This window comes from Kytococcus schroeteri, from assembly GCF_042433515.1.
GTDB lineage: Bacteria > Actinomycetota > Actinomycetes > Actinomycetales > Dermatophilaceae > Kytococcus > Kytococcus schroeteri.
The window spans coordinates 1-55,457 of sequence record NZ_JBHLVH010000004.1 but is presented as its reverse complement, the minus strand read 5'-3'; the positions used below and the strand labels follow the sequence as shown (position 1 = coordinate 55,457).

57 protein-coding genes, 1 tRNA gene and 1 pseudogene (1 of these 59 running past the window's edge) are annotated in these 55,457 nt (G+C 73.1%); 38 read left to right on the top strand and 21 right to left on the bottom strand.

Annotated features, from left to right (window positions below; genetic code table 11):
• Nucleotides 1–825: the 3' portion of a proline--tRNA ligase gene (locus tag ACFFHC_RS02005; protein ID WP_101849482.1), read on the top strand. Its footprint begins 963 nt before the window's first position; 825 of the gene's 1,788 nt are visible here — the last part of the coding sequence; its start codon lies beyond the left edge, outside the window; its stop codon occupies nt 823–825.
• Between the two features lie 18 nt (nt 826–843).
• Nucleotides 844–1,632 carry a sulfite exporter TauE/SafE family protein gene (locus ACFFHC_RS02000; RefSeq protein WP_070703428.1) on the top strand — a complete coding sequence of 263 codons (789 nt, stop codon included), beginning with the start codon at nt 844–846 and terminating at the stop codon, nt 1,630–1,632.
• Between the two features lie 36 nt (nt 1,633–1,668).
• Here the strand turns inward: ACFFHC_RS02000 and ACFFHC_RS01995 are convergent, their stop codons facing one another.
• From ACFFHC_RS01995 to ACFFHC_RS01985, 3 genes are all read right to left on the bottom strand, one after another.
• Nucleotides 1,669–3,006 (bottom strand): CapA family protein, encoded by a 1,338-nt coding sequence (locus ACFFHC_RS01995; RefSeq protein WP_141494132.1) that lies wholly within the window; start codon nt 3,004–3,006, stop codon nt 1,669–1,671.
• Between the two features lie 29 nt (nt 3,007–3,035).
• A complete protein-coding gene (locus ACFFHC_RS01990; protein WP_101849480.1) occupies nt 3,036–4,352 on the bottom strand; it encodes a CapA family protein in 1,317 nt (438 codons plus the stop codon).
• A 63-nt stretch (nt 4,353–4,415) separates the two neighbouring features.
• Entirely contained in the window at nt 4,416–5,372 is a 957-nt protein-coding gene (locus ACFFHC_RS01985; protein WP_141494133.1) for a hypothetical protein, read from the bottom strand.
• 150 nt (nt 5,373–5,522) lie between these two features.
• Between ACFFHC_RS01985 and rimP the strand changes: the two genes are divergently transcribed.
• The 20 genes from rimP to trmB all read left to right on the top strand — a co-directional run bounded on the left by rimP (nt 5,523) and on the right by trmB (nt 25,916).
• A complete protein-coding gene (gene rimP / locus ACFFHC_RS01980) occupies nt 5,523–6,005 on the top strand; it encodes a ribosome maturation factor RimP (RefSeq protein WP_070705096.1) in 483 nt (160 codons plus the stop codon).
• Between the two features lie 69 nt (nt 6,006–6,074).
• Entirely contained in the window at nt 6,075–7,109 is a 1,035-nt protein-coding gene (nusA, locus tag ACFFHC_RS01975; protein WP_070705095.1) for a transcription termination factor NusA, read from the top strand.
• 16 nt (nt 7,110–7,125) lie between these two features.
• Complete coding sequence (locus ACFFHC_RS01970; protein WP_379802625.1) at nt 7,126–7,548, top strand: YlxR family protein; 423 nt, start codon at nt 7,126–7,128, stop codon at nt 7,546–7,548.
• A 69-nt stretch (nt 7,549–7,617) separates the two neighbouring features.
• Complete coding sequence (infB, locus tag ACFFHC_RS01965) at nt 7,618–10,440, top strand: translation initiation factor IF-2 (protein ID WP_101849478.1); 2,823 nt, start codon at nt 7,618–7,620, stop codon at nt 10,438–10,440.
• A 119-nt stretch (nt 10,441–10,559) separates the two neighbouring features.
• Nucleotides 10,560–10,994: a 30S ribosome-binding factor RbfA gene (rbfA, locus tag ACFFHC_RS01960; RefSeq protein ID WP_070705091.1), complete on the top strand. Its 435-nt coding sequence runs from the start codon at nt 10,560–10,562 to the stop codon at nt 10,992–10,994.
• Entirely contained in the window at nt 10,991–12,037 is a 1,047-nt protein-coding gene (gene truB, locus ACFFHC_RS01955) for a tRNA pseudouridine(55) synthase TruB (protein WP_083323532.1), read from the top strand. The genes rbfA and truB overlap by 4 nt, the downstream gene beginning before the upstream one ends.
• Before the next feature lie 10 nt (nt 12,038–12,047).
• Complete coding sequence (locus ACFFHC_RS01950) at nt 12,048–13,004, top strand: bifunctional riboflavin kinase/FAD synthetase (RefSeq protein WP_101849477.1); 957 nt, start codon at nt 12,048–12,050, stop codon at nt 13,002–13,004.
• A complete protein-coding gene (rodA, locus tag ACFFHC_RS01945; RefSeq protein WP_083323531.1) occupies nt 13,001–14,272 on the top strand; it encodes a rod shape-determining protein RodA in 1,272 nt (423 codons plus the stop codon). Before ACFFHC_RS01950 ends, rodA begins: the two co-directional genes overlap by 4 nt.
• A gap of 274 nt (nt 14,273–14,546) precedes the next feature.
• A complete protein-coding gene (locus ACFFHC_RS01940; protein WP_379802618.1) occupies nt 14,547–17,330 on the top strand; it encodes an Rne/Rng family ribonuclease in 2,784 nt (927 codons plus the stop codon).
• 265 nt (nt 17,331–17,595) lie between these two features.
• Nucleotides 17,596–17,904, top strand: coding sequence for a 50S ribosomal protein L21 (gene rplU / locus ACFFHC_RS01935; protein WP_101849475.1), 309 nt, complete (start codon nt 17,596–17,598; stop codon nt 17,902–17,904).
• Between the two features lie 42 nt (nt 17,905–17,946).
• Entirely contained in the window at nt 17,947–18,210 is a 264-nt protein-coding gene (rpmA, locus tag ACFFHC_RS01930; protein WP_101849474.1) for a 50S ribosomal protein L27, read from the top strand.
• Nucleotides 18,211–18,343: 133 nt separating this feature from the next.
• Nucleotides 18,344–19,846 carry a GTPase ObgE gene (gene obgE, locus ACFFHC_RS01925; RefSeq protein WP_101849473.1) on the top strand — a complete coding sequence of 501 codons (1,503 nt, stop codon included), beginning with the start codon at nt 18,344–18,346 and terminating at the stop codon, nt 19,844–19,846.
• Nucleotides 19,847–19,873: 27 nt separating this feature from the next.
• Nucleotides 19,874–20,104, top strand: coding sequence for a hypothetical protein (locus tag ACFFHC_RS01920; RefSeq protein ID WP_101849472.1), 231 nt, complete (start codon nt 19,874–19,876; stop codon nt 20,102–20,104).
• Between the two features lie 2 nt (nt 20,105–20,106).
• Complete coding sequence (gene nadD, locus ACFFHC_RS01915) at nt 20,107–20,820, top strand: nicotinate-nucleotide adenylyltransferase (RefSeq protein ID WP_379802611.1); 714 nt, start codon at nt 20,107–20,109, stop codon at nt 20,818–20,820.
• Nucleotides 20,817–21,254, top strand: coding sequence for a ribosome silencing factor (gene rsfS / locus ACFFHC_RS01910; protein ID WP_379802608.1), 438 nt, complete (start codon nt 20,817–20,819; stop codon nt 21,252–21,254). Before nadD ends, rsfS begins: the two co-directional genes overlap by 4 nt.
• On the top strand, nt 21,251–21,862 hold the full coding sequence (locus ACFFHC_RS01905) for a histidine phosphatase family protein (RefSeq protein WP_180802224.1): 612 nt from the start codon (nt 21,251–21,253) through the stop codon (nt 21,860–21,862). The genes rsfS and ACFFHC_RS01905 overlap by 4 nt, the downstream gene beginning before the upstream one ends.
• A gap of 96 nt (nt 21,863–21,958) precedes the next feature.
• Nucleotides 21,959–22,031 (top strand) — tRNA-Ala (locus ACFFHC_RS01900).
• A 776-nt stretch (nt 22,032–22,807) separates the two neighbouring features.
• Nucleotides 22,808–22,981 (top strand): CsbD family protein, encoded by a 174-nt coding sequence (locus ACFFHC_RS01895; RefSeq protein ID WP_083323347.1) that lies wholly within the window; start codon nt 22,808–22,810, stop codon nt 22,979–22,981.
• 191 nt (nt 22,982–23,172) lie between these two features.
• The gene (gene lepA, locus ACFFHC_RS01890) at nt 23,173–25,038 is read left to right on the top strand and encodes a translation elongation factor 4 (protein WP_070703193.1); all 1,866 of its coding nucleotides are present in this window, start codon (nt 23,173–23,175) and stop codon (nt 25,036–25,038) included.
• Nucleotides 25,035–25,916 carry a tRNA (guanosine(46)-N7)-methyltransferase TrmB gene (gene trmB, locus ACFFHC_RS01885; protein WP_379802603.1) on the top strand — a complete coding sequence of 294 codons (882 nt, stop codon included), beginning with the start codon at nt 25,035–25,037 and terminating at the stop codon, nt 25,914–25,916. Before lepA ends, trmB begins: the two co-directional genes overlap by 4 nt.
• Nucleotides 25,917–25,948: 32 nt before the next feature.
• On the opposite strand, the gene ACFFHC_RS01880 is transcribed toward trmB, so the two are convergent.
• Together ACFFHC_RS01880 and ACFFHC_RS01875 are read right to left on the bottom strand one after the other, a co-directional pair.
• Entirely contained in the window at nt 25,949–26,125 is a 177-nt protein-coding gene (locus ACFFHC_RS01880) for a hypothetical protein (RefSeq protein ID WP_168168394.1), read from the bottom strand.
• Between the two features lie 234 nt (nt 26,126–26,359).
• Nucleotides 26,360–26,641, bottom strand: coding sequence for a GNAT family N-acetyltransferase (locus ACFFHC_RS01875; protein ID WP_070703194.1), 282 nt, complete (start codon nt 26,639–26,641; stop codon nt 26,360–26,362).
• Between the two features lie 62 nt (nt 26,642–26,703).
• Here ACFFHC_RS01875 and hemW point away from each other — a divergent pair, with 62 nt between their 5' ends.
• Nucleotides 26,704–27,936: a radical SAM family heme chaperone HemW gene (gene hemW, locus ACFFHC_RS01870; RefSeq protein ID WP_070703195.1), complete on the top strand. Its 1,233-nt coding sequence runs from the start codon at nt 26,704–26,706 to the stop codon at nt 27,934–27,936.
• A 92-nt stretch (nt 27,937–28,028) separates the two neighbouring features.
• Here the strand turns inward: hemW and ACFFHC_RS01865 are convergent, their stop codons facing one another.
• Nucleotides 28,029–28,592, bottom strand: coding sequence for a DUF4870 domain-containing protein (locus ACFFHC_RS01865; protein WP_083323349.1), 564 nt, complete (start codon nt 28,590–28,592; stop codon nt 28,029–28,031).
• Between the two features lie 87 nt (nt 28,593–28,679).
• Complete coding sequence (locus ACFFHC_RS01860) at nt 28,680–29,546, bottom strand: DUF3097 family protein (RefSeq protein ID WP_379802597.1); 867 nt, start codon at nt 29,544–29,546, stop codon at nt 28,680–28,682.
• A 136-nt stretch (nt 29,547–29,682) separates the two neighbouring features.
• On the opposite strand from ACFFHC_RS01860, the gene hrcA reads away from it, so the two are divergent.
• The 3 genes from hrcA (at nt 29,683) to ACFFHC_RS01845 (ending at nt 32,667) form a co-directional block, all read left to right on the top strand.
• The gene (hrcA, locus tag ACFFHC_RS01855; protein ID WP_070703197.1) at nt 29,683–30,708 is read left to right on the top strand and encodes a heat-inducible transcriptional repressor HrcA; all 1,026 of its coding nucleotides are present in this window, start codon (nt 29,683–29,685) and stop codon (nt 30,706–30,708) included.
• A gap of 67 nt (nt 30,709–30,775) precedes the next feature.
• Nucleotides 30,776–31,903, top strand: coding sequence for a molecular chaperone DnaJ (dnaJ, locus tag ACFFHC_RS01850; RefSeq protein ID WP_070703198.1), 1,128 nt, complete (start codon nt 30,776–30,778; stop codon nt 31,901–31,903).
• Nucleotides 31,903–32,667, top strand: coding sequence for a 16S rRNA (uracil(1498)-N(3))-methyltransferase (locus ACFFHC_RS01845; protein ID WP_070703199.1), 765 nt, complete (start codon nt 31,903–31,905; stop codon nt 32,665–32,667). The genes dnaJ and ACFFHC_RS01845 overlap by 1 nt, the downstream gene beginning before the upstream one ends.
• A 1-nt stretch (nt 32,668) precedes the next feature.
• Here ACFFHC_RS01845 and ACFFHC_RS01840 read toward each other — a convergent pair whose 3' ends face one another.
• The 4 genes from ACFFHC_RS01840 to ACFFHC_RS01825 form a co-directional block, all read right to left on the bottom strand.
• Nucleotides 32,669–33,232, bottom strand: a complete 564-nt coding sequence (locus tag ACFFHC_RS01840) for an OmpA family protein (protein ID WP_070703200.1) — start codon at nt 33,230–33,232, stop codon at nt 32,669–32,671.
• Complete coding sequence (locus ACFFHC_RS01835) at nt 33,229–33,939, bottom strand: hypothetical protein (protein WP_070703201.1); 711 nt, start codon at nt 33,937–33,939, stop codon at nt 33,229–33,231. Before ACFFHC_RS01835 ends, ACFFHC_RS01840 begins: the two co-directional genes overlap by 4 nt.
• A 141-nt stretch (nt 33,940–34,080) precedes the next feature.
• Entirely contained in the window at nt 34,081–35,289 is a 1,209-nt protein-coding gene (locus tag ACFFHC_RS01830) for a protein kinase domain-containing protein (RefSeq protein WP_379802594.1), read from the bottom strand.
• Entirely contained in the window at nt 35,286–35,912 is a 627-nt protein-coding gene (locus ACFFHC_RS01825) for an RNA polymerase sigma factor (protein WP_168168476.1), read from the bottom strand. Before ACFFHC_RS01825 ends, ACFFHC_RS01830 begins: the two co-directional genes overlap by 4 nt.
• A 64-nt stretch (nt 35,913–35,976) precedes the next feature.
• On the opposite strand from ACFFHC_RS01825, the gene ACFFHC_RS01820 reads away from it, so the two are divergent.
• The 6 genes from ACFFHC_RS01820 (at nt 35,977) to era (ending at nt 41,922) form a co-directional block, all read left to right on the top strand.
• Nucleotides 35,977–36,324 (top strand): histidine triad nucleotide-binding protein, encoded by a 348-nt coding sequence (locus ACFFHC_RS01820; RefSeq protein WP_070705337.1) that lies wholly within the window; start codon nt 35,977–35,979, stop codon nt 36,322–36,324.
• 171 nt (nt 36,325–36,495) lie between these two features.
• The gene (locus ACFFHC_RS01815) at nt 36,496–37,995 is read left to right on the top strand and encodes an amino acid permease (RefSeq protein ID WP_070705338.1); all 1,500 of its coding nucleotides are present in this window, start codon (nt 36,496–36,498) and stop codon (nt 37,993–37,995) included.
• Nucleotides 37,996–38,037: 42 nt separating this feature from the next.
• Nucleotides 38,038–39,087: a PhoH family protein gene (locus ACFFHC_RS01810; protein ID WP_070705339.1), complete on the top strand. Its 1,050-nt coding sequence runs from the start codon at nt 38,038–38,040 to the stop codon at nt 39,085–39,087.
• Nucleotides 39,084–39,587: an rRNA maturation RNase YbeY gene (ybeY, locus tag ACFFHC_RS01805; protein ID WP_070705340.1), complete on the top strand. Its 504-nt coding sequence runs from the start codon at nt 39,084–39,086 to the stop codon at nt 39,585–39,587. The genes ACFFHC_RS01810 and ybeY overlap by 4 nt, the downstream gene beginning before the upstream one ends.
• Nucleotides 39,584–40,993, top strand: coding sequence for a hemolysin family protein (locus ACFFHC_RS01800; protein WP_083323590.1), 1,410 nt, complete (start codon nt 39,584–39,586; stop codon nt 40,991–40,993). Before ybeY ends, ACFFHC_RS01800 begins: the two co-directional genes overlap by 4 nt.
• Nucleotides 40,990–41,922: a GTPase Era gene (era, locus tag ACFFHC_RS01795; protein WP_070705341.1), complete on the top strand. Its 933-nt coding sequence runs from the start codon at nt 40,990–40,992 to the stop codon at nt 41,920–41,922. Before ACFFHC_RS01800 ends, era begins: the two co-directional genes overlap by 4 nt.
• 45 nt (nt 41,923–41,967) lie before the next feature.
• Here the strand turns inward: era and ACFFHC_RS01790 are convergent, their stop codons facing one another.
• The gene (locus tag ACFFHC_RS01790) at nt 41,968–42,618 is read right to left on the bottom strand and encodes an alpha-ketoglutarate-dependent dioxygenase AlkB (RefSeq protein ID WP_379802593.1); all 651 of its coding nucleotides are present in this window, start codon (nt 42,616–42,618) and stop codon (nt 41,968–41,970) included.
• A gap of 85 nt (nt 42,619–42,703) precedes the next feature.
• Here ACFFHC_RS01790 and ACFFHC_RS01785 point away from each other — a divergent pair, with 85 nt between their 5' ends.
• The 3 genes from ACFFHC_RS01785 (at nt 42,704) to ACFFHC_RS01775 (ending at nt 44,828) form a co-directional block, all read left to right on the top strand.
• Complete coding sequence (locus ACFFHC_RS01785) at nt 42,704–43,141, top strand: hypothetical protein (protein ID WP_379802592.1); 438 nt, start codon at nt 42,704–42,706, stop codon at nt 43,139–43,141.
• Between the two features lie 75 nt (nt 43,142–43,216).
• A complete protein-coding gene (recO, locus tag ACFFHC_RS01780) occupies nt 43,217–44,032 on the top strand; it encodes a DNA repair protein RecO (RefSeq protein WP_070705344.1) in 816 nt (271 codons plus the stop codon).
• Nucleotide 44,033: 1 nt separating this feature from the next.
• Nucleotides 44,034–44,828 (top strand): isoprenyl transferase, encoded by a 795-nt coding sequence (locus ACFFHC_RS01775; protein ID WP_070705345.1) that lies wholly within the window; start codon nt 44,034–44,036, stop codon nt 44,826–44,828.
• On the opposite strand, the gene ACFFHC_RS01770 is transcribed toward ACFFHC_RS01775, so the two are convergent.
• The 4 genes from ACFFHC_RS01770 to ACFFHC_RS01755 are packed head-to-tail and all read right to left on the bottom strand — an operon-like array spanning nt 44,801 to nt 47,891.
• On the bottom strand, nt 44,801–45,193 hold the full coding sequence (locus ACFFHC_RS01770; protein ID WP_070705346.1) for a Fur family transcriptional regulator: 393 nt from the start codon (nt 45,191–45,193) through the stop codon (nt 44,801–44,803). The two genes, ACFFHC_RS01775 and ACFFHC_RS01770, sit on opposite strands and share 28 nt — an antisense overlap.
• Before the next feature lie 25 nt (nt 45,194–45,218).
• The gene (locus ACFFHC_RS01765) at nt 45,219–46,205 is read right to left on the bottom strand and encodes a metal ABC transporter permease (RefSeq protein WP_331250703.1); all 987 of its coding nucleotides are present in this window, start codon (nt 46,203–46,205) and stop codon (nt 45,219–45,221) included.
• A 1-nt stretch (nt 46,206) separates the two neighbouring features.
• Nucleotides 46,207–46,893, bottom strand: coding sequence for a metal ABC transporter ATP-binding protein (locus ACFFHC_RS01760; protein ID WP_070705348.1), 687 nt, complete (start codon nt 46,891–46,893; stop codon nt 46,207–46,209).
• A complete protein-coding gene (locus ACFFHC_RS01755; RefSeq protein WP_070705349.1) occupies nt 46,890–47,891 on the bottom strand; it encodes a metal ABC transporter substrate-binding protein in 1,002 nt (333 codons plus the stop codon). The genes ACFFHC_RS01760 and ACFFHC_RS01755 overlap by 4 nt, the downstream gene beginning before the upstream one ends.
• A 60-nt stretch (nt 47,892–47,951) precedes the next feature.
• On the opposite strand from ACFFHC_RS01755, the gene ACFFHC_RS01750 reads away from it, so the two are divergent.
• Nucleotides 47,952–49,358, top strand: coding sequence for a glycine--tRNA ligase (locus ACFFHC_RS01750; RefSeq protein WP_070705350.1), 1,407 nt, complete (start codon nt 47,952–47,954; stop codon nt 49,356–49,358).
• Nucleotides 49,359–49,459: 101 nt separating this feature from the next.
• Here the strand turns inward: ACFFHC_RS01750 and ACFFHC_RS01745 are convergent, their stop codons facing one another.
• Both ACFFHC_RS01745 and ACFFHC_RS01740 read right to left on the bottom strand, forming a co-directional pair.
• A complete protein-coding gene (locus ACFFHC_RS01745; protein WP_070705351.1) occupies nt 49,460–50,065 on the bottom strand; it encodes a LysE/ArgO family amino acid transporter in 606 nt (201 codons plus the stop codon).
• Nucleotides 50,062–50,667, bottom strand: a complete 606-nt coding sequence (locus tag ACFFHC_RS01740; protein WP_379802591.1) for a LysE/ArgO family amino acid transporter — start codon at nt 50,665–50,667, stop codon at nt 50,062–50,064. Before ACFFHC_RS01740 ends, ACFFHC_RS01745 begins: the two co-directional genes overlap by 4 nt.
• A 79-nt stretch (nt 50,668–50,746) precedes the next feature.
• Between ACFFHC_RS01740 and ACFFHC_RS01735 the strand changes: the two genes are divergently transcribed.
• Nucleotides 50,747–51,688 carry an ArgP/LysG family DNA-binding transcriptional regulator gene (locus tag ACFFHC_RS01735; RefSeq protein WP_070705352.1) on the top strand — a complete coding sequence of 314 codons (942 nt, stop codon included), beginning with the start codon at nt 50,747–50,749 and terminating at the stop codon, nt 51,686–51,688.
• The gene (dusB, locus tag ACFFHC_RS01730; protein WP_141494475.1) at nt 51,685–52,941 is read left to right on the top strand and encodes a tRNA dihydrouridine synthase DusB; all 1,257 of its coding nucleotides are present in this window, start codon (nt 51,685–51,687) and stop codon (nt 52,939–52,941) included. Before ACFFHC_RS01735 ends, dusB begins: the two co-directional genes overlap by 4 nt.
• Nucleotides 52,942–53,470: 529 nt before the next feature.
• On the opposite strand, the pseudogene ACFFHC_RS01725 reads toward dusB, so the two are convergent.
• From ACFFHC_RS01725 to ACFFHC_RS01715, 3 genes and pseudogenes are all read right to left on the bottom strand, one after another.
• Nucleotides 53,471–53,881, bottom strand: a pseudogene (locus ACFFHC_RS01725) (sulfurtransferase); the annotation flags it as partial.
• Complete coding sequence (locus ACFFHC_RS01720; RefSeq protein WP_070705200.1) at nt 53,881–54,912, bottom strand: aldo/keto reductase family protein; 1,032 nt, start codon at nt 54,910–54,912, stop codon at nt 53,881–53,883. The pseudogene ACFFHC_RS01725 and the gene ACFFHC_RS01720, both read right to left, overlap by 1 nt.
• Before the next feature lie 57 nt (nt 54,913–54,969).
• A complete protein-coding gene (locus ACFFHC_RS01715; RefSeq protein WP_101849455.1) occupies nt 54,970–55,386 on the bottom strand; it encodes a DUF4282 domain-containing protein in 417 nt (138 codons plus the stop codon).
• Nucleotides 55,387–55,457: the final 71 nt, after the last annotated feature.

Below are 55,457 nucleotides of genomic sequence, written 5' to 3'. Positions count from 1 at the left end.
CGCGAGGTGGACGCCAAGCGCTTGGAGGCCCAGGTGTCCCCGGCCGAGGTGGAGCCCTTCGAGGCCGCCGACTTCGAGCAGTACCCCGCCCTGGCCAAGGGCTACATCGGCCCCGGTGTGCTCGGCGAGGAGAGGGCCACCGGCATCCGCTACCTGCTCGACCCGCTGGTGACCCCCGGCTCGGCCTGGGTGACCGGTGCCGACGAGCACGGCAAGCACGTCTTCGACCTCGTCCACGGCCGCGACTTCACGGCCGACGGCACCATCCACGCCGCCACCATCCGCGAGGGCGACCCCAGCCCCACCGGTGAGGGCACGCTCACGCTCGCCCGCGGCGTGGAGATGGGCCACATCTTCCAGCTCGGCACCAAGTACGCCGAGGCGCTGGGCCTCAAGGTGCTCGACGAGAACGGCAAGCTCGTCACGGTGCAGATGGGCTCCTACGGCATCGGCGTGACGCGCGCCGTGGGCGTGGTGGCCGAGACCCACCACGACGAGATCGGCCTGGTGTGGCCGCGCGCGCTGAGCCCGGTGGACGTGCACGTGGTGGCCACCGGCAAGGACGCCGCGGTGCTGGAGAAGGCCGAGGAGCTCACCGCCGCCCTGGAGGCCCAGGGCGTCAGCGTCCTGCTGGACGACCGCCCCAAGGTCTCCCCGGGCGTGAAGTTCAAGGACGCCGAGCTCATCGGCGTGCCGACCATTCTCGTGGTGGGCAAGGGCCTGGCCGACGGCGAGGTGGAGCTCAAGGACCGCGCGTCGGGCACCGCCCGCGCGGTGCCGGTCGACGACGCCGTGGAGGCCGTCGTCGCCGAGGTCCGCTCCTGATGGCGGCGCGCGCACCGCGTGCCTGAGCTGGAGGTCACCCTCGGGCTGCTGGCGCTGATGTTCGGCGCCGGCCTGCTCGCGGGCTGGATCGACGCCGTCGTGGGCGGCGGGGGACTGGTGCAGCTGCCGGCCCTGCTGCTGGGCCTCCCACAGGCCGCGCCGGTGCAGGTGCTGGCCACCAACAAGGTGGCCAGCATCGCCGGCACCTCCGTCAGCGCGGTGACCTACTACCGCCGGGTGCGGCCCGACCTGCGCACGGCCGTCCCCCTGGCGCTGCTCGCCTTCGTGGGCTCGATGGGTGGTGCCAAGGTGGCCTCCCACCTGCCCAAGGAGGCGTTCACGCCCGTCATCATGGCCGCCCTGCTCCTCGTGGGCGGCTACACGCTGGCCCGCAAGGACCTCGGGCAGCAGGCGCGCCTGCGCTTCGACGGCCACCGCCACCTGGTCGTGGCCGGGCTGGCCGGCGCCACCATCGGCTTCTACGACGGTGCGCTCGGGCCGGGCACCGGCAGCTTCCTCGTCTTCGCCCTCGTGGGCCTCATGGGCTACGACTTCCTGGCCGCCAGCGCCAAGGCCAAGATCGCCAACCTCGCCACCAACCTCGCAGCCCTGGCCGTCTTCGTCCCGATGGGGGCGGTCGTCTGGCAGGTGGGCCTGGTGATGGCCGCCGGCAACGTGGTCGGCGGCTACCTGGGCACCCGCACGGCCGTGGCGCGCGGCGGGACGTTCGTGCGGACGGTCTTCATCGTGGTGGTCGGCGCCTTCCTCGTGCGCCTGGGCTGGGACCTGACGGCCACCCACCTCTGAGCCACGAGGGGCCGGAGGTGGGTGGCCTGGACCGCCTCAGCCCTGCGGCTGCATGATCTCGGCGTGGCAGGACGCCGCGCCGAGCCGCTCGATGGTGGCCTTCGTGCGGGCGAAGGACTCGGGGTGCTGGGTCTCGCTCACCGGAGCCACCTCGAAGGCGGGCTGCGTGGTGAGCGTCGGCTGGTAGCTGGCCTTCTGGTCCCAGCCACCCTTCCCGTCGGCGGTGAAGGTGATGCCGGCGATCATGCCGTCCTGCACCTGGGGCGGGAAGCTGTTGGTCGGCTTCTTGCGCTGGGCCGAGAGGAAGTTGCCCAGCCCGTAGAAGACGGTCTTGTCGTTGATGGTGGCGCACGGCTGCGGCAGGTGGGCGTGGTGCCCCACGATGGCGTCCACCTGGTCGCCCTCGAGCAGCTGGTGGGCCATGTCCTCCTGCTCGGGACGCGGCGGGATGGAGTACTCCGCGCCCCAGTGCATGACGGCCACCACCACGTCGGCGCCCTGCTCGCGGGCCTTCCGGGCCTGGGCCTCGATGCCCTTCTTCCCCTGCGCCATCCACATGTGCTTCTCCATCCACGGGTGGCTGGGCAGCGAGGGGGAGAGGCCGGCGTTGGCCACGTTGTAGGAGTAGGTCACCACGCCCACGGTGCGGTCCCCGGCCTTCACGAGCACCGGGTTGTCCGAGCCGTCGCCCTGCTGGCCCCCCGTCGCGTCGGCCGCCGGGCCGATGGGCGTGACGCCGGCGTCCTCCATGATCTTCCGGGTGGCCCGGATGCCGTCGACGCCCTGGTCGAGCGTGTGGTTGTTGGAGGTGCTGCACGCGTCGATGCCGGCGCCGGCCAGGGCGTCGGCCTGCTCGTGCGGGGTGTTGAAGACCGCGATCTTCATGCTCTGCGTGAGGTTCGTGTTGTCGGGGGACAGGGGCGTCTCCTGGTTGCAGATCGCCACGTCACCGCCGGCCAGCCAGGGCTTCACCTGGGCGAACATCGGCGCGAAGTCGTAGCCCTTCCCGCCCGCATTGGCCTTGGCCTGCTTGATGACGTCGGAGTGCACGAGCACGTCGCCGGTGGCCACCACGGTGAAGGAGGTGCCCTTGGGGGCGGCCTCGGCGGGGGAGCCGCTCGGGGCGCCGGACGCATCCCCGGTGGAGCTGGAGGAGGAGGCGCCCGGGGAGGGCTCTGCGGACTCACCGGCCGAGGCGTCCGGTGCGGAGGCGTCCGCCGGCCCGCCGCCCGAGGGCGCTCCGCTGGCCTGGCTGCTGGGGGTCGTCGTGGACCCGGTGGTGGCCGGGTCGTCGGCGCCGCCGGAGCAGGCCGAGAGGGCCACGCCGGCCAGGGCGGCCAGGGCCAGGGTTCGGTGGGTGGTGGTGCTGCGCATGGTGCGTCCTGTCGTCGACGGGGTGGGATTCACTTCAGCGGGGTCGCGGCGCAGGTGCCGGGACCGAGGGCGTTCATGGCCTGCCGCGTGCGCTCGAAGGACGCGGGGTTCTCCTGCGGCGAGGTCGGCTGCACCACGAAGTCGGGGCGGGTCACGAACGTGGGCTGGTACTCCAGCTCCTGCTCCCAGGTGGTCTCGCCGTCGCGGGTGGTGGGGGTGAAGGTCCAGCGCAGCAGCACGCCGTCCTGGGTGGTGATCGGCTTGGCGGGGTAGCGGTTCGGGCCCTGCTCGGAGAGGAAGTTGCCCATCCCGTAGGCCACCGTGCGCCCGTCGACCGTCTCGCACGGCTGCACCACGTGGGCGTGCGACCCGGCGATGGCGTCGACCGCACCGCCGCGCAGGACGGCCCGGGCGAGCTCACGCTGCTCGGCGTTGGGCTGCTGCTGGTACTCGGTGCCCCAGTGCATCTGCACCATCACCACGTCGGCGCCGGCCTCCCGGGCCGCCCTCGCGTCGGCGGTGATGCCCTCGGCACCCCGGCCGCGGTACAGGTGCGGGTCCATCCACGGCATCTCGCGGTTGTGCGTGGTGCCGTAGGCGTTGAGCGTGTTGTACCCGTAGCTCAGGAGCGCCACGGTGGCACCACCGGCGTCGAGCAGCACCGGCTGCCGCGGGCCACCGTCGCCCGGGGGCACCGGGCCCACCGGCTGGATGCCGTTGTCGCGCAGCACCTGCCGGGTGTCACGGATGCCCTGCACCCCCCGGTCGAAGGTGTGGTTGGTGGCGGTGTCGCAGGCGTCGTACCCCGCATCGGCCATGGCCTCGGCCAGCTCGTGCGGGGCGTTGAACGAGAAGGTGCCGGGCGAGTCGGTGAGGTCCTCGTTGTCCGGGGAGAGGGGGGTCTCCTGCACGCAGGCGGCCAGGTCGGCCGACTGCACGAGCGGCTTCACGCGGGCCAGCATGCCGTCGAAGGCGTACCCGTCCCCGGGCCGCAGGGCGTCGGCTCGTTCCTGGAGCACGAAGTGCGTGAGCATGTCGCCGGTCGTCACCACGGTGAACGCGCGGGGCGCGTCGCCCCCGTCGGGCGACGGACTGGCGGACGCCTGGGGGGAGGACGGCGTCGAGGGGGCGGACTCTCCCTCCGAGGGGGAGGCGCCGGAGGACGGCGACGCATCCGGGCCCGCGGCCTCCTCGGGGGACGTGGAGCCGGACGAGGGTGCGGAGCCGGTGGTGCTCGGGTCGCCCTCGGGCGTCCCGGGCTCGTCGCTGCCGCAGCCCGTCAGGACCAGTCCGCCCAGGACGAGTCCGGCCAGCAGACGGGTGGGCAGGGTGGTCGGACGGTGCATGGTTCCCCCGGTCGTCGGTCGTGGTGCGTCGGTGTGGTGCGTCGGTCGTCGGTGTGGTGCGTCTCAGTCCTGCGGCACGCTCGGCGTGGAGTGCTCGTTCCAGTCCATCTGCAGGCCGGTGGCGATCCCCAGCAGGGCCGTGTACAGGTGCACCGCCTTCGGGTCGTCGCCGCGGTCGGCCACCTGCGTGCGCAGCTCGGCCACCCACGGGTCGAGCACGGCCCGGAACCGGTCTCCGCGCTCCTTGCGGTCCATGACCTCTCGCGGCAGGGCGTACCCGATCTCCTGCGAGGGCCCGGCGCGGCCGGCGAGGTTCTGCACCACCCGCCGCGCGTCCTGCAACTGTCCCAGCCGGCGCACGCCGGGCTTGCGGGCGTCGGGGCCCAGGCGGGTGGTGAGCACCTGCATCGCCCACGTGACCTCGTGCAGGGAGCCGAGGGCGGACGCCGCCACCGGTGCGCAGTCGTTGGGCAGGCTCACGAGCGGCCCCACGGGGTTCACCACGTGGGCGGCGCCGATCCACCAGGCCACCATGTCGCTGGCCACGGGGAGGTCGTCCGTGGCCTCGTGCAGGCGGGGGAGGATCGCGTCGGCGGAGGCCAGCAGGGCACGCGCGACGTCGCGGTTCACCTCCGGCTGCAGCACCTTCTTCTCGTCGATCGCCACCGCACCGTTCTTCTCCTTGAGGTGGCGCACCTGCTCCACCAGGCCGTCGGTGACCCAGCGCGTGGAGATGTACGTGGCCGGGCGCTGGGCGTGGGGCACGGCGCCGTGCGCGCGGGAGGTCGCCATCGCGTAGCGGGCACCGCTCTGCACGAGCTGGAGCACCGTCTCGTCGGCGGACGCCTGGCGTCCCGGGTGCGCCTCGCTCTCGCGGTGCACCCCGCAGGCCGAGAGCCCGGCCGGCAGCACCAGCCCGGCGACGGCCGCCCGGGCCCAGGCACGGCGCGAGGGGCCGCTCGGCGTGGCGGTGTCCGAGGGGGCGGTGCGGTCGTCGCGGTGGGGGAGGCGCATCATCACGCTCCGATGATGGCACGCGGGCAGCGGGCCCGCTGCGGTGGACTCGCCCGTCCGGATCGTTCCCGACTAGGATGCTGGCCACAATTCGGTGCGCACCGCGCCGGGCATCCGACTCGAGAACAGCCGTCCGACCGGCACCAGGAGGCACACGTGGCACTCGCAGACCGCGCCGAGAAGGTGCAGCAGATCGCCGGGCAGGCCGTCGCCCCGCTGGGGCTCGAGGTCCCCGACGTCGTCATCACGCCGGCCGGCAAGCGCTCGGTGGTGCGCGTCCTGGTGGAGCCCACCCTCCCGGCGCAGGACGACGGGGCCTCCGTGCTGGAGCCGGTGACCCTCGACCAGGTGGCCGAGGCCACCGAGGCCGTGAGCACCGCCATCGACGCCGACGACCCCTTCGGCGAGCAGCCCTACACGCTCGAGGTCAGCTCCCCGGGCGTCGACCGTCCGCTCACCGCCCCGGAGCACTTCCGCCGCGCCGTGGGGCGGCTGGTGGAGTTCCGGGCGGAGGGCGCCGAGCCGTTCACCGCCCGCGTCGTGCGCGTCACCACCGAGGGCGTCGAGCTCGAGGACGGGCGCACCCTGGCTGCCGGTGAGACCGGCACCGGTCAGGTCCAGGTCGAGTTCCGCCGGTGACCCACCCGCCCCGCGACCGCGGGGCCCACAGCTGTCCGAGCCCCCACGGGGCCGTGCGAGGAGAAGACAATGAAGATCGACATGGCAGTGCTCCGCGACCTGGAGCGAGAGCGCGAGATCCCGCTCGACGTGCTGGTGCCCTCCCTGGAGGCCGGCCTCCTGCAGGCCTACCAGCACGAGGCCGGCGGCCGGCGCAACGCGCGCGTGGAGCTCGACCGCAAGACCGGGCAGGTCGTGGTGTGGGCCCGCGAGGACGCGCCGGTGCTCGAGGACGGCACGCGCGGCGAGGCCGGTCCCGAGTTCGACGACACCCCCGAGGACTTCGGCCGGATCGGGGCGTTCACCGTGCGCCAGGTGATCCGCCAGCGCCTGCGCGACATCGAGGACGAGGCCGTCCTGGGTGACTTCAAGGGCAAGGAGGGCGACATCGTCGCCGGGGTCATCCAGCAGAGCAACGACCCGCACGCCATCCACGTCGACCTCGGCACCATCGAGGGCCTGCTGGGCACCTCCGAGCAGGTGCCGCTGGAGAAGTACGCCCACGGCGACCGCATCCGCTGCTACGTCATCCACGTCAAGCGCGGTATGAAGGGCCCGGTCATCGGCCTGAGCCGCACCCACCCCAACCTCGTGCGCAAGCTCTTCGCGCTCGAGGTGCCCGAGGTGGCCGACGGCACCGTGAAGATCGAGTCCATCGCCCGCGAGGCGGGGCACCGGTCCAAGGTGGCCGTGCGCGGGACGCAGTCCGGCGTCAACGCCAAGGGCGCCTGCATCGGCCCGATGGGGGGCCGCGTGCGGGCGGTGATGAACGAGCTGCAGGGCGAGAAGATCGACATCGTCGACTACGACGAGGACCCGCAGCGCTTCGTGGCCGCAGCGCTCTCCCCGGCCAAGGTAACCTCCGTGACGGTGGTGGACGCCAAGACCCGCTCGGCGCGGGTCACGGTGCCCTCCCACCAGCTCTCCCTGGCCATCGGCAAGGAGGGGCAGAACGCCCGTCTGGCGGCCCGCCTGACCGGCTGGCGCATCGACATCCAGCCGGACCAGCCGGTCGGTGGGGCGGCGGACGCGGACGCCCCGGCAGCCCCGCCGTCGGCGGGCTGACGTCCGGCGGGTTAGAATGGGTGGTCCTGCGGGTACGCCTGCCCCCCACACCCCCGTGCGAACGTGCGTCGGGTGCCGCGGCAGGGACCCCCAGGCGGAGTTCGTGCGCCTCGTCGCCATCCCTGCCCCCTCGGAACCGACCGGGGTGGCTGCCGGGCACGACGGCGGTCCGGACGGGCCCCGGACATCCGGTCGGTCCGGCACGCGTGTGGTGCCGGACCCGATGCGTAGGTTGCCCGGGCGTGGAGCACACCTCCACCCCGACCCTGCGTGCGTGGAGCGTGCCGTGCAGCGGCGCGCCATCCCGAGAGCCCTGCGGCTCCCGGGCGACGTCGACCTCGGCGAGGTCATCTCGTGGGCAGAAGGGCTCACGACCTCGGGCGAGCAGACGAGAGGAACAGGACATGGAAGCGGGACACACGCGATGAGCACCCGATGAGTACTCAGCGATGAGCACCCAGTACTGACAAAGGCCCCGCCTGCCTGGCGAGGGCCAGACAGGAGAGATGTGGCAAAGCTCAGGGTCCACGAGCTCGCGAAGGAGCTCGGAGTCACCAGCAAGGAGCTGCTGGCCCACCTGAAGGAGCAGGGCGAGTTCGTCAAGTCGGCGTCGTCGACGGTCGAAGCCCCGGTCGTGCGCAAGGTGCGCGACAACCCCCCTGCCGGCGCGCAGCCGGCCGACGCCCCTGCGGGCGAGCAGAAGAAGGCCGACGCCAAGCCGGCCGCCGGGTCCGGCCCCAAGCCGGGTCCGAAGGCGACCCCCGGTCCCAAGGGCGCGACGCCCGGCCCGAAGGCCACGCCCGGTCCCAAGCCGTCCGCGGGGAAGCCCGCTGCGCCGACCCCCGGGCCGAAGGCGACCCCGGGTCCCAAGGCGACCCCCGGGCCGAAGCCGGGCCGCGCCGCCCAGCAGGAGTCCGCGGGCAAGGCCGCTCCGGCCGCCACGCCGGGCCCCAAGGCCACTCCCGGCCCCAAGGCGGCCCGTCCGGGCAACAACCCGTTCGCGCCGAGCCAGGGCATGCCCAAGCCGGGCAGCGCCCGTGGTGCCGGCAAGCCGGGTGCGCCGCGTCCGGGCAACAACCCCTTCGCCACCAGCCAGGGCATGCCCAAGCCGGGCAGCGCCCGTGGTGCCGGCAAGCCGGGTGCGCCGCGTCCGGGCGGTGACCGTCGCCAGGGTGCGCCGGCCGCTCCCGGCCAGCGCCGTCCGGCCGAGGGCGGCGCACCGACCCCCGGGCCCCGTCCCGGTGGCGGCCCCCGCCCGAACCCGAACATGATGCCGGGCAAGGCCGCCGTGCCGCGCCCCGGTGAGCGTCCGCAGCGGGGCCGTGGCGGTCCCGGCGGTCGTCCCGGTGGCGGCCCCGTCGGTGGTGGCCCGCGTGGCGGTCGCGGCGGCCGTGGTGGCACCCAGGGTGCCTTCGGTCGCGGAGGCGGCAAGCGCAAGGCCCGCAAGTCCAAGCGCGCCAAGCGCGCCGAGTTCGAGCAGATGCAGGCACCCTCCATCGGAGGTGTGCAGGTTCCCCGCGGTGACGGCTCGACCGTCATCAAGGTGCGCCGCGGCTCGTCGCTCACGGACTTCGCCGACAAGATCAACGCCAACCCGGCGTCGCTGGTGACGGTGCTCTTCCACCTGGGCGAGATGGCCACGGCCACCCAGTCCCTGGACGAGGACACCTTCGGTGTGCTCGGCGCGGAGCTCGGCTACGACATCCAGGTGGTCTCCCCCGAGGAGGAGGAGGCCGAGCTGCTCAGCTCGTTCAACATCGACCTCGAGGCCGAGGAGGCCGCCGAGACCGACGAGGACCTGGCCCCGCGTCCGCCGGTCGTGACCGTCATGGGTCATGTCGACCACGGAAAGACCCGCCTGCTCGACGCCATCCGCAAGGCCGACGTCGGCGGCGGTGAGGCCGGTGGCATCACGCAGCACATCGGTGCCTACCAGGTGCACACCGAGCACGAGGGCGAGGAGCGTGCGCTGACCTTCATCGACACCCCGGGTCACGAGGCGTTCACCGCCATGCGTGCCCGTGGTGCCAAGGTCACCGACATCGCGATCCTCGTGGTCGCGGCCGACGACGGCGTCATGCCGCAGACCATCGAGGCCCTCAACCACGCCAAGGCGGCCGACGTGCCGATCGTGGTAGCGGTCAACAAGGTCGATGTGGCGGGCGCCAACCCGGCCAAGGTGCGCCAGCAGCTCACCGAGTACGAGCTGGTCGCCGAGGAGTACGGCGGTGACGTGATGTTCGTCGACGTGTCGGCCAAGAACGGCGACAACATCGACGGCCTGCTCGAGGCGGTCCTGCTCACCGCGGACGCCGCCCTGGAGCTGCGCGCCAACCCGGACAAGGACGCCCGTGGTGTGGCCATCGAGGCCAACCTGGACCGTGGCCGCGGTGCCGTGGCCACCGTCCTGGTGACCTCCGGAACGCTGCGCGTCGGCGACGCCATCGTGTCGGGCTCGGCCTACGGCCGCGTCCGCGCGATGCTCGACGAGCACGGCAACCCGGTGGAGGAGGCGCTGCCCTCCCGCCCGGTGCAGGTGCTGGGCATGGACTCCGTGGCCCGCGCCGGTGACACCTTCGTGGTGGCCCCGGACGACCGCACCGCCCGCCAGATCGCCGAGAAGCGTGAGGCCGCGGACCGTCAGGCCTCGCTGGCCAAGGCCCGCAAGCGCATCAGCCTCGAGGACCTCAACGAGGCCCTCGCCAAGGGCAAGGTCGAGACCCTCAACCTCATCCTCAAGGGTGACGTGTCGGGTTCGGTCGAGGCCCTGGAGGACGCGCTGCTGCAGCTCGACGTGGGCGACGAGGTCGACCTGCGGATCATCGACCGCGGCGTCGGCGCCATCACGATGAACAACATCAACCTCGCCGTCGCGTCCGACGCGGTCATCCTCGGCTTCAACGTGCGGGCCGAGGGCCAGAACGCGGACTATGCCGAGCGCGAGGGCGTCGAGATCCGGTACTACTCGGTCATCTACCAGGCGATCGAGGACATCGAGAACGCCCTCAAGGGCATGCTCAAGCCGGAGTACGAGGAGGTGGAGACCGGCTCGGCCGAGATCCGCGAGGTCTTCCGCTCCTCGAAGTTCGGCAACATCGCCGGTTCGATCGTCCGCTCGGGCGAGGTGCGTCGCGGCGCCAAGGCGCGCATCACGCGCGACGGCGTCGTCATCACCGAGGACCTGGAGCTCACCGGTCTGCGGCGCTTCAAGGACGACGTCACCGAGGTCCGCGAGGGCTTCGAGTGCGGTATCAACCTGGGCTCGTGGAACGACGTCCAGGAGGGTGACCTCATCACCACCTACGAGATGCGGGAGAAGCCGCGCGACTGACGCGCACCGCACCTCCGGTCCGAGGGGCCGCACCCACCCGGGTGCGGCCCCTCGGCCGTACGAGACCTGACCTAGGCTGGTGCCCCGCCAGCACGACCCCCTGCACGAAGGAGCCCGACATGGCCGACCCCGCACGCGCCCGCAAGATCGCCGAGCGCATCCGCGACATCCTCGCGGAGAACGTCGCCGCCGTGGTCAAGGACCCGGACCTGGGCATGATGACGGTCACCGACGCCCGCGTGACCCCTGACCTGCAGCACGCCACTGTGTTCTGGACCGTGCTCGGCGACGACCGCCAGCGGGAGCTCACCGACGAGCTGCTGCAGCGCAACCGCGGCAAGCTCCGCACCCTGGTCGGCAAGGGCCTGGGCATCCGCATGACGCCCTCGCTGGAGTTCGTGCATGACGCCCTGCCCGAGGACGCCGCCCACCTCGAGGACGTGCTGCGCCGCGCCAAGGAGGACGACGAGCGCCGTGCGCGGGAGAACGCCGGGGCCGTCTACGCCGGCGACGAGGACCCGTACAAGAAGCCGGCCGACGACGAGGACCAGTGAGCGGCAGGTCGGCGTCGCAGGGCCGTCCCGCGCCCCGGACCCCGCGTCCGGACCCGGCGCCGGACGGCCTCCTCGTGCTCGACAAGCCCGAGGGACCGACCTCCCACGACGTCGTCTCGCGCTGCCGCTGGCTGTGCGCCACCCGCAAGGTGGGGCACGCCGGCACCCTCGACCCCATGGCGACGGGCGTCCTGCTCGTGGGGGTGGGGCGGGCCACCCGCTTGCTGACCCACCTGGTGGGTGCCGACAAGACCTACTCCGCCACGATCCGGCTGGGGGAGGGCACCACCACCGAGGACGCCCAGGGCGAGTTCACCGCCACGCCGGGTGTGCCCGACCGCGAGGTCCTGCTGGCCGGTGGTCCGGCGCTGCAGGACGCCGTCGCGTCGCTCACCGGGGAGGTCCAGCAGGTCCCCAGCGCCGTGAGCGCCCTCAAGGTGGACGGCAAGCGCGCCCACGCCAAGGTGCGTGACGGGGAGGAGTTCGAGCTCGCCCCGAGGCCGGTGACGGTGTACTCCTTCGAGGTGCTCGATCGTCGACCCTCGACGGGTGCCTCAGGCACCGAGACCCTCGATCTCGACGTCCGGGTGAGGGTCTCGTCGGGGACCTACGTCCGCGCCCTGGCGCGCGACCTGGGCCGTGCCCTGGGCTCCGAGGGGCACCTGGTGGCCCTGCGGCGCGAGGCGGTGGGCGGCTTCACCCTCGACCTCGCGGCACCGCTGCAGGAGCTCGTGGAGGTGCGTGAGGGGGGCGGGTTGCCGGCCCACCTGCCCGTGGTGCCGATGGGGGAGGTGGCCCGCCGGGTGCTGCCGGTCGGGCGCCTCGACGATGCCGCCGTGGCGCGCGTGCGCAACGGCATGCAGGTCACCCCCGCGGCCGAGCCCGCGTGGGAGGGCGACCCCTCCCGTGCGCTCACCGTCGACCAGGCGGGGAGGGCGGCGCTGCTGGACGAGGCGGGCGAGCTCGTGGCCGTGGCCACGCGCGCGGGGGAGCGGTGGCAGCCGACCACCGTCTTCCCGCCCGCGACGGGGGCCGGGTCGTAGACTCGCCGCCGTGCTCAGACTGACCCACCCCGACCAGGTCCCCCACGAGGTGCGCCGGCGCGGCACCGCCGTCACCATCGGCACCTTCGACGGCCTCCACCGTGGGCACCGGGCCGTGCTGGACCGCCTCACCGCCGAGGCGCGGGAGCACGACCTCGCCTCCGTGGTGCTGACCTTCCACCCCCACCCGCTGGAGGTGCTCCACCCCGAGCGCGCGCCGGAGGCCGTGTGCAGCCTGGCCCAGCGCCTGGAGCTCCTGGAGTCGGCCGGGGTGGACGTGGTCGTGGCGCAGGAGTTCACCCACGAGCTCGCCGCGCAGGGGCCCCGCGAGTTCGTCGAGGGCACCTACGTGCGCGACTTCGGGATGCGGCGCATCGTCGTGGGGCGGGACTCCCGCTTCGGCCGCGGGAACGCCGGCACCGTCGACACCCTGCGCGAGCTGGGCGAGGAGTTCGGCTTCGAGGTGGTGGTGCTCGAGGACCGCGGGGAGTCCGGCGTGACCCGGTGGTCCTCCACCGCGGTCCGTTCCGCCCTGCGCGACGGCCGAGTCGACCTCGCCGCCGAGCACCTCGGGCGACCGCACACCGTGCGCGGCACCGTGGTGCACGGTGACCACCGGGGGCGCGAGCTGGGCTTCCCGACCGCCAACCTCTCGGCCGACGCCGAGGGCATGGTCCCCGCCGACGGCGTCTACGCCGGCTGGCTGGTGCTCGACGACGCGCCGGACGAGGACCCGGGGCGCCGACTGCCCGCCGCGATCTCCGTGGGCAGCAACCCCACCTTCGACGGTCAGCGCCGCACGGTGGAGGCCCACGTCATCGACCGGACGGGGCTGGACCTCTACGGCCGGTCCGTGGGCGTGGAGTTCGTGCAGCGCCTGCGCGGCATGGTGCGCTTCGGTGGCATCGAGCCGCTCGTGGAGCAGATGACCGCCGACGTCGCGGAGGCGCGGGAGGTGCTCTCGTGAGCGGAGCCTTCCCCGAGACCTCGCCGAGCACCCGCCCCGCGCGCTCGCGCAGCGCCGTGACGTTCCCGACCGACGAGGGGGCGAGGCCGAGCACCGTGCCCCACCGCTGGGCGGCGCCCGTCGGCGCGGTGCGCCCGAGCGACCTCCCCCGCGAGCAGCCGGTCGTCGAGCGGGTGCTGCAGCGCACGGACTGGCCGTTGGTGGGCGTGGCCCTGGCGCTGAGCCTGCTCGGCGCCCTGGCCATCTACAGCACCACCCACATGGACACCGGTGCGGCCACCGCGGTCAAGCACCTCATCAACCTGGGCCTGGGCCTGGGCCTGTTCGCCGTGATCTCCCGCCTGGACGTCTACCGGCTGCGGAGCCTCACCCCGTGGGTGGTGCTCCTGGGCTGGGCCGGCCTGGCCCTGGTGCTCGTCATCGGCAAGGAGATCTACGGCGCCAAGTCGTGGATCGTCATCGGTGGTGGCTTCACCATCCAGCCCACGGAGTTCATGAAGATCGCGCTCTGCCTGGGGCTGGCCGCCATCCTCAGCGACCGGTTGCGCCCCAAGGTGGCCGAGCCCGGCTCGCTGCAGGTGGTGCTGGCCTGGACCCTGGTGTTCCTCACCCTGGGCCTGGTGATGCTGCAGCCCGATCTGGGCTCGGGCATCATCATCGGGCTCATGGGGTTCGGGGTGGTGGCCCTCTCGGGGGCCAACCGGTGGTGGGTGCTGGCCGCGCTCGTGGGGGCCGTCACCGTGGCCACCGTGGCCATCACGAGCGGGCTGCTGGCCAAGCACCAGATGGACCGCCTCACCACCTTCCTGCACCCCGAGCAGGACCCGAGCGGGACCGGCTACCAGGTCATCCAGTCCAAGATCGCGGTCGGCTCCGGCGGGCTCTTCGGGCAGGGCTACCTGCAGGGGCGGCAGGCCCAGGGCGGCTTCCTCCCGGTGGACGAGTCGGACTTCATCTTCGCCGTGGTGGCCGAGGAGTTCGGTCTGGTGGGCGGCCTGCTCGTGCTGCTGCTGCTGGTGTTCGTGGTGCTGCGTGCCCTGTCCATCGCGCAGCGCACGACGGACGTCTTCCCGCGCCTGGTGGCCGTGGGCATCGCCTGCTGGTTCGCCGCGCAGACCACGGAGAACGTGGGCATGACCATGGGCATGCTGCCGATGACGGGTGTGCCGCTGCCCTTCGTGAGCTACGGCGGGTCCTCGATGTTCGCGGGGTGGATCGCCCTCGGCCTGCTCAACGCCATGGCCATCGCGACGCGCTCGGACGACTGACCGCGGGGTCGGGCCGGCCCGCCCGTGGTGTGCGACACTTGTGGGCGGTACGTCCCCCTCACCCCGGGGGCACGTTCCCGGCGCGAACTCCTTGGTCGATGCGGCCACCGGAAGCGTGCCGGCGGTGGGTGACGCGCCTCGCGCGAGCCACGCCGTACCCCAGACTTTTCGCCGCCCACGGCGGCACGAACGACCGCGTGGACGGTCGCGCCGGCAGACCGGAGGGATCCGTCGCCGGCACGGGTGGCGACCCTCCTGCGGTGGAGGTCTCCGCATGACGGACCAGACCCAGCAGCCCGGTTCCTTCGCGCTGCTCTTCCAGGCACCCGACCCCGACGCCTTCCGCGCCGCTCGTTCCCGATCCGAGGACGAGGTCGAGGAGCCCCGTGGGGCCGAGCGCAGCCCGCGCCGCCGGTCCGACGAGGACGACCAGCCCACCGGGCGCCGCCAGCGTGGCGAGGGCCGCGGTCGTCGGTCGCGGGGTGAGCGCGGAGGCCGCGGGCGCGGCGACGAGGGGGCGGAGGCCACCTCGGAGGAGACCCCGGAGCAGGAGCGTTCCCAGGAGCGCGACCACGAGGACCAGGACGACGAGGCGCGCGGCGAGGGCCGTGTGCGCCGCCGTCGCCCGTATCGCCGTCGCCGCCGGGGTGAGGCCGCCGAGGACGTGGCGCAGGACGCCGACGCGTCCGAGGCCCCGGAGGCGTCCGAGGAGCGTGACCGTGAGGACTCCGCTGACGACGAGTCCGAGGGCGGGCGGGGTGGCCGCCGGGCCCGTCGCCGCCGGGGTGGTCGTGGCCGGGGCCAGGCCGACGAGGCCTCCCGCGAGGGTGACGAGGCAACCGAGCAGTCCGACGAGCAGCGATCCGCCGGTGCCGACGACCAGAGCGAGGACGACACCGACCACGAGCGCAGCAGCCGCTCGCGTCGCTCGCGCAAGCGCTCCCGCGGTGGGCGCCGGCGGTCCCGTGGCGAGGGCGGCGAGCAGCAGAGCGAGGCCACCGGCGAGGCCGGGGACGAGGTGACCCGCGTCCAGGGTTCCACCCGCCTGGCCGCCAAGAAGCAGCGCCGCCGCGAGGGCCGCGAGGCCGGCCGCAAGCGCACCGTGCTCACCGAGGCCGAGTTCCTCGCCCGCCGCGAGAGCGTGGAGCGCACGATGCTGGTGCGCCAGTCCGCCGACTACACCCAGGTGGGCGTGCTCGAGGACGGCGTGCTGGTGGAGCACTACATCGACCGCAAGCAGCAGACCACGATGGTGGGCAACGTCTACCTCGGACGGGTGCAGAACGTGCTGCCCTCCATGGAGGCCGCGTTCGTCGACATCGGCAAGGGCCGCAACGGCGTGCTCTACGCCGGTGAGGTCAACTGGGAGGCCGCCGGCCTGCCCAAGGGGGAGCAGAAGCGCATCGAGGCCGCCCTCCAGCCCGGCCAGGCCGTGCTGGTGCAGGTGACCAAGGACCCCATCGGCCACAAGGGTGCCCGCCTCACCGCGCAGGTCTCCCTGCCGGGGCGCTACCTGGTCTACGTGCCGGGCAACACCACCACCGGCATCAGCCGCAAGCTGCCGGACACCGAGCGGGCGCGCCTGAAGAAGATCCTCAAGGACGTCGTCCCGGCCGAGGCGGGCGTCATCGTGCGCACGGCCGCCGAGGGTGCCTCGGAGGCCGAGCTGCGCGCCGACGTCGAGCGCCTCACCGCCCAGTGGGAGCGCATCGCCGCCACCGAGGCCAAGGGCTCGGCGCCGGTGATGGTGCACGGTGAGCCCGACCTCACCACGCGCGTGATCCGCGACGTCTTCAACGAGGACTTCGGCTCGCTCGTGGTCTCCGGCGACCGGGCCTGGGACGAGGTGAACGGGTACGTCGACGCCGTCGCCCCCGACCTGTCGAGCAAGTTGAAGCGGTGGGAGGAGCAGGAGGACCTGTTCGACCACTTCCGGGTGCAGGAGCAGATCGCCAAGGCGATGGACCGCAAGGTCTGGCTGCCCTCGGGCGGGTCGCTGATCATCGACCGCACCGAGGCGATGACCGTCATCGACGTCAACACCGGAAAGTTCGTGGGCTCGGGCGGCAACCTCGAGGAGACCGTCACCAAGAACAACATCGAGGCGGCCGAGGAGATCGTCCGGCAGCTCCGCCTGCGCGACATCGGCGGCATCATCGTCGTGGACTTCATCGACATGGTGCTCGAGAGCAACCGCGACCTCGTGGTGCGCCGCCTGGTGGAGTGCCTGGCCCGCGACCGCACGAAGCACCAGGTGGCCGAGGTCACCTCGCTGGGCCTGGTGCAGATGACCCGCAAGCGCGTGGGCAGCGGCCTCGTGGAGGTCTACGGCGAGGAGTGCCAGCACTGCGACGGCCACGGTCTGGTGGTGAAGGACGCCCCGGTGGCCCCGAAGGGCGGCGGCGGACGCCGTTCCGGCCGCGGCCAGGGCGGTGGCTCGTCCCAGGGTGGGGAGGCCCGCGCCCAGGAGAGCACGCAGCGCCGTCCCTCCGGGCCGTCGGTGGCCCAGATCGCGCGGGCCGTCCACGCAGCCGCGCTCAAGGGCGAGACCGAGGGTGGTGTGCCCGTGGCCCGTGCCGAGGACATGGCCTCCACGCCGCAGGCCGCACCCGAGGGCCCCGCCGCGGAGAGCGCCCAGCCGGTGCCCGCCCCGCAGCAGGTCGCCGCGCAGGTCAGCGAGCCCGAGAGCGAGGCTGCCGCGTCGCCTGGTTCCGCCCCCGAGGCCGTGGCCCCGGCCGAGCCGGCGCCGGTCGTGACCGGTCGCATCGGCCGTCGTCCGTCCGTGCCCGTCGAGCCCGAGGGCGAGGGTGAGCCCTACGTGGGGGCGCCGGTGGCGGACGCCGCCGAGCCCGCCCCGGCGGCCACGGTGCGTCGTTCCACCGCGCGCCGCGTGGCGCGGACGGCCAGCGGGGCCCCCAGCGTCGAGGCGCCGGCCGCCCCGGCGGCCACCACCAGCGTCGCCGGTGGTGCCGGCGTGGCCGAGACCAGCACGGTGCGCCGTCGGGCTCCCCGTCGACGTGCGGTCGCACCCCAGGGCGGTGAGTCCACCTCGGCTTGAGCCGAGGTCACCGAACATGTAGAGTGGAACGTCGGCGCGCCGACCGTGTCTCTTCGGACCTCGTGAGCAACGAGGTGGTGGAGGGAACGCGACCCCGAGGCCCCTGTGCGAGAGCGCATGGAGCAGCGAGTGGCGCGCCGTCGTTCGTCACGATCCGTGAGGCGCCCGCCCGACCGGGCACGGTGCCCATCGGCCCCAGGGCTCGCCCGGGGTCGTCACGAACACCCCGAACCAGTTGTCCAGCAGACCAGAGAGTGAGCTCAACGTGTACGCGATCGTCCGCGCCGGTGGCCGCCAGGAGAAGGTTTCCGTCGGTGACGTGCTCACCGTCGACAAGGTGGCCGGTGAGCCCGGCGAGAGCATTGACCTGCAGCCGCTCCTGCTCGTCGACGGCTCCACCGTCACCGCCGCCTCCGACAAGCTCGCCTCGGCGAGCGTGAAGGCCGAGATCGTGGGTGCCGCCAAGGGCCCCAAGATCACCATCCAGCACTACAAGAACAAGACCGGTTACAAGCGGCGCCAGGGTCACCGCCAGCCGCTGACCGAGGTCAAGATCACGGCGATCAACGCCTGATCAGCCTCCGGGCCCGATCGAGCAGAACGAGGGAGAAGCGACATGGCAAGCAAGAAGGGCGTGTCTTCGTCCAAGAACGGCCGTGACTCGAACGCGCAGCGCCTCGGCGTGAAGCGCTTCGGTGGCCAGTTGGTGAACGCCGGCGAGATCATCGTGCGTCAGCGCGGCACCCACTTCCACCCCGGTGAGAACGTGGGCCGCGGCAAGGACGACACGCTGTTCGCGCTGTCCGCCGGTTCCGTCGAGTTCGGCAGCAAGCGCGGCCGCAAGACGGTGTCCGTCGTGGGCGCCGACGCCACCGCCTGACACGGTTTCCCGCGGTCACGCACCGCGACGAGGTCGCCACGGCGACCACCCCGACGGGGGCGATGCCACACTGAGGCATCGCCCCCGTCGGCGTTGTGCACCACCCACCCCCGAGCAGTACCGGAGACCCCTGATGACGACCTTCGTGGACCGCGTGGTCCTGCACCTCGCCGCCGGCAAGGGTGGCCACGGCGTGGCCTCCGTGCACCGTGAGAAGTTCAAGCCGCTCGGCGGACCCGACGGCGGCAACGGTGGGCACGGTGGTGACGTCGTCCTGGAGGTCGACGCCCAGGTGACCACGCTGCTGGAGTACCACCGCGGACCGCACCGCAGCGCCCCCAACGGCCAGCCGGGGGAGGGCGACGAGCGCAACGGCGCCAACGGCGAGGACATGGTGCTCCGGGTGCCCGAGGGCACGGTGGTGAAGACCCGCTCCGGCGAGGTGCTCGCCGACCTCGTGGGCCACGGGACCCGTTTCATCGCCGCCCGCGGTGGCGTCGGCGGCCTGGGCAACAAGGCGCTGGCCTCCCGCCGTCGCAAGGCGCCCGGCTTCGCGCTGCTCGGCGAGCCCGGCGAGGAGGTCGAGCTCGTCCTGGAGCTCAAGACCCTGGCCGACGTGGCCCTCATCGGTTTTCCCTCGGCTGGCAAGTCCTCGCTGGTCTCCGTGCTCAGCTCGGCGCGCCCGAAGATCGCCGACTACCCCTTCACCACCCTGGTGCCCAACCTCGGCGTCGTCACCGCCGGCGACGCCCGCTTCACCGTGGCCGACGTCCCGGGGCTCATCCCGGGTGCCGCGCAGGGCAAGGGGCTGGGCCTGGAGTTCCTGCGCCACGTGGAGCGCTGCGGCGTCCTGGTGCACGTGGTGGACTGCGCCACCCTCGAGCCGGGCCGTGACCCGCTCACCGACCTCGACGTCATCGAGGCCGAGCTGCGCCAGTACGTGCCCGACGAGGCGCTGGGCGGCCGGCCGTTGGCCGAGCGCACCCGGGTGGTGGTGCTCAACAAGGCCGACGTGCCCGAGGCGCGCGAGCTGGCCGAGATGGTGGAGCCGATGCTGCGTGAGCGCGGTGTCGAGGTGCACGTCGTCTCCGCGGTGGCTCACATGGGCCTGGAGCCGCTGAAGTTCTCCCTGGCCCGTCACGTGGCTGCCCACCGGGCCAGCCTGCCGCCGGCCGAGCCCGAGCGTGTGGTGGTGCGCCCGAAGGCGCGCGACGACAGCGGATTCACCATCACCCGCGAGAACACCCACGACGGCCACTTCTTCCGGGTGGTCGGGGAGCGCGTGGAGCGCTGGACCAAGCAGACCGACTTCGCCAACGACGAGGCCGTCGGCTACCTGGCCGACCGCCTGCAGCGCGCCGGGGTCGAGGACCAGCTGGTGGCCGCCGGGGCCGTGGCCGGTGACACGGTCGTCATCGGGGCCGGGGACGGCATCGTGTTCGACTGGGAGCCCACCATCACCGCCGGGGCGGAGCACCTGGGGTCGCGCGGTTCGGACCTGCGCCTGGAGGAGCGTTCGCGCCCTACCCGCGCGGAGAAGCGCGAGGCCTTCCACGCCCGCAAGGACGCCGAGAGCGAGGTGCGCCGGGAGATGGAGGCCGAGCGCCGCGCGGGCATCTGGACCGCCGACGACTGACGGGTGCCGGCCGGTAGGATGCCCCTCATGCACAACGTTCTCGCGGTCATCACCGAGGGCGGGGAGTCCGCCCACCACGGCATGGAGCTCCCCTTCGCCCCCATCTGGTTCGGCGTCATCGCGCTGGCCGTCCTCATGGCGCTGCTGTTCATCCTGTGGCAGTTCCGCCACGCCGTGCCCATGGACCCGCGCGACGAGGAGTTCGCCGCCGACCACATCCGTCACGGGCGTCGACGGAGCCGGGCGGGTCGTCGCTGACGATGCGTCTCGGTGTGATGGGTGGGACCTTCGACCCCATCCACCACGGACACCTGGTGGCGGCCAGCGAGGTGGCCGCCACCTTCGGTCTCGACCAGGTGCTCTTCGTCCCCACGGGTCGCCCGTGGCAGAAGGAGGGCAAGCGCGTCTCCCCGGCCGAGGACCGCTACCTGATGACGGTGGTCGCCACCGCGTCCAACCCCCGCTTCTCGGTGAGCCGGGTCGACATCGACCGGCCGGGCCCCACGTACACGCGGGACACGCTCGTTGACCTCAAGCGGATGCACCCCGAGGCCGAGCTCTTCTTCATCACCGGTGCCGACGCCCTCGGGCAGATCCTGTCTTGGAAGGGCGTCGAGGAGCTCTGGGAGCTCGCGCACTTCATCGGCGTGAGCCGGCCGGGCCACGAGCTGAGCGCCACCGGCCTGCCGCAGGACAAGGTGACGCTCACCGAGATCCCGGCCATGGCCATCAGCTCCACCGACTGCCGCCACCGCGTCGAGTCCGGGCTGCCGGTCTGGTACCTGGTGCCGGACGGCGTGGTGCAGTACATCAACAAGCACGGCCTCTACACGCCCGAGGCCACGGCGGGGGAGGGCGAGGACTTCGACGCCATCCTGCCGTCGGCCACCCCCGAGCACGACAGCACTCCGGCCCCCGCACGGGTGACGCCGGCGACCGACTCCGCAGACCCCGTCCAGGAGGACACCGCGTGACCGCCACCCCCGAGGCCATCGAGCTGGCCCGCACCGCCGCCCGCGCCGCCGACGACAAGTTCGCCGAGGAGATCGTGGCGCTGGACGTCAGCGAGCACCTCGCCCTGACGGACATCTTCCTCATCGCGTCCGCGCCCACCGAGCGCCAGGTGCACGCCGTGGTCGATGCCGTGACCGACGCCTGCATCGCGGCGGGCGTCAAGCCGCGCCGGCGCGAGGGGGAGCGCGAGAACCGCTGGGTCCTCGTGGACTTCGGCGACGTGGTGCTGCACGTGCAGCACACCGAGGACCGCGAGTTCTACGACCTGCAGCGCCTGTGGAAGGACTGCCCCGCGGTGGACCTGCAGCTGCCCGAGCACCCGGAGGGCCGCGGGGAGACCGCCGCCCAGTCCGAGGCCCAGCGCCCGTGGTGGCTGCCGCAGGACGGTCAGTGACCCGGACGCTGCTGCTGCAGCGCCACGGCCGGACCGCGGACAACGCGGCCGGCCGCTACCAGGGGCAGGCGGACACGCCCCTGGACCGGACCGGACGCGAGCAGGCGCGGCGCGCTGCGCCCCTGCTGGCCGGTCTGCGCCCGGACGCGGTGGTGAGCTCGGACCTGGCCCGGGCCTCGGCGACCGCCCGGGAGGTGGGGGACCTGCTGGGGGTGGGGGTCCTCACCGACGCGCGACTGCGCGAGGTGCACATGGGCCAGTGGCAGGGCAGGCTCCGCAGCGAGCTGGCCGGGGACCCGCGGTGGGCGGACACCCTGGCCGCCCTGCGGTCCGGGGAGGACCCGCGACGTGGAGGGACGGGGGAGACCCTGGCCGAGTGCGTCGTCCGTGTCGGTGAGGCCGTCGAGGAGCACCTCCGGGGGATCGATGAGGGGGGAACCCTCCTCGTGGTGGGGCACGGGCTCTCCACGCGCGCCCTGGTGGCCAGCCGGCTCGGTCTGACGCAGTCCTCCCTGGGGCCGCTGGGCAACACGCGGTGGGCTCAGGTCACCATCGGGGGCTCCGGATGGGTCCTCGACGCCTGGAACGTGGGTGTCGAGGGCGTCTGAGGGCCGAGGATTCCGCACCACGAAGCCGATTTGGCATTCGAGGGGAAGATGTGTGTAATATTCACCGGTCGCTCCGAGAGAGCGGCTCCCAGATACGGGGCTATGGCGCAGTTGGTAGCGCGCTTCCATGGCATGGAAGAGGTCAGGGGTTCGAATCCCCTTAGCTCCACATCGAGAAGGCCCACACCGTGTGGTGTGGGCCTTCTGCGTTGCCGGGTGGGGAGTCAGGTTCCCACCGACCACGGGCGGCGGATCGTGCGGCTCACCCGGCAGGGTGAGATGCGAAGGGGCGGTGCGCCTCGGTGAAGAGGTGCACCACCTCGTCCTCAGTCATCCCCTCGATGCCGGGGAAGCAGCAGGTGGCGGACGTGGACGCCCAGGTACCGCTTGGGGCCGACCACGAGGGGAACGGTCGGAGGGTGCGCGGCCAGTCGGTGGACACCCTCCTGGGTGAGGGGCATCACGGCGCAGCGGCCACCGGGCTGGTTCTTCACCGGGATGGTGGTCCGTCGGGGCGGGAGGAGGTCCCCCGGGCACCGGATCGACACCGCGCAAACGCACCCCGTGGGCGTCCAGCACCACGGGCCGGCTCGCACGGGCACCCGGTGAGGGTCACCGCACCCTGACGGTGCAGCACACGGAGCGCTGCGGCCAGCGCGCCGGCCGAGGCGTGCGGCCCGGGTCTGTTCAGGACCGAGGGCGCTGCTGACGGGGCTGCTGTCCGCCCCGCTCCGCACGGTTCATCCCGGCCCGTACCCCACGGCTCACCAGCCGCCGGGTGACGATGCGTCCAACTCGGTTCGCGATCTGCTGCCATGCCATACCCACGACGTTAACGGCCTTCGAGGTGTGCGTCGAGGGCGGCTGCTCTTGCGCCAGGGGCGGTCAGGGGAGAGGGTGGGGTGGAACGACGCCCCGAGAGCCGGGGCAGGAAGGAGGCCCGCCATGGGTATCGCTGACAAGCTGGGCAACGCCGCCGACGAGGCGAAGGGCAAGGCCAAGGAGGCCATGGGCGACGCGACGGACAACCCGCGTCTCCAGGCCGAGGGTCAGAGCGACCAGGCCGGCGCCAACCTCAAGCAGGCCGGCGAGAACGTCAAGGACGCCTTCGGCAAGTGAGCTGAGGCCTCCGACCCGGTGAGGGGCCGTCCGTGCGGGAGACCGCAGGGCGGCCCCTCATCCGTCCCCGGCCCCGGCCCCGGCCCCGGCCCCGGGCTGCGCCGCGGGCCGGCGGGCACGGGGGCCGACCGTGACGTGAAAGACTGACCCGACGCCCGTACACCCCATCGACCCACGAGGTGCCCCGCTCCGTGTCCCCCGTCGCGCACACCGCTCTGCAGCCGGCCGCCACCCCGCCGTCGCAGATCCGCAACTTCTGCATCATCGCCCACATCGACCACGGCAAGTCGACACTGGCCGACCGCATGCTGCAGATCACCGAGGTGGTGCAGGCCCGCGACATGCGCGCGCAGTACCTGGACCGCATGGACATCGAGCGCGAACGCGGCATCACCATCAAGTCCCAGGCCGTGCGCATGCCCTGGGCGCTGGGGGAGGGCAAGGACCAGGAGACCTTCGTCCTGAACATGATCGACACCCCGGGTCACGTGGACTTCACCTACGAGGTGTCGCGCTCCCTGGCCGCCTGCGAGGGCGCGATCCTGCTCGTGGACGCCGCCCAGGGCATCGAGGCGCAGACCCTGGCCAACCTGTACCTGGCGATGGAGAACGAGCTCACCATCATCCCGGTGCTCAACAAGATCGACCTGCCGGCCGCACAGCCGGAGAAGTACGCCGAGGAGATCGCCGGCCTCATCGGCTGCGAGCCCGAGGACGTGCTCAAGGTCTCGGGCAAGACCGGTGAGGGCGTCACCGAGCTGCTCGACCACATCGTGGACCGGATCCCGGCCCCGGTGGGCGACGCGGACGCCCCGGCCCGCGCGATGATCTTCGACTCCGTCTACGACACCTACCGCGGCGTGGTGACCTACGTCCGCGTGGTGGACGGTCAGCTCACCCCTCGCGAGAAGATCCAGATGATGTCCACCGGGGCCACGCACGAGCTGCTGGAGATCGGCATCATCTCGCCCGAGCCGCTGCCCACCAAGGGCCTGGGTGTCGGCGAGACCGGGTACCTCATCACGGGCGTGAAGGACGTGCGCCAGTCCAAGGTGGGTGACACGGTCACCTCCTCGGCGCAGCCGGCGGGCGAGGCCATCGGCGGGTACAAGGACCCCAACCCGATGGTGTACTCGGGCCTGTACCCGATCGACGGCTCGGACTACCCCGTGCTGCGTGACGCGCTGGACAAGCTGAAGCTCAACGACGCCGCGCTGGTGTACGAGCCCGAGACCTCCGCGGCCCTCGGTTTCGGCTTCCGCGTGGGCTTCCTGGGGATGCTCCACCTGGAGATCGTGCGCGAGCGCCTGTCGCGCGAGTTCAACCTCGACCTCATCAGCACCATGCCCAACGTGATCTACACGGTGCGCATGGAGGACGGCACCGAGGTGGTGGTGACCAACCCGAGCGAGTTCCCCGCCGGCAAGGTGGCCAGCATCACCGAGCCCGTGGTCAAGGCCACCATCCTCACGCCGAGCGAGTTCATCGGCTCGGTCATGGAGCTGTGCCAGAACCGGCGCGGCACCCTCGGTGGCATGGACTACCTCTCCGAGGACCGCGTGGAGATGCGCTACACGCTGCCGCTGGCCGAGATCGTCTTCGACTTCTTCGACAACCTGAAGTCCCGCACCAAGGGCTACGCGTCCTTCGAGTACTCCGAGGCGGGCTCGCAGGAGGCCGACCTGGTGAAGGTGGACATCCTGCTGCAGGGTGACCAGGTGGACGCCTTCAGCTCCATCGTGCACAAGGACAAGGCCTACGCCTATGGCGTGGAGATGGCCGGCAAGCTCAAGGAGCTCATCCCCCGCCAGCAGTTCGAGGTGCCCATCCAGGCCGCCGTGGGTTCGCGCATCATCGCCCGCGAGACCATCCGTGCCATCCGCAAGGACGTGCTCTCCAAGTGCTACGGCGGTGACATCAGCCGCAAGCGCAAGCTGCTGGAGAAGCAGAAGGAGGGCAAGAAGCGCATGAAGATGGTGGGCACGGTGGAGGTGCCGCAGGAGGCCTTCATCGCGGCGCTCAGCCAGGACGGCGAGAAGGGCAAGGACTCCAAGTGAGCACCGACCGCGACGCCGTCGGCGGTGGTCTTCGGCCCGAGGGGGCGCCCCGCAAGGGGGCGGCGGCCGCGGCCGGGGCGGCGCTGGAGCACGCCGGGGTCTCCCGCAGCGACGCCGAGCGCCTGCCCGACGGTCGGCTCAAGCGCGTCACCCGCTCCTACGTGGTCCGCGGCGAGCGCCCGGACCCGCGCCACGCGCAGGCGTGGGAGAAGCACGCCGACCGCCTCGTGGTGGAGCCGCCGCGCACCACCGAGCCGCTCTCGGTGGACCCGGCCTTCCGCTTCGACGCCGAGGCCGTCTTCGGTCGCCGTGCGCCGCTGGTGGTGGAGATCGGTGCCGGGTCCGGCGACGCCGTGGCCGCCCACGCGGCCGCGCACCCGGAGACGGACCACGTCGCCATCGAGGTGTGGCACCCCGGGGCCGCGCAGATCGTCAGCCAGCTGGCGCACGCCGGGCTCGAGAACGTGCGGGTCATGGAGGTCGACGCCGCGCGCGCGTTCGCCACGATGTTCCAGCCCGGCTCGCTGGCCGAGGTGTGGACCTTCTTCCCCGACCCCTGGCCCAAGGCCAAGCACCACAAGCGCCGCCTGGTGAGCCCGGCCCTGGCCGACGACGTGGTGCGCACCCTGCAGCCGGGCGGTGTGTGGCGCCTGGCCACCGACTGGGCGGACTACGCGTGGTGGATGCGTGACGTGGTGGAGGCCTGCGAGGGCCTGGAGAACCCGTACGCCGGGGAGCGTCCCTCGCCGGAGGACCCGGCGGGGGCGGACCGGGGTGGGTTCGCGCCGCGGTTCGACGAGCGGCCGCTCACGCGCTTCGAGCGCAAGGGCCTGGGGGTGGACCGCACCGTGCGTGACGTGGTGGGCCGTCGGGTCTGAGGTCCTGACCGGGCGGGGGGGGAGTGTGCGCCTCAGAAGGAGTCGCGCACGTGCACCTGGCTGCCGCCGAAGAGCTGCCAGAAGTCGTCCTCACCGTCGGCGAGCCCGGCCTGGCGGGCCGCACCCAGGGTCTGGCTGCCGCTCCACACCGCCGCGAAACCATGGGACGTGAAGCGCACCGTCGGCTCCCTGCCCTCGAGCTGCTCCACGGTGGCCTGCCCATCGCGCTGGGCGAGCGTTTACTGGCCCCCGGTGAACGCCGCCTCGCCGCCGGGGAAGAGGGGGCCGCGGCGGGTGAGGGGACCGTTGTGCTCGAGGGCCCAGGCCTCGTAGGTGTCGACGACGACGGGCAGGTCGGCGGGGGGCGCGCCGCAGCGTCGCGTGCCTCGGCGCGATGCCAGCGAGGGCCGCCAGCGGCACCTCGGTCTCGTCGTCGTAGGTGGTCACCACCTCGTGGCCCAGCGAGCGGTAGGCACCCGGGGCGGTGGCTTCAGGGTGGAGACCACGGCGCCCCAGCCGCGAGCCTCGTCGGTGAGGGTGCGCACCAGACGGGCCGCGAGCCCCTGGCCGCGGTGCTCCGGTGCCACCTTGACCCCGGCGATTCCGGCTGTCGGCAGCACCTGTCCCCACCACCACGAGGCGGACCGCTGGCAGGTGGCCGAGGCGACCACCCTGCCGCCGACCTCGGCCGCGGTGGCCGGGCGCCGCTGCGGGGTGGAGGTCATGCGGGGACGCTACGCGGCGGCCACCGGGGGAGCCACCGCTTTTCGGCTGGGAGAATCACCGCGTGCCACAGCTCCCCGACGGTGACCCCGCGCCGCACGACGGCCGCCTGCCCGCCGCCTCCCTCTCCGCGATGCGGGGCGGCACCTTCTCGCTCTACCTGCACGTGCCGTACTGCTCGGTGCGCTGCGGGTACTGCGACTTCAACACCTACACGCTCACCGAGCTGGGCGATGCGACGGGTGCCTCGCTGGCCACGTGGGTGGACGGTGTGGCCGCCGAGCTCGACCTGGCCGTCGACGTGCTCACCGCCGACGGGGGCGCGCCGCCGGTGGTGGACACCGTGTTCGTGGGCGGCGGCACCCCCTCGCTGCTGGGAGCCGATGACCTCGGCCGCGCGCTGGGGGTGGTGCGGCAGCGCTTCGAGGCGGCGCCGGACTGGGAGGTGACCACCGAGGCCAATCCCGACCAGGTGGACGAGGCGTTCACCACCGCCCTGGCCCGTGCCGGGTACACGCGGCTGTCGGTGGGCATGCAGTCCGCCGTGCCGCACGTGCTCGCCACGCTCGACCGCACCCACGACCCGCGCAACGTGGAGCGCGCGGTGGCCGCCGCGCAGTCCGCCGACCTGGCGGTGTCGGTGGACCTCATCCACGGCACGCCGGGCGAGTCACTGGCCGACTGGCGCACCAGCGTGGAGGCGGCCCTGGCGCTGCGGCCCGACCACGTCTCGGCCTACGCCCTCACCATCGAGGAGGGGACCGCCCTGCACCGCCGGGTGGCGCGCGGGGAGCTGCCCCGGCCCAGCGAGGACGACCAGGCCGACAAGTACGAGCTGGCCGACGACCTGCTCACCGGTGCCGGGTACGCCTGGTACGAGCTCTCCAACTGGGCGCGCACCGAGCGCGGGCGGTGCCGCCACAACGAGCACTACTGGGACGGCGGGCACTGGTGGGGCGTGGGGCCCGGGGCGCACAGCCACGTGGGCGGTACCCGGTTCTGGAACGTCAAGCACCCGCGCGCCTGGGCCCAGCGCCTGGCGTCCGGTTCCCCGGCTGAGGCGCGGGAGGTGCTCACACCCGAGCAGGTGACCGAGGAGCGGGTGATGCTCGGCATCCGCCGCCGGGAGGGGCTGCCCGTGGAGGACGTGCCCGACGCCGGGCGGCAGGCGGTGGCCGGTCTCGTGGCCGCGGGGCTGCTCGAGGGCGTGCCCGCAGTGCGCGACCGGCGGTTGGTCCTCACCCGTCGGGGCCGGTTGCTCGCCGACCGCGTGACCTGGGGGCTGCTCGGCCTCTGAGGAGTGATCGGGCGCCTCGGGCCCCCATATGGGAACGCCGCGGGGCGGCCGACCGGGTGGTCGACCGCCCCGCGGCGTGGGGAACCGGTGCGTCAGTCCAGGATCTTGATCTCGACGGGGTAGCGGTACGGCTCCCCGTGGTTGGCCTTGAGTGTGGCGCTGATGGTCCACCAGAGATAGATGCCGGTGGCGAGGAGAGCGAGCGGGACCAGGAGGAACAGGGCCAGGCCGAAGGTGAGAGGCGCCACCACGAAGAGGCCGAACCCGAGCGTGACGAAGACGATGGTGGCCACGACGTGGAAGTTGAACGACCCGGCGGCGGCGCGGCGCACGAAGGGGTCGCGGTCCTTGTACACCAGCCACACGATGAGCGGCCCGACGAAGGGCAGGAGGCCACCGGACAGCACCCACGAGATGATGCCGGACAGGTGGCAGAACATGGCCACGAGGCGGTCGGAGTCGGACTTCTGGCCGGCGGCGGCATGCGTCCCGTTCCAGCCGGGGCCGCTCGCGCCGGGCTGACCGGGGCCGCCCTGCCGGGGTCCGCCGCCGGCGAAGGTGTCGTCCGGGGTGCTGCCACCGGACAGGGCCGAGGAGTCTGCCGAGGAGTACGACGGGCCGGTGCTCCCGTTCGGGGGAGGGGGTGGTGTGGTCATGCCCCCAGCATGACCATATCCGGCCGCGGGCGGCGCCCCTCCCGCAGGCGGATCTGTGGACCACCGTGACCTTCCCCGGGCGGGGGATCAGCCCAGCGGCACCTCGCCCACGGTGACGAAGTCGATGAGCTCCTCCACCCGCCCCAGCAGCTCGGGCTCGAGGTCGGTGTAGTCGTCCACGGTGGCCAGGATGCGCTTCCACCCGCGCGCCACGTCGGCCTGTGTGGCGTGCGGCCACCCCAGCTCGGCGAGGATGCCGTGCTTCCACGAGGTGCCCTTGGGGATCACGGGCCACTGCGTCCACCCGAGCTGCTGGGGGCGCACGGACTGCCACACGTCCACGTACGGGTGGCCCACGATCTTCACGTGGCGGGCGTAGCGCGGGGTGGCCCGTGCCTCCTCCACCACGCGCCACTCCTTGGTGCCGGGCACGAGGTGGTCCACCAGCACCCCCATCCGGCGGTCGGCGGTGGGTCGGAACTCCTCGATGACGGCACGCAGGTCGTCCACGCCGTCGAGCATCTCCACCACCACGCCCTCCACGCGCAGGTCGTCACCCCACACCTTCTCCACGAGCTCGGCGTCGTGCCGTCCCTCCACGAAGATGCGCGATCCGACCGCCACCCGTGCCGGGGCATCGGCGACGGCGCGGCTTCCGCTGCGGGTCCGCGCGGGCGCGGTCGCGCGCGCAGCCGCCCTCGGGGCCACCAGGGTGACCGGCTGCCCGTCGATCCAGAAGCCCGGGCCCAGGGGGAAGGCCTTGGTGCGGCCGCGCCCGTCCTCCGGGTGCACCACGTGCTCGCCGCCCGCCTTCTCCACCGAGACCACGGCGCCCACCCACCCGGTGGTCACGTCCTCCACGACCGTGCCGGGCACCGCCTCGACCTCGCGGCTGCGCCCGCGCGGGGGACGCTTCCAGTCGCCGGCCAACACGTCCGATCCGTACCTGTCCATGGGGGCAGAGGGTACGGCGCCGGTCTGCCCGGGCGGCGTAGACTGGCACTTGGTGTGCCGGAGTGCCAGCGGCCCCGGGCCGGAGGTCCGCGCACGCCGTCACCGGACCGATGCCGAGACCCGTCAGGAGGAGTCGATGTCCTCGGAACGCCGCCTGCAGGTGCTGCGCGCCATCGTGGAGGACCACGTGCGCACCTCCGAGCCCGTGGGCTCGCGCAGCGTGCTGGAGCGGCACGGCATCGGGGTCTCGGCGGCCACCATCCGCAACGACATGGCCATCCTCGAGGCCGAGGGGCTCATCCAGGCACCCCACACCTCCGCCGGGCGCGTGCCCACCGACGCCGGGTACCGCCGCTTCGTGGACACCATCAGCAAGGTGCCCCGCCTCACGCCGGCCGAGCGCCGCGCCATCCGCGACTTCCTGGCCGACCCCATGGACCTCGACGACGTCGTGGAGCGCACCGTCCGGCTGCTGGCCGCCCTGACCCGCCAGGTGGCCGTGGTGCAGTACCCCTCCCTGACCCGTTCCGCACTGCAGCACGTGGAGCTGGTGCCGATGGGGCCGCGCACCATGGTGGTGATCATCACCGACAGCGGCCGGGTGGAGCAGCGCCTGGTGGACCTGCCCGAGGGCACCGGCCCGGAGGAGCTGCGCCGCCTGCGCGACCGGGTCAACGGCGCGGCGGCGGGCCGCACCTTCGAGGACGCCCGGGCCGCCCTGGCCGCCGCCACTGAGGAGTCGCCCGCCGACCCGGCGCTCGCCGAGCTGTGCCAGGTGGTCGCCGGAACGCTGGCCGAGGAGCGCGAGGAGCGCCTGGCCCTGGCCGGCACCTCGAGCCTGGTGCGCAACACCACGGACTTCGGCGGGTCGCTGGAGACGGTGATCTCCGCCTTGGAGGAACACGTGGTGCTGTTGCGGTTGTTGCAGTCCGCGGACCCGACCGAGGCGCCGACCGGCCGTACCCCCGCCGTGGCCGTCTCCATCGGGACCGAGCACGACCACAGCGGCCTGCAGACCACCTCCGTGGTGGCCAGCACCTACGGGCAGGAGGGCGTCGGTTCCCTCGGCGTCCTGGGTCCCACCCGCATGGACTACCCCGGCACGATGGGGGCGGTCCGCGCCGTGGCCGCGTACCTGTCCGAGGTGCTCGAGCACCGGTGAGCACCGGCACGTCCCAGACCACCGCCCCCGAACCATCAGCCGCCGGACACCCCGGCGCGGAGAGCGCATGAACGACTACTACGAGACCCTCGGAGTTTCCCGCGACGCCAGCGCGGAGGAGATCAAGAAGGCCTACCGCCGCAAGGCGCGCCAGCTGCACCCCGACGTGGCCCCCGGCCGCGAGGACGAGTTCAAGGCCGTCGCCCAGGCCTACGACGTGCTCGGCGACGCCGCCAAGAAGGCCGCCTACGACCGTGGCCAGGACCCCTACGGCGACCCGACGGCCGGGTTCGGCGGTGCCGGGGGAGCGTTCACCTTCAGCGACATCATGGACGCCTTCTTCGGTGGCCAGGCCGGGGCGGCCGGACCGCGCTCGCGCCAGCAGCCGGGGCAGGACGCCCTGGTGCGCCTGGACGTCCCGCTGCGCACGGCGGTCTTCGGCGACACCGAGGACCTCACAGTGGAGACCGCCGTGCTGTGCTCGGTCTGCGGCGGTGACGGCTGCGCCCCCGGCACCGGCACACGCACCTGCGACCTGTGCCACGGTCAGGGCCACGTGCAGCAGGTGCAGCGCTCCTTCCTCGGCCAGGTGATGACCACCCGGCCGTGCGGCACCTGCCAGGCCACCGGTGAGGTCATCGTGGAGCCGTGCACCGACTGCCACGGCGACGGCCGCGTGCGCGAGCGCCGCACGCTCAAGGTCAAGGTGCCTGCGGGCGTGGACACCGGCACCCGCATCCAGCTGGCCGGCCAGGGCGAGGTGGGCCCCGGCGGCGGGCCGGCGGGGAGCCTCTACGTCGAGGTGAACGTGGAGCCCGACGCGACCTGGACCCGCGAGGGTGACGACCTGCACTGCTCGGTGGAGCTGCCGATGACGGCCGCGGCCCTGGGCACGCGCACCCCGGTGGAGACCTTCGACGGCACCGAGCAGGTGGAGGTCCCCGCCGGCACCCAGCACGGGGCCGTGTTCACGCTGCGCGGGCTGGGCGTGGGCCACCTGCGTCGGGAGGGGCGCGGCGACGTGCACGTGCACGCCCAGGTGGTGACGCCCACGCGCCTGGACTCCCGGCAGAAGGAGCTGCTCCACGAGCTGGCCCGGCTGCGCGGCGAGGAGCAGGCGACCGGCACGATCACGTCGGTGTCCGAGCAGGGCGGCTTCTTCGGGCGCCTGCGCGACGCGTTCTCGGGCCGCTGATGACGCTGCCGCTCTTCCTCGCCGACGGCCCCTTGGCCGGGGTGGGGGAGTCCCTCACGCTCTCCGGGGACGAGGGGCGCCACGCCGCCACGGTGCAGCGCATCGCCGTGGGCGAGGAGGTGCTCCTGGCCGACGGCGCCGGTGCCGGGGTGCGCGGGCGCGTCACCGGCACCACGAAGTCCACCCTGGAGCTGGAGGTCCTGGAGGAGCTCACCGAGCCGACCGGCCGCCCCCGGTTGGAGCTCGTGCAGGCGCTGGCCAAGGCCGGCCGGGCCGAGCAGTCGCTGGAGACCAGCGTGGAGATCGGCGTGGACGCCGTGGTGCCCTGGCAGGCCGACCGCAGCATCAGCCGGTGGGCGGGCCCCAAGGCCGAGAAGGGCCGGGTGAAGTGGCAGCAGGTGGTGCGTGCGGCCACCAAGCAGTCCCGCCGCCTGTGGGAGGCCCCGGTGGAGCCGATGGTGGACACCGCCGGGCTCGTCGAGCGGGTGCGGGTCGGTGGCGGGGCCAGCGAGCTCACCCTCGTGCTGCACGAGGTGGCCACCGACGGGCTGCTGCCGACCCTGGGCGGCCTGCTCGAGGGCCGCGAGACGCCCTCGCTGGTGCGCGTGGTCATCGGTCCCGAGGGCGGGATCAGCCCGCAGGAGCTCGAGGCCCTCACCGACGCCGGGGGAGTGCCGGTGGTGCTCGGCCCCCACGTGCTGCGCACGAGCAGCGCCGGGCCGGTGGCCCTGGCGCTGCTGTGCGGTGCGCTGCGGTGGGACTGACTCAGTGGCCGTAGCGGATCTCCACGCGGCGGTTCTTGGCCCGGCCCTCCGGGTCGTCCTTGCCGGCGGACTCGTTGGGGGCCACGGGCTGCTTCTCACCGTACCCCTCCACCTCGAGTGAGAGGTCGGGTCGGGCCGCCTTGAGGGCCTTGGCCACGGCATCGGCACGGCGCTCGGACAGCTTCTGGTTGAAGTCGTCCGCGCCGATCGAGTCGGTGTGGCCGCCCACCTCGACCGTGGCGCCCTTCGGCACGTCGGTCACCAGCTCCGCGGCCCGGTCGGCGAAGGTCGCCGGCAGGTTCGCCTTGCCGTAGGCGAAGAGCACGTCGGTGTCCAGGGAGATGACCTCCTCGGCCCCGTCGGTGGTGTGGTCGTCCAGCGGCTCGACAGAGTCCTCGAGCTGGGTGACGGCCGGCTCCAGCTGGATGATGCTCTTCCTGAGCTGTGCGTCGGACCACTCCGTCGGCGCCTGTGCGACGTGGGGTGCGGCGAGGGCGGGAGCGAGCGCCACAGGGAGGGCTGCCGCCGTGGTGAGGGCCAGGCCGGTCAGGAGGCGGGAGGTCATCGGAGCTCCACCTCCGTCGCGTCCGCCACACCACCCATCAGGTGCACCGTCATGGTCTCGACGTCCTCGGGCGGTGCGGCGAAGACGACGCTCACGTAGGTGATGCCGTCGGTGCTCACGTCGATGTCGTTGACGCTCGGCATCGCCTGCTGGTTGTTGTGTTCGTCCTGGAGCACGCGGTGCTTGCGCAGGTTCTTGGTGTCCACCAGGTAGGGGTACCAGGTGCCGGCCAAGTTGTAGAGGCTCTCGGCCTCGGCGCCGTGCTCCGCGTCGCTCTTGAGCTGGAAGCCGTAGGTGGCCGTCACGGTCTTGCCCTGCCGCTCCAGCGAGTGGAGGGAGACCAGCAGCTCGCTGCCCTCCTGCTCGAGCGGACGGGCACGCGTGACGAGGGGCTCGCCGATCTCCTCGGCGGTGAGCCCCGGTGCGTGGCTGGTGTTCGCCGTGGGTCCTCCCTCCTCCGAGGCGTCGGGGGACTGTGCGTCCCCGGCGTCCGAGGACTCCTCGCCGGTGGTCGAGCTGGTCTCGGGCGGCTCGGTCCCCTCGGAGTCCTCCTCCCCGGTGTCGGTGGTCTCGTCGGGCTCCGCGGCGGCAGCGGTGGTGCGCTCCTCCTCGCCGCTGGTGAAGGTGGCATCGGGGCTGCAGGCGCCCAGGCCCAGGGCCCCGACGAGGGCCAGGGCGGTGAGTGAACGGGTAGCTGCGGAACGCATGGCGGGTCTCCTTCGTGGTGGGTCCCCCGAGGGGGTGTGTGCCCGTTGGTCGTGTGCTCACGGGGAAAGGTTGCACGCTGCCCGGATCTCCGCCCGGGGTGGGACCCCCGTCGCGCCACTGCCACCCCGGGGGGGAGGGGCTCAGGGGGTCACGCGCAGGTGGTGCGTGGTCACGAGCGGTGCTCCGTCGGTGGTGGTGGCCCTCACCACCACCCGCGCGCGTCCGGCACCCCGGGGGGTGAGCACCACCCTGCGACGGCCGCTGACGAAGCGGCCGTCGGGCAGCTCCCACACCCACGAGGTGACGTCGGAGTGGTCGAGGACGAACGCGGCCCGCTCACCGACCGCCACCTCCGCGGGGCCGGAGACCTCCACGCGCGCGGCCCCGTGGGTGTCCCCGGGCTGTGTGAGGCGCGGCCACAGCACGGCGCCGGCCACGGCCCCCACGACCCCGGCTCCCGCCGGGACCAGCCCGCGCAGCAGCTCCCGGCGGCTGGCACCCTCGGGTGCGGGTGGGGTGGGGGAGGGCGTCGTGCGGGGCGCGAGGGCGGTCTCGAGCTCCCGCAGCCACTCCTGCACGTCAGCCGGACGGTCGTCGGGGTCGGTTGCGCACCCCCGGCGCAGGGCGGCGACGACGGGCTGCGGCAGCTCGGCGTCGCCCGCCACCCACGTGACCAGGGCTGAGAGGGACCAGAGGTCCGTGCGGTGGTCCACCACCCCCGCCGGGGCGTCCATCTCCGGGGCGCGGAACCCCCGGGTTCCCACGCCCACGGTGAGGCCGGAGTTGACCGCCAGGTCCTTGCACAGGCCGAGGTCGGACAGGAGCAGGCGCTCGTCGGGCTCCAGCAGCGTGGCGCGGGGCGGGCCCTGGCGGTGCCGTGCCCCCGCCCCGGGCCGGTCCGCCGGCCACGAGCGCAGCAGCACGTTGGCCGGACTGAGGTCGCGGTGCACCACCCGCGCGGCGTGGACGGCCCCGAGGGCGGCCGCCAGGTCGCGGGCCACCACCAGCAGGTCGTCGGTCGAGGCGCTCCACCCGGCTCGCCCTCGCGCCTCGACCCGGGCGCCCAGACTGCCCCGGTCGGCCTCCTCGAGCACGAGGTACGGCTGCTGGTGGTCGGTCTCCCCGAGGTCGTGCACGCCGACCACGTGCTCGCTGCGGATCCGTCGCTGGAGCCGCCCCTCGGTGATGAAGCGCTCCCGGACGTCGGGGTTGAGGCTGTGGTTCTCGGCCAGCACCTTGACCACCACGGTGTCGTCCAGCACCGGGTCGTGGGCACGGTGCACCGTGGCGAAGGAGCCCACCCCCAGCACCTCCTGGAGGTGGAGGCGGCCCACCCGGTGACGGCTCACCGGTGGACCTGCCCCTCGTGGAGGGCATGGGCGGCCAGCGCCCGACCTCGCGCCACCTGAGCCTTGACCGTGCCGAGGGGGCGCTCGAGGTGGTCGGCGATCTCGGCGTAGCTGAGGCCCCGCACCTCGCGGAGCACGACCACCTCGCGGTAGGGCGGGGGAAGCTCGCGGAGCGCACCGTCGAGGGCTTCGCGGGTGGCGACCTGCGAGCTGAGCCGGGCTCCCGGGGAGGCCACGTCCGCCGGCAGCTGCACGGCCTCGCGCCGGCGACGCAGGTGGTCGACGACCCGCCGGTGGGCGATGGAGGCCACCCAGGTGGTGACGGCCGCCCCGCCCCTGAACGAGTCCACCGAGTTGGCCACGGAGATCAGGGTCTCCTGGACCACGTCGTCGACCGAGGCCTCGTCGAGCAGGCGGGAGGCGACGAACCTGTGGACCACGCCGGAGGCGGAGAGCTGCTCGAGCAGGAGCTCCCGGCCGCTGGTCGAGCCGCCGCTCGCGGCCGACGCCAGGACCGACCACAGGGCCTCGCGCCCGTCCGGGCCCGCATCCGCGAGCAGCTGACGAGCCCGCAGCGAGTCGCCGGCGGCCAGGGCCGACTGCAGGGCGTTCCGGGGGTCCATGCACGGCATGCTACGCAGGGCCGACGGCAGGCCGACGCCGGCTGCCGGGGCTAGGGTGACGCGCATGAGCACCGACTGCCTGTTCTGCAAGATCGTCGTCGGGGAGGTCCCCGGTGACGTCGTCGTGGAGTCCGACCGCTCGCTGGCCTTCCGCGACATCGACCCGCAGGCCCCCACCCACGTGCTGGTGGTGCCGCGCGACCACCACCGCAATCTCGCCGCCGTGGCCGTGGACGACCCGGCCGCCGCCACCGACCTGCTGCAGACCGTGGCCAAGGTGGCCGAGCAGGAGGGGCTCGCCGAGGACGGCTACCGCGTGGTGGCCAACACCGGTGAGCACGGGCAGCAGTCGGTCGACCACGTGCACCTGCACGTCATCGGGGGGCGCCAGCTGCAGTGGCCGCCCGGCTGAGGTGACCTGCGTCATGCCCCAGAGGCCGGGCTGACGGGAAGGCCTGCGGTGAACCGCCCGCCGGGCCGCAGGCCTTCCCGTTGCCGGCCCACTCGCCGGAACCCCCGGGAAATCGGCTGGGCGCGTGCTAGGTTCCGGCCACCCATGACCCCCCTCCCCGCAAGGACCCCCATGGCCACCGTCGCCCCACCCACCGAACCCGCCGTCACCGACGGGCGGGCCGAGGAGCAGCTCCAGCGCAAGCTGAGCGCGCGCCACCTCAACATGATCGCGCTGGGTGGCGCCATCGGCACCGGACTGTTCGTGGCCTCGGGCGCCACCATCAGCACGGCCGGGCCCGGGGGCGCCCTGCTGGCCTACGCGGCCATCGGCGTCATGGTCTTCCTGCTCATGCAGAGCCTGGGCGAGATGGCCACCTACCTGCCTCTGGCCAGCTCCTTCGAGGCCTACGGCACACGCTTCGTGAGCCCCTCGTTCGGCTTCGCCACCGGGTGGAACTACTGGTTCAACTGGGCCATCACCGTGGCCGTGGAGCTGGTGGCCGCCGAGATGGTCATGGGCTACTGGTTCCCCGACGTGCCGGGGTGGATCTGGTCGGCGGCCTTCCTCGGGGTGCTGCTGCTGCTCAACATCGTCACCGTGCGAGCCTTCGGTGAGGGGGAGTTCCTCTTCTCGTCCATCAAGGTCATCGCCGTGCTGGTGTTCCTCGTGGTGGGCGTGCTCATGATCGCCGGCGTGCTGGGCGACGGCTCCCCGGGCACCAGCAACTGGACCCGGGGCGAGGCCCCCTTCGTGGGCGGCCTGGCCGGCATGCTGAGCATCTTCATGATCGCCGGGTTCTCGTTCCAGGGCACCGAGATGGTCGGTGTGGCCGCCGGTGAGGCCGACGAGCCGGAGAAGACCATCCCCAAGGCCATCCGCTCGGTCTTCTTCCGCATCATGCTCTTCTACATCGGCGCCATCGCGGTCATCGGCTTCCTGCTGCCCTACGACGACGCCCGCCTGCTCAACGCCAGCGAGAGCGAGGACATCTCCATCGCGCCGTTCACCCTCGTCTTCGGCGAGGCCGGCATCCCCTACGCCGGCGACATCATGAACGCGGTGATCCTCGTGGCCATCCTCTCGGCGGGCAACGCCGGGATGTACTCCTCCACCCGCATGCTCTACGGCCTGGCGCGTTCCGGGAAGGCCCCGTCCTTCCTCGGCGGCGTGAACCGCCGTGGCGTGCCGGTGGCCGCCCTGCTGGTGACCGCCGCCGTGGGCGCCCTGTGCTTCCTCACCAGCCTCGTGGGCGAGGGGCAGGCCTACACCTGGCTCGTGAGCGCCTCGGGTCTGGCCGGCTTCATCACCTGGATGGGCATCGCCTGGTGCCACTACCGCTTCCGCCGCGCCTACGTGGCGCAGGGCGGCGACCCCCGCGACCTGCCGTACCGCGCCTGGGCCTTCCCGGTGGGCCCGCTGGTGGCCCTGGCGATGTGCGCCGTGGTGGTCGTGGGCCAGGGATGGACCATCTTCGACGACATCCGCGTCGACGGCTTCGGCACCGAGAGCCTGCTCGGCCTGCTGACCACCTACCTGGGCCTGCCGCTCTTCCTGGGTGTGTGGCTGGTGCACCGCCTGGTCACCGGCTCGCGGCCGGTGGCGCCCGAGCAGGCCGACCTCTCCCGGTGACCTGCTCGGTCGTCGGGGGCACCGCCTAGACTCGAGGCCACGATGACTCAGAACACCCCCGCGGCCGGCCCCCAGCGCACCAGTTCGGTGGTGACCCTCCCCGAGGGGGTCTCCCTGGTCTCCCTCTGGGGGCCCCAGGACCAGTTGCTGCGCACCATCGAACGCGCCTTCCCCGACGTGGACCTGCTGGCCCGCGGTGACGAGCTGCACCTCGCCGGTCCGGTGCAGGAGGTCTCGCTCGCCGAGCGGCTCGTGGAGGAGCTGCTGGTCATGGTGCAGGGCGGGCACGCCCTGACCGCCGACGCGGTGGAGCGTTCCATCGGCATGCTCCGGGCGCGCACCGCCGAGCGGCCCGCCGACGTGCTGACGCAGAACATCATCAGCAACCGCGGCAAGACCATCCGGCCCAAGACGCTCGGCCAGAAGCAGTACGTCGACGCGATCGACGAGCACACGGTGGTCTTCGGCATCGGCCCGGCCGGTACCGGCAAGACCTACCTGGCCATGGCCAAGGCCGTGGCGGCCCTGCAGGCCAAGGAGGTCAGCCGCATCATCCTCACGCGCCCCGCCGTGGAGGCCGGCGAGCGACTGGGCTTCCTGCCCGGCTCCCTCAACGAGAAGATCGACCCCTACCTGCGGCCGCTCTACGACGCGCTGCACGACATGGTCGACCCCGACTCCATCCCGCGGCTCATGGCCAGCGGCACCATCGAGGTGGCCCCGCTGGCGTACATGCGCGGGCGCACCCTCAACGACGCGTTCATCATCCTCGACGAGGCGCAGAACACCTCTCCGGAGCAGATGAAGATGTTCCTCACCCGCCTGGGCTTCGGCTCCACGATGGTGATCACCGGCGACACCACGCAGGTCGACCTGCCCGGTGGCACCCGCTCCGGCCTGGCGGTGGTCGAGGAGATCCTCACCGGGGTGGAGGACGTGCACTTCTCGCACCTGACAGCCGTGGACGTGGTGCGCCACCGGCTGGTCTCCCGCATTGTGGAGGCCTACGGGGCGTGGGACGCCACCCAGTCCGGCCGCGGTGGCCGACCGGGCGGCCGCGCCGAGCGCCCGGCCGGCGGGGACCGCGCATGACCATCGAGGTGCTCGTCGAGGACGACCCCCGCTGCGACCCCGCCGACGTGCAGGCCGCGGCCCAGCACGCCATGGACGCCCTGCACGTGCACCCGGCCGCCGAGTTGTGCATCCGGTTCGTGGAGCCCGCCGCCATCGAGGTGCTCCACGAGCAGTGGATGGACCTCGCCGGCCCCACCGACGTCATGAGCTTCCCCATGGACGAGTTGCGCCCCGGGACACCCGAGCGCCCGTCCGAGCCTGGGGTGCTCGGCGACATCGTCCTGTGCCCCCAGGTGGCCGCCGCGCAGGCGGAGAAGCTCGGCCACCCCGTGGGCGACGAGCTGCTCATGCTCACCGTGCACGGCGTGCTGCACCTGCTGGGCCACGACCACGCCGAGCCCGAGGAGGAGCGCGAGATGTTCGCCCTCCAGGCCGAGCTGCTCGCCTCCTACCTGGCCCTCACCGGCCGCAGCACCACCGCCGCCCCGCGCCCCGGCAGTGCGGGGGACCGTTCGTGACCGTGTGGTTGGTGGTGGCCGCCGTGGTGCTGGTGGCCCTCACCCACCTCATGACCATGGCCGAGACGGCCCTGCAGCGCGTGAGCAAGCGCCACGCCGAGGCCCTGGCCCAGGAGGGCCGCCGCGGCGGTGACGCGTTGGCCCGCATCCTGGACGACACGGCTGCCCACATGTCCGTGGTCACCTTCCTGCGCGTGCTGGGGGAGTGCGCCGTGGCGGTGCTGTTCACCGTGGCCATCGACCGCTGGTTGGCCACCGGGTGGGAGCTCCCCGTGGCCATCGCGGTGGTGACGGTGGTGTCCTACGTGGTGCTCGGGGTCTCCCCGCGCACGCTGGGGCGTCAGAACGCCGAGGCGATCGCCCTGCGCGCCGCCCCGGCCGTGGCGCGCGCCCGCGACCTGCTCGGTCCGCTGTCCAAGACGCTGATCGTGGTGGGCAACGCCGTGACCCCGGGCAAGGGCTTCGCCGAGGGCCCCTTCGAGAACGAGGCCGAGTTCCGCGACATGGTCGACATGGCCGGCGAGAGCGCCGTCATCGAGGCCGGGGAGCGGGAGATGATCCACTCCATCTTCGAGCTCGGTGACACCACCGCGCGGCGCGTGCTCGTGCCCCGCACGGACATGGTGGTCATCGAGGGCCACAAGCAGCTGCGCAAGGTGATGAGCCTGGCGCTGCGGTCGGGCTTCAGTCGCATCCCCGTGGTGGGCGAGGGGGGCACTGACGACGTGCTCGGCATCGTGCACTTCAAGGACGTGGTGCGGCGGGTGAACGCCGACCCGTCCGCCCGCGAGGAGGTCACCGCCGCCGAGGTGATGCGCGAGGCGACCTTCGTGCCCGACAGCAAGGGCGTGGACGCGCTGCTGCGCGAGATGCAGGTCTCCCAGACGCACCTGGTGGTGGTCGTCGACGAGTACGGCGGCACCGCCGGCATCCTGTCGATCGAGGACATCCTCGAGGAGATCGTCGGGGAGATCACCGACGAGCACGACCGCGAGAGCGTGGAGTCCACGCAGCTCGAGGACGGCACCTGGCGCGTCGCGGCCTCGATGGACGTGGACGACCTCGCCGAGCTCTTCGAGGTGTCCTTCTCCGAGGAGGTCACCGAGGACGTGGAGACCGTCGGCGGGCTGCTGGCCAAGCTGACCGACCGCGTGCCGATCGTGGGCTCCACCGGCGACGTGGCCGGCATCCGCCTCACCGCCGAGCGCCTCTCGGGCCGTCGGCACCGCGTGGCCACCGTCATCGCCGAGTGGGTCGGCCACGCCAGCGACGCCGAGGAGGCCCGGGACGACCTGCCCGGTGACCCCGGCTCCGGTGCCCACCCCGCCGGCGCGGAGCTCGACCCGGAGCCCGCGGGCCCGGGCATGATGGACCCCGACACCCCGCCTGCCAAGGAGCACCCATGACGATCACGCCCGACTTCCCCGAGGACTACCGGGCGGGCTTCGTGTGCTTCGTCGGCCGACCGAACGCCGGCAAGTCCACGCTGACCAACGCCCTGGTGGGGCAGAAGGTGGCCATCACCTCCAACAAGCCGCAGACCACGCGGCACACGGTGCGCGGCATCCTCAGTGACGCGAAGCGGCAGCTGGTGGTGGTGGACACCCCCGGCCTCCACAAGCCCCGCACCCTGCTGGGCGAGCGGCTCAACGACGTGGTGCGCGAGACGCTGCTGGACGTGGACGTCATCGGCTTCTGCATGCCCGCCGACCAGAAACCCGGGCCCGGTGACAAGTTCATCGCGGCCGAGCTCGACGAGGTGCGCCGCGGCCGGCGGACACCGGTGATCGCCATTGCCACCAAGGCCGACCTGGTCTCCCGGGACCAGTTGGCCGAGCACCTCATCGCCATCGACCAGATGGGCGACTTCGACGAGATCGTGCCCTGCTCGGCGGTCAACGGGGAGCAGCTCGACCTGGTGCGCGAGCTCATCGGCGACCGGATGCCGCTCTCCCCGCCGCTGTACCCCGACGACGTGCTCACCGACGAACCCACCGACGTCATGGTGGCCGAGCTGGTGCGCGAGGCGGCCCTGGAGGGTGTGCGCGACGAGCTGCCGCACAGCCTGGCCGTGGTGGTGGAGGAGATGCTGCCGCGCGAGGACCGCCCGGTGGACAAGCCGCTCATGGACGTGCGCGTCAACGTCTTCGTGGAGCGCCCCAGCCAGAAGGCGATCATCATCGGCCGCGGTGGGTCGCGGCTGCGCGAGGTGGGCACCACGGCCCGCGAGCAGATCGAGCAGCTGCTCGGCCAGCGCGTGCACCTGGACCTGCACGTGAAGGTGGCCAAGGACTGGCAGCGCGACCCCAAGCAGCTGCAGCGCCTGGGTTTCTGACCCGCCCCGCCGGGCCGGCCACCGTCCTCTCGGGGCGGGGCCGGCTCAGCGCACCCCGCGCGGCCGGAGCTGGATGCTGACGCGCGGCCCGGTGGGGTGCCGCTCCTTGGGCACGGCGTGCTCCCGGGTGCGCTGGCAGGAGCCACCCATGACCACGAGGTCGCCGTGGCCGACGGGCAGGGTGAGCGAGGCCCCGCCGCCGCGCGGGCGCAGGAGCAGCCGCCGTGGCGCGCCCACCGAGACGATGGCCACCATCGTGTCGTGCGTGGCCCCGCGGCCGATGCGGTCGCCGTGCCAGGCCACGGAGTCGTGCTCGTCGCGGTAGAGGCACAGGCCCGCGGTCGCGAACGGCTCCGCGGCCGGCTCCGCGGCGTAGTGGGCGTCGAGGGCCTCACGCGCCGCGACGAGCAGCGGGTGGGGGAGCGGCTCGTGCTCGGCGTAGAAGCGCAGCAGGCGTGGGGTGTCCACCACGCGGTCGTACATGCGGCGCCGCTCGGCCTGCCACGGCACGGCGTCCAGCAGGTGTTCCAGCAGCGTCCGGGAACCGGTCACCCAGCCGGGCCGCACGTCGACCCAGGCCCCGTGGTCGAGGACGCGGCGCGTCACGGCCCGGCCCAGGGGGCGCAGGCCCAGGTCGTCCACCTGGTCGAGGAGCGACCCCTGCCCGGGGGCCACGGCAAGCGTGCGTACAGACATGCCACCAGGATAGAACACCTGAGCCAGCCGCGAGGTCGCCAATCCCCGACCATGCGAAGGTGCCCCGCCCCTCGACCCACCTGTGGTGCTCGTGCCCCTGGGTGTGGTCCGCCTGCTGCGGCGAGCCGGGCGGGTGGCCGACGCGCACATCGTGCGGCGGGAGCAGCGCCTGGTCCCCCTGGCTGCGGCGGTGGTGAGTGTGGCCGTCGGGCTCGCCCTGCTGCACCTGGCCGGTGCCCCGGCCGCGCTGGTCCGTGTGCTCGCGGCGACGCTGGCCGCCCTGCTGGTGCTGGCCCTGGTCACCGTGGTGCACAAGGTCTCCTTCCACACCGGTGTGGTGGCCGGCGGAGCGGTGGCCCTGTGGGTCACCGGCACCCACCTCTGCGGTGTGGTGCTGGGGTTGCTGGTCCCCGTCGTCGCGTGGGCGCGGGTGCGGCGCGGGCGACACAGCGTGGCCCAGGTGGTGCTGGGCGGACTGGTCGCGGCCGCTGTCGCCGCGGCCACCTGGTGGGACACCGCCTGACGCTCGCCAGCCCACCGCCGGGCCCGGACCGGTCCCGGTGCCTGCACCACCGCCGGGCCACGGCACAATCGGGGGATGCCCCTCTACCGCGACGCCGCCATCGTGCTGCGCACCCACCCGCTGGGGGAGGCCGACCGCATCGTCACGATGCTGGGGCACCAGCGCGGCAAGGTGCGTGCCGTGGCCAAGGGGGTGCGCCGCACCCGGTCGCGCTTCGGGGCCCGCCTCGAGCCCGCGATGGTGGTGGACGTCCAGTGCTACGAGGGGCGCAGCCTGGACACCATCACCCAGGCCGAGTCCATGGCCACCTACGGCGAGGCGATCTCCCGCGACTACGCGGGGTGGGTGTGCGCCCAGGTGATGTGCGAGACCGCCGACAGCCTGCTGGACGAGGGAGAGCCCAACCCGCCGCAGTTCCGGCTGCTCGCCGGGGCCCTCTCGGCCCTCGCGGCCGGGCAGTGGCCGGCGGACGTGCTCATGGACGCCTACCTGCTGCGTGCCATGGCGGTGGCCGGCTGGCCCATGGCCACGCGCGACTGCGCCGCCTGCGGTGCGCCCGGCCCCCACCGCGGGGTGCACGTTGCCGCGGGGGGTGTGGTCTGCCCCTCCTGCCGGCGGGCCGGCGCCTGGGCGCCGCACCCCGACAGCATCCGCCTGCTGGACGCCCTGGGGGAGTCGCACTGGAGTACCGTGCGCGAGGTCCTGGGGACCGAGGGGGCCGCCTCCCGGCGCCGCGAGGTGCAGGAGCTGGTCACCGCGCACCTGCAGTGGCACACCGATCGGCAGGTGCGGTCGGTGCGCCACCTGGACCCCGACCTCGTGCTCACCGGGCCGGGCCCCGTGCAGCCGACCGAGCACGCCGCACCATCCGCCGAGACGACGGGACAGTGACATGACCCACGAGCCGCCCTTCCCGCACCCCTCCGGGGCCCGCCCGCCGCAGCTGGCCCCCGACGAGCTGCCCCAGCACGTGGCCGTGGTCATGGACGGCAACGGCCGGTGGGCCAACGAGCGCGGCCTGCCGCGGACCGCCGGCCACGAGGCGGGGGAGGGGGCGCTGCTCGACGTGGTGGCCGGCGCCCTGGAGGCCGGGGTGCCGCACCTCTCGGCGTACGCCTTCTCCACGGAGAACTGGCGCCGCTCGCCCGAGGAGGTCCGCTTCCTCATGGGCTTCAACCGCCAGGTCATCCGCCGCCGCCGCGACCAGCTGGACGCCTGGGGCGTGCGCATGCGCTGGGTGGGCCGCCGGCCGCGGCTGTGGCGCGGCGTCATCAAGGAGCTCGAGGCCGCCGAGGAGATGACCCGGCACAACGACCGGCTCACCCTGTACTTCTGCGTCAACTACGGCGGGCGCGCAGAGATCGTGGACGGGGTGCGCGCCATCGCCCGCGAGGTCGAGGCCGGTCGGCTGCGCCCCGGCGGCATCACGGCGGCCACCGTCGCCCGCCACCTCTACGAGCCCTCGATGCCGGACGTGGACCTCTTCCTGCGCTCCTCCGGCGAGCAGCGCACGAGCAACTTCCTGCTCTGGCAGAGCGCGTACGCCGAGATGGACTTCCCGGACACGCTGTGGCCGGACTTCGACCGCCGCCACCTGTGGGCGGCCCTGGAGCGCTACGCCGGGCGCGACCGCCGGTTCGGCGGCGCGGTGGACCGGCCTCAGGAGCAGGCGGAGCAGCGCCCGTAGAGCTCCACGGTGTGGCTCACCTCGGAGAACCCGTGCTGGGCCGCGATCTGCTCGGACCACTGCTCCACGGCCGGCCCGTCGATCTCGACGGTGTCGCCGCACTCGCGGCAGACCAGGTGGTGGTGGTGCGCGGTGGTGCGGCAGGCGCGGTAGAGCGTCTCGCCGCCCTCGGTCACGAGGGTGTCCACCTCGCCGGCCTCGTCGAAGGACTGCAGGGCACGGTAGACCGTGGCCAGCGCCACCTTGTGCCCGGCGCGGGCCATGGCCACGTGCAGCTCCTGGGCGGCCACGAAGTCCGTGCGGGAGCCCAGGGCCTCGAGCACGGCGGACTGCTGACGGGTCCGGCGGGGACGGTTCGTGGTCACCGGTGCTCCTGCGAGAGGGACGGGGTCATGGACGTGGTGCCGGCGCCGAGGCGTCCAGCGGCCGCTCATCGTAGTGACCCTCGTGGGGATGGTGCAGGTGGTCCCCGTGGAGGTAGTCGAGGTGGTCGCCGTGGGGGACTGCGGGGTGCTCGCAGTCGGGGTGGTGCTCGTGGGCGTGGTGCTCGGCGAGCGAGGCCCGGCGGTGGCGTCCGACCCGGACCCGGCGGGCCACCCAGGTGCCCAGCACGGCCAGGGCGTACACCGCCACAGCCAGCAGCACGATGGTGCCGCCCGAGGGCAGGTCGTAGGTGTAGCTGACCACGACGCCCCCGACGCCGGAGAGCGCCCCCAGCACCATGGCCACCCACCACGCGGCGGCGAAGCTGCGGGTGAGCAACTGCGAGGTCGCGATGGGCACGATCATCAGCGCGGAGATGAGCAGCAGGCCCACCACCCGCATCGACATGACGATGGTGACCGCCACCAGCGCGGAGAGCAGCATGTTCAGGGCCGTCACGGGGAGCCCCTGGGAGCGGCTGTACACCTCGTCCTGGGCCACGGCGAACAGGCGCGGGCGCAGCAGGGTGGTGGCCACCGCGACCACCACGCCGAGCACCACGAACAGGCGCAGGTCGGCCGAGCTGGTGGTGGTGATGGCACCGAACAGGTAGTTCTCCAGGTTGGCCGTGCCCGGGGAGGTGCTGATGAGCACCACGCCCAGCGCGATGCCGGTGTGGAACATCAGTGCCAGGGCGACGTCGCTGGCGGTGCCGCCGCGGGCACGCAGGGCCTCGATGACCACCGCCGCCAGCACCGCCACCGCCAGCGCGGTCCAGACCGGCTGCGCCTGCATCACCACGCCCACGGCCACGCCGGCCAGGGCCACGTGGCCCAAGGCGTCGCCGATGAGGCTGAGCCCCCGCTGCACCACGAAGATGCCCACCATCGGGGCCACGGCCCCCACGAGCAGCGCGGCCAGCAGGGCCCGCTGCATGAAATCGAACTGCAGCATCTCAGCCACGGTGCACCTCCAGCATGCGGTCGTCGGTGAGGCGGCCCCCGGTCAGGGTGAGCACGCGGTCCAGCGCCGAGGCGATGGGGTCGAGCTCGTGGGTGATCACGAGCATGGTCAAGCCGTCGTCGGCCAGGCGGCGCAGGAGCACGGCCAGCAGCTCCTGGTTGGCCAGGTCCACGCCCGCGGTGGGCTCGTCGAGCACCAGCAGGGCGGGGCGCGACACGATGGCGCGGGCCAGCAGGGCGCGACGCCGCTGCCCGCCGGAGAGGTCGGCCAGATTGTGGTGGAGGCGGTCCTCCAGCCCCACGTCGGCGGCGGCGCGGCGGGCCAGCTCACGGTCGGAGCGGCCGGGGTGGCGCCACCACGGCAGGGCGGCCACGCGCCCGGCCAGGATGACCTCGCCCACGGTGGCGTGCAGGGCCCCTGTCACGGAGTGGTGCTGGGGCACGTACCCGATGCGGGTGCGGTCGCGCAGGCGGCGCAGGGGGGTGCCGAGCAGCTCGGCCCGTCCGGAGAGCTGGTCGGTGAGGCCGAGCAGGCCGGTCACCAGGGTCGACTTGCCCGCGCCGTTGGGCCCGGTGATGGCCACGCTCTGGCCGGCCGGGACGGTGGCCGAGACCGGGCCCACCGCAGGGTGCCCGTCGTAGCCGTAGACGACCTCCTGCAGGACGAGGGCGTCGCTCACTCGCAGCCCTGACCGGTGTGCAGCACCTCGCCGTTGTGGCGCATGATCCCCAGGTAGTCGCGGGCGGCCGAGGAGTCCGTGAGGCCCGCGGCGGGGTCGAGGACCTCCACCGTCGTGCCGGTCTCGTCGGCCAGGGTGCGGGCGTTGTCGCGAGGGGCCAGCGGCTCGGCGTAGATGGTGCTCACCCCGGACTTCTTGATGGTGTCGGTGAGCTCGGCCAGACGGGCGGGGGAGACCTCGGCCTCGTTGGACAGGCCGGCCACGCCCAGCTGGTGGAAGCCGTAGCGGGCGCCGAACCACGCGTAGGCCTCGTGGCCCACCACCAGGTCGGTGCTGCGGCAGTGACCGAGCTGCTGGGCCAGGTCGTCGTCGAGCTCCTCCAGCTGGTGCACGTACTCCTGGGCGTTGCGGCGGTAGTCCTCGGCGTGTTCGGGGTCGCGCTCGGCGAGCGCGTCGCCCAGGGAGGTGGCGGCCTCGCCGAAGGCGACGGGGTCGAGCCAGAAGTGCGGGTCCACGCCACCGTGGTCGTGCCCGTCGTGGCCGGCCTCGGCCTCGGCCGCGTGGTCGTGCCCCTCGTGGCCAGACTCCTCGGCCTTCCCGGTGCGGGGCCCGGCCTCGAGGTCGACGGCCTCGCCGGCGTCCCACGCGCGGTCGGCGGCCACGGCCTCCACGGCGGCGTCGAGCGCCGGCTGCATCGTGCGCAGGTGCAGCACCAGGTCGGCCTCCTGCAGCCGGCCGGTGGCCTGCGGGGTCATCTCGAGGTGGTGGGGGTCGCTGCCGTCCGGGGTCACCTGGGTGACCTCCACGTGGTCGCCGCCGACGGCGCGGGCCAGCTCGCTGAGCGGGAAGAACCCGCTGGCGACCTGCACCTTCCCCTCGTCGGCCGAGCCGCCGCCCTCGTCGGTGCCCCCGCACGCGGCGAGGGTCAGGGTGGCGGTCAGGGCGATGCTGCCCGCGCGCAGGGCACGCCGGCGGGGGCTGAGGGTGTGGGAGGGCATGACAATCATTCTCAGGGAGGCGAGAATGATCGTCAAATCGGGGACCCGTACCCTGTGCCCATGGCCAAGAAGACCTCCACCGTCGACACCGTCGTCTCCCTCTGCAAGCGCCGTGGATTCGTGTTCCCCACCGGCGAGATCTACGGAGGGACCCGCTCGGCCTGGGACTACGGTCCCCTCGGCGTGGCGCTCAAGGAGAACATCAAGCGCCAGTGGTGGCGCACGATGGTGCAGATGCGCGACGACGTGGTCGGCCTGGACTCCGCGGTGATCCTGCCCCCGGCGGTGTGGGAGGCCTCCGGCCACGTGGCCACCTTCACCGACCCGCTCGTGGAGTGCCTGTCCTGCCACAAGCGCTTCCGAGCCGACCACCTGCAGGAGGCCGTGGCCGAGAAGGCCGCCGCCAAGGGCAAGGAGGTGGACCCCGACTCGGTCTCCTTCGAGGAGATCGCCTGCGCCAACTGCGGCACCAAGGGTGCGTGGACCGAGCCCAAGCAGTTCTCCGGCCTGCTCAAGACCTACCTGGGCGTCACCGAGGACGAGAGCGGCAAGCACTTCCTCCGCCCGGAGACCGCGCAGGGCATCTTCACGCAGTTCGCCAACGTCATGACCACCAGCCGCAAGAAGCCGCCGTTCGGCATCGCGCAGGTGGGCAAGTCCTTCCGCAACGAGATCACGCCCGGAAACTTCATCTTCCGCACCCGCGAGTTCGAGCAGATGGAGCTCGAGTACTTCGTGCCGCCGGCCGAGGCCCCGCAGTACTTCGACGAGTGGATCGACGTCTGCGAGAAGTGGTTCACCGACCTGGGCATCACGCCGGAGAACATCCGCCGCTACGAGCACCCCACCGAGAAGCTCTCGCACTACTCCGACCGCACCATCGACCTGGAGTACCGCTTCGGCTTCTCCGGCTCGGAGTTCGGCGAGCTCATGGGTGTGGCCAACCGCACCGACTTCGACCTCTCGGTGCACGCCAAGGCCTCCGGCCAGGACCTGTCCTACTTCAACCAGGCCACCGGCGAGCGCTACACGCCCTACGTCATCGAGCCGGCGTTCGGCCTCACCCGCGCGCTCATGGCCTTCCTCATCGACGCCTACACCGAGGACGAGGCGCCCAACGCCAAGGGTGGTGTCGACAAGCGCGTCGTGCTGCGCCTCGACCCGCGCCTGGCGCCGGTCAAGGTGGCCGTGCTGCCGCTGAGCCGCAACGAGCAGCTCACCCCGCGCGCCAAGGAGCTGGCCGCCGAGCTGCGCCAGCACTGGGAGGTCGACTTCGACGACGCCGGCGCCATCGGCCGCCGCTACCGCCGCCAGGACGAGATCGGCACGCCGTTCTGCGTCACGGTCGACTTCGACACCCTGGAGGACCAGGCGGTGACCATCCGTGAGCGCGACACGATGTCGCAGGAGCGCGTGCCGCTGGCCGAGGTCACCGGGTACCTCGCCCAGCGCCTGGTCGGCTGCTGAGGCCAGCACCACGACCCGCGGGCTCGTCCACCACTGTGGGTGGGCGGGCCCGCGGGCGTTGGGGGCGAGGTGGGGCGGGCGGCCTGTGCCCCGGCCTCGCCTCAGCGGAGCGCCAGGCCGGCGGCCAGGACCAGCATCGTCACGCCGATGAGGGTGTCCAGCACCTGCCAGGACCGCGGGCGGGAGAACACCGGGGCCAGGCGCGCGGACCCGAAGCCGAGGAGGCTGAACCAGGTGGCGCTGGCCGTGACCAGACCGAGGTAGTACCACCACCGGCCGGTCTGCCCGTGGCCGTTGGCCAGGCCGCCCAGGATGGTGATGTCCAGGTACAGGTGCGGGTTGAGCCAGGTGAACCCGGCCATGGTGAGCATCGCACGGCGCACGCTGACCGACGGGCCGGATGCCCCGGCCTCGAGGGACTCGCCGCCCTTCCACGCGCGCCGCAGGCAGGACAGGCCGTAGATCACGAGGAACGCCGCGCCGCCCCAGCGGACCAGCTCCAGCAGCGGCGGCCACCAGGTGAGCACCACGCCGACGCCCAGCACGGCGGCGCCGATGAGCACGATGTCGGAGGCGGCGCACAGGGCCACGAGCGCCGGCACGTGCTCCCGGCGCAGGCCGCGGCGCAGCAGGTAGGCGTTCTGCGCGCCCACCGCCGCGATGAGCCCGATGCCGGTGGCGAACCCGGAGGCGACCAGGCCGATCACTGGAGCACCAGGCCGGTCCCCAGCACGAGCATCAGGGTGCCGACCACGGTGTCGAGCACCTGCCAGGAGCGGGGGCGGGCGAACACCGGCGCCAGGCGCGCGCTGCCGTAGCCCACCGCGGTGAACCACACGACCGAGGCGGTGCACAGCCCGGCGTAGTAGAACCACCGCCCGTCGGCGCCGTACCCGTTGGCCAGCGTTCCCAGCAGCACGGTGTCCAGCCACAGGTGCGGGTTGAGCCAGGTGAACGCGGCCATGGTGGCCAGGGCGCGGCGCAGGCCCACCGAGCTGCCACCGGATCCCACCATCGGGGAGGGGCGCGCGGCCCGTCGGAAGCAGGCCAGCGCGAAGGCCACGAGGAAGGCCGCCCCGACCCAGCGCACCACGCCCAGCGCCGCGGGGAACTGCTCGATGACGGCGCCGATGCCCAGCACGCTGGCGCCGATGATGACGATGTCCGAGAGGGCGCAGAAGACCACCAGTGCGGTCACGTGCTCGCGCATCAGGCCGCGGCGCAGTAGGTAGGCGCCCTGCGCGCCGACCGCGGCGATGAGGCCGATGCCGGCCACGAGGCCCGAGGCGACGATGCTCACGTTCTCCATGGCTGCAGGGTAGGAACGACCGCGCCCGGCGCAGGCATCAGAATCTTGATGATCCCTGAGCGACCCTAAGATCTGCTTCATGGACGTGCTCGACCCGGTGGGACTGACGACGCTGCGCGCGACGGTGCGCGAGGGGACCTTCGAGCGGGCCGCCAAGGCGCTGAGCATCACGCCCTCGGCGGTGTCCCAGCGGATGCGCGCCCTGGAGAAGGCGGTGGGCGCCGTGCTCGTGAGCCGCACCAAGCCGGTGCGGCCCACCCCCGACGGCGAGGTGCTGCTCGCCCTGGCGCTGCAGTGGTCGCTGCTGCGAGACGAGGCGGTGGCCCGGCTCACGGCCTCGCACCACCTGGACTCCGAGGCCCACCCGCGCACCCGGCTCTCGGTACCGCTCGCGACCGGCGCGGACGCCCTGGCCCTCGTGCTGCTGCCGGCCATGGCCCAGGTGGAACGCGAGGTGCCGGTGAGCTTCGAGCTCTTCCGCGAGGACGACGCCCACTCGGTGGACCTGCTGCGGCAGGGTCGGGTCGTGGCCGCACTGAGTTCCGACCCCACCCCGGTGCAGGGCCACACCGCGGTGCCGCTGGGCACCATCCGCTACCTGCCGCTGGCCACCCCGGGGTACGTGGAGCGCCACCTGCCCGAGGGGCCCACCGCCGAGGCGATGGCGGTGGCGCCCGTCATCGCCTTCGACCGCAAGGACCTGCTGCAGTACGCCTACCTGGCACGCCTGCTGGAGACCGACCTGCGGCCGCCCACCACCTTCGTACCGGCCAACCGCGAGTTCGAGGAGGCGGTGCTGCTGGGTCTGGGCTGGGGGCTGGTCCCCGAGGGGCGGATGCACGACCAGATCGAGTCCGGGGAGCTGGTGCGCATCGCGCCGGGCTACCGCGATGTGCCCCTGGTGTGGCACCGGCCCCGCATCGAGTCGGCCGTGCTGGACCTGCTGGGGGAGCGGTTGGCGGCCGTCGCGCGGGAGGTCGTCCGCCCGGCGGCGGTCTGGGAGAATGATCGGCTGTCATGACCAGCACCCCCGCCACCGCCTCGCCCTCCGCTCTGCCCGACGTGCCCTCCGGCGCCGCCTCACCGGGCACGCCCGTGCTGCCCCCGCTGCGCATCGGGCGGCTCACCATCGACTCCCCGGTGGTCCTGGCCCCGATGGCGGGCATCACCAACCGCGCGTTCCGGCGCCTGTGCCGCGAGTACGGCACGGAGGGACTGGCGGCCGGGGGCGCGAGCGGTGCCTCGAGCCTCTACGTGTCCGAGATGATCACCACCCGCGCGCTCGTGGAGCGGACCCCGGTGACCATGAAGCTCGTGGAGTTCGACGCCGCGGAGGACCCCCGCTCCATCCAGCTGTACGGCGTGGACCCGGCCACGGTGCGCGCCGCGGCCCGCGACATCGTGGAGCACGACCGGGCCGACCACATCGACATGAACTTCGGGTGCCCCGTGCCCAAGGTGACCCGCAAGGGCGGCGGCGCGGCCATCCCGTGGAAGAGCACACTGTTCCGCGACATCGTGCGCTCGGCGGTCCAGGAGGCCGAGAAGGCCGGCATCCCGGTGACGGTGAAGATGCGTATCGGCATCGACGAGGACCACCACACCCACCTGGAGGCCGGCCGCATCGCCGAGGACATGGGCGCCGCCGCCGTCGCGCTCCATGCCCGCACCGCCAGCCAGGCCTACTCGGGGCAGGCGCGGTGGGAGGAGATCGCCCGCCTCAAGCAGGAGGTCACCACCATCCCGGTGCTGGGCAACGGCGACATCTGGTCGGCCGAGGACGCTTTGCGGATGGTGGAGCAGACCGGCTGCGACGGCGTGGTGGTGGGCCGCGGCTGTCTGGGGCGGCCGTGGCTGTTCACCGACCTCGCCGCGGCCTTCGCCGGGTCCGACGCCCGCGTCACCCCGGACCTGCGCGAGGTGACCGCCACCCTGCGCCGGCACGCGGAGTACCTCGCGGACTTCCACGAGGACGAGAACCACGCCTGCCGGGACATCCGCAAGCACATCACCTGGTACCTCAAGGGCTTCCGGGTGGGCGGCCAGCTGCGCTCGCAGCTGGGGCTGGTGAACTCGCTGGCCGACCTGGACGCGCTCATCGACACCCTCGACCTCGACCAGGAGTGGCCGGCCGAGGCCGCCGATGGGCCGCGCGGGCGCAAGGGCTCGGAGCGTCAGGTGGCCCTGCCGGAGAACTGGCTGGCCAGCCGCGAGCTGAGCGACGAGTGGGCCGCCCGGATGCGGGCCGCCGAGCTGTCGGTCGACGGCGGCTGAGGCCCCGGCTCAGGCCGGCGGCATCGTGCCCGGCTCGGCGCCGGTGGCCAGCGGGTGCCGAGCCAGCGAGCCAGCCGCTGAACGACGGCGGGTAGAGCACGGGTTCCGGAGCCCCGGGGAACACCTGCTGGTGGGCCAGCGCCACCTGGCAGGCGGTGATGCCCGAGCCGCACGAGACCACCACGGGCGTCGTGGCGTCGACGCCGGCATCGGCCAGCCGGGCGCGGACCTCCTCGGGGTCGCGCAGCACGCCGTCGGAGTAGAGGTCGGCGACGGGCAGGCTGCGGAAGCCCGGTAGGTGGCCGCCCACCGGGTCGGGGCCGAGCTCCTCGCCGCGGTAGCGGGCGGCCGGCCGGGCGTCCAGACCGACCGTGCCCGCGGGCAGGCCGCCGCGCAGCTGGGGTGCGGTGGCGCGGGGCAGGGCACCGGGGGCCTCCCGGAACTCCGCGGAGGGTGCCGGCAGGTCGTCGGTCGCGACGGGGGCGGCGGCCGGCCCCTGCTCGAGCGGCAGACCCGCCGCCCGCCAGGCCCGCAGGCCCCCGTCGAGCACGCGCACGTCCTGCTGCCCCGCATCGCGGAGCACCCACCACCCGCGGGCGGCCCCGGCGCCGTGGCCCCCGTCCATCACCACCACGGGGTCGCCCGGCGTGATGCGGTGGGCGCGCAACCAGGTGCGCACGTCGCCCGGGTGGGGGATCGGGTGCCGGCCGTCGGTGCCGTCCGGGGCGCCGGGGCCGCTGAGCACGGCCTCGAGGTCGCAGAAGAGGGCGCCCGGCACGTGGGCAGCTGCGAAGCCGTCGGGATCCGCGCCGCCGCCGAGGTCCCAGCGCACGTCGAGGAGCACCGGCACCGCACCGGAGTGCTGGGCGGTGGTCTGCAGGCGGGTGGCCAGCTCGCCGGCGGTCAGGAGCGGGCCGGTGGCGGTGGGCTCGCCCGGCATCAGCCGAACTCCGCGATGCGGTGGGGCGAGCGGGTCAGCGACGGGTCGCGCTTCACGGAGTCGCCGAGCACCTCGTCGACCTGCGCCACGAGGGCGGGGTCGAGCTCCACCGCGAGCGCGCGCACGTTGTCGGCCACCTGCTCGGGCCGCGAGGCGCCGATGATCGCCGCGGTGATGGTGGGCTGCTCCACCACCCACTTCAGGGCGAGGTGGTGCAGGGGCACGCCGGCCTGGTCCGCCAGCTCCGCGAGGCGGGCCACCGTCGCCAGGAGCTCGTCCTTGAGCAGGTGCTTCATCATCGCGGCGCCGCCGGCGGCGTCCGTGGCGCGGCTGCCCTCCGGCAGCGGCTGTCCCGGTGCGTACTTGCCGGTGAGCACGCCCTGGGCCAAGGGCGACCACACCACCTGTCCGATCCCCAGCTCGGCGCAGGTGGGCACCACCTCGGGCTCGATGACGCGCCACAGGAGGTTGTACTGGGGCTGGTTGGAGACGAACGGGATGCGCAGCTCGCGGGCCAGGGCGTGGCCGCGGCGCAGCTGGTCTGCGGTCCACTCGCTGGCTCCCACGTAGTGCACCTTGCCGGCGTGCACGAGGTCGGCCAGGGCCTCCATCGTCTCCTCCAGCGGGGTGTCGTGGTCGAAGCGGTGGCACTGGTAGAGGTCCACGTAGTCGGTGCCCAGCCGGCGCAGCGAGGCGTGGAGGGACTCCGTCACGTGCTTGCGCGACAGGCCGTGGTCGTTGGGGCCGGCCTGGTCCTGCGGGGCACCGTCGGGGCGGGTGGGCCAGAACACCTTGGTGGCGATCACCAGGCCCTCGCGCCGCTCGCCCGCCAGGGCCTTGCCGAGCACCTTCTCTGCCTCGGTGTTGGCGTAGGTGTCGGCGGTGTCGAAGGTCGTGATGCCGGCGTCCAGCGCGGCTCGCACGCAGGCCTCGGCCCGCTCGGCCTCCACCTGGGAGGCGTGGGTGAGCCAGTTGCCGTAGATGAGGCGCGAGACGCGCAGGCCGCTGTGTCCGAGGCGAGGGTGCTCCATGGCCCCAACGTACTGCGCCCCCGCCGGGGTCCGGCGAGGGCGCAGCGGCAGGCTGTCTCAGCGGCGGCGGATGGCCGCCACGTCCTCGGCGATGCGGATGACGGCCACCATGCCCTCCAGGGACACACGAGCCAGCACCAGGTAGAGCAGGGCCACGATGGGACCGGCCACCAGCATCACCAGGCCGATCAGGATCGCGCTGGCCTCCCCGTCGCCGGTGGCCATGGTGGCGAAGGCGATGATGGTCCACATGAGCAGGCCGATGGCGATGGCGACGGCCATGAGGACGTAGACCACCGACACGACCTTGGGCGTCACGAATTTCGTGAAGCGCAGGTCGGTCAGGGCGGAGAAGAATCCGCTCTCCTTGGAGAACGGGTTCGGCGCGCCTGCCGGCTCGGTGCCGGTGGGGCTGGACTGGCCGGCGGGGCCACCGTGACTCGGCGGGTACGGGTCGGAGTAGGGCGTGGACATGGGGCTCTTCGGAGTTGAGCGTGGGTCATGGGGTGAGTCCTCCGCCGATGAGGAGCATGCGGAGTCGGTAG

Coding starts and splice junctions, on each gene's coding strand:
- dusB (WP_141494475.1), top strand. CDS start 51,685: ATGACCAGCACCCCCGCCACCGCCTCGCCCTCCGCTCTGCCCGACGTG.
- ACFFHC_RS01995 (WP_141494132.1), bottom strand. CDS start 3,006: ATGCGCAGCACCACCACCCACCGAACCCTGGCCCTGGCCGCCCTGGCC.
- rbfA (WP_070705091.1), top strand. CDS start 10,560: ATGGCCGACCCCGCACGCGCCCGCAAGATCGCCGAGCGCATCCGCGAC.
- ACFFHC_RS01865 (WP_083323349.1), bottom strand. CDS start 28,592: ATGACCACACCACCCCCTCCCCCGAACGGGAGCACCGGCCCGTCGTAC.
- ACFFHC_RS01825 (WP_168168476.1), bottom strand. CDS start 35,912: ATGGACCCCCGGAACGCCCTGCAGTCGGCCCTGGCCGCCGGCGACTCG.
- nadD (WP_379802611.1), top strand. CDS start 20,107: ATGCGTCTCGGTGTGATGGGTGGGACCTTCGACCCCATCCACCACGGA.
- ACFFHC_RS01720 (WP_070705200.1), bottom strand. CDS start 54,912: ATGGAGCACCCTCGCCTCGGACACAGCGGCCTGCGCGTCTCGCGCCTC.
- ACFFHC_RS01895 (WP_083323347.1), top strand. CDS start 22,808: ATGGGTATCGCTGACAAGCTGGGCAACGCCGCCGACGAGGCGAAGGGC.
- ACFFHC_RS01875 (WP_070703194.1), bottom strand. CDS start 26,641: ATGACCTCCACCCCGCAGCGGCGCCCGGCCACCGCGGCCGAGGTCGGC.
- ACFFHC_RS01750 (WP_070705350.1), top strand. CDS start 47,952: ATGGCCAAGAAGACCTCCACCGTCGACACCGTCGTCTCCCTCTGCAAG.
- ACFFHC_RS01860 (WP_379802597.1), bottom strand. CDS start 29,546: ATGGACAGGTACGGATCGGACGTGTTGGCCGGCGACTGGAAGCGTCCC.
- nusA (WP_070705095.1), top strand. CDS start 6,075: ATGAAGATCGACATGGCAGTGCTCCGCGACCTGGAGCGAGAGCGCGAG.
- era (WP_070705341.1), top strand. CDS start 40,990: ATGACGATCACGCCCGACTTCCCCGAGGACTACCGGGCGGGCTTCGTG.
- ACFFHC_RS01755 (WP_070705349.1), bottom strand. CDS start 47,891: ATGCCCTCCCACACCCTCAGCCCCCGCCGGCGTGCCCTGCGCGCGGGC.
- ACFFHC_RS01920 (WP_101849472.1), top strand. CDS start 19,874: ATGCACAACGTTCTCGCGGTCATCACCGAGGGCGGGGAGTCCGCCCAC.
- ACFFHC_RS01715 (WP_101849455.1), bottom strand. CDS start 55,386: ATGTCCACGCCCTACTCCGACCCGTACCCGCCGAGTCACGGTGGCCCC.
- ACFFHC_RS01765 (WP_331250703.1), bottom strand. CDS start 46,205: ATGCTGCAGTTCGATTTCATGCAGCGGGCCCTGCTGGCCGCGCTGCTC.
- ACFFHC_RS01740 (WP_379802591.1), bottom strand. CDS start 50,667: ATGGAGAACGTGAGCATCGTCGCCTCGGGCCTCGTGGCCGGCATCGGC.
- ACFFHC_RS01810 (WP_070705339.1), top strand. CDS start 38,038: ATGACTCAGAACACCCCCGCGGCCGGCCCCCAGCGCACCAGTTCGGTG.
- ACFFHC_RS01790 (WP_379802593.1), bottom strand. CDS start 42,618: ATGTCTGTACGCACGCTTGCCGTGGCCCCCGGGCAGGGGTCGCTCCTC.
- obgE (WP_101849473.1), top strand. CDS start 18,344: ATGACGACCTTCGTGGACCGCGTGGTCCTGCACCTCGCCGCCGGCAAG.
- ACFFHC_RS01815 (WP_070705338.1), top strand. CDS start 36,496: ATGGCCACCGTCGCCCCACCCACCGAACCCGCCGTCACCGACGGGCGG.
- ACFFHC_RS01820 (WP_070705337.1), top strand. CDS start 35,977: ATGAGCACCGACTGCCTGTTCTGCAAGATCGTCGTCGGGGAGGTCCCC.
- dnaJ (WP_070703198.1), top strand. CDS start 30,776: ATGAACGACTACTACGAGACCCTCGGAGTTTCCCGCGACGCCAGCGCG.
- ACFFHC_RS01840 (WP_070703200.1), bottom strand. CDS start 33,232: ATGACCTCCCGCCTCCTGACCGGCCTGGCCCTCACCACGGCGGCAGCC.
- ACFFHC_RS01835 (WP_070703201.1), bottom strand. CDS start 33,939: ATGCGTTCCGCAGCTACCCGTTCACTCACCGCCCTGGCCCTCGTCGGG.
- ACFFHC_RS01735 (WP_070705352.1), top strand. CDS start 50,747: ATGGACGTGCTCGACCCGGTGGGACTGACGACGCTGCGCGCGACGGTG.
- ACFFHC_RS01990 (WP_101849480.1), bottom strand. CDS start 4,352: ATGCACCGTCCGACCACCCTGCCCACCCGTCTGCTGGCCGGACTCGTC.
- hrcA (WP_070703197.1), top strand. CDS start 29,683: ATGTCCTCGGAACGCCGCCTGCAGGTGCTGCGCGCCATCGTGGAGGAC.
- ACFFHC_RS01775 (WP_070705345.1), top strand. CDS start 44,034: ATGACCCACGAGCCGCCCTTCCCGCACCCCTCCGGGGCCCGCCCGCCG.
- recO (WP_070705344.1), top strand. CDS start 43,217: ATGCCCCTCTACCGCGACGCCGCCATCGTGCTGCGCACCCACCCGCTG.
- rpmA (WP_101849474.1), top strand. CDS start 17,947: ATGGCAAGCAAGAAGGGCGTGTCTTCGTCCAAGAACGGCCGTGACTCG.
- ACFFHC_RS01970 (WP_379802625.1), top strand. CDS start 7,126: ATGGGTGGTCCTGCGGGTACGCCTGCCCCCCACACCCCCGTGCGAACG.
- ACFFHC_RS01940 (WP_379802618.1), top strand. CDS start 14,547: ATGACGGACCAGACCCAGCAGCCCGGTTCCTTCGCGCTGCTCTTCCAG.
- ybeY (WP_070705340.1), top strand. CDS start 39,084: ATGACCATCGAGGTGCTCGTCGAGGACGACCCCCGCTGCGACCCCGCC.
- ACFFHC_RS01845 (WP_070703199.1), top strand. CDS start 31,903: ATGACGCTGCCGCTCTTCCTCGCCGACGGCCCCTTGGCCGGGGTGGGG.